The 56,395-nt window shown below is 63.3% G+C and carries 54 protein-coding genes (1 of these 54 cut by a window edge); 26 read left to right on the forward strand and 28 right to left on the reverse strand.

Going from position 1 to position 56,395, the window contains the following annotated elements:
- Positions 1-310 precede the first annotated feature (310 nt).
- Complete coding sequence (locus A8B82_RS14525) at positions 311-769, forward strand: GatB/YqeY domain-containing protein (RefSeq protein ID WP_067293799.1); 459 nt, start codon at positions 311-313, stop codon at positions 767-769.
- 48 nt (positions 770-817) lie between these two features.
- Here the strand turns inward: A8B82_RS14525 and A8B82_RS14530 are convergent, their stop codons facing one another.
- The 18 genes from A8B82_RS14530 to A8B82_RS14610 form a co-directional block, all read right to left on the reverse strand.
- Positions 818-1,930, reverse strand: coding sequence for an NADase-type glycan-binding domain-containing protein (locus tag A8B82_RS14530; RefSeq protein WP_067293802.1), 1,113 nt, complete (start codon positions 1,928-1,930; stop codon positions 818-820).
- A 69-nt stretch (positions 1,931-1,999) separates the two neighbouring features.
- Entirely contained in the window at positions 2,000-2,482 is a 483-nt protein-coding gene (locus A8B82_RS14535; protein WP_067293965.1) for a DUF2244 domain-containing protein, read from the reverse strand.
- Between the two features lie 258 nt (positions 2,483-2,740).
- Positions 2,741-3,640: a TonB family protein gene (locus A8B82_RS14540; RefSeq protein WP_067293804.1), complete on the reverse strand. Its 900-nt coding sequence runs from the start codon at positions 3,638-3,640 to the stop codon at positions 2,741-2,743.
- Positions 3,637-4,023 (reverse strand): ExbD/TolR family protein, encoded by a 387-nt coding sequence (locus tag A8B82_RS14545; protein WP_067293808.1) that lies wholly within the window; start codon positions 4,021-4,023, stop codon positions 3,637-3,639. Before A8B82_RS14545 ends, A8B82_RS14540 begins: the two co-directional genes overlap by 4 nt.
- Positions 4,020-4,400 (reverse strand): ExbD/TolR family protein, encoded by a 381-nt coding sequence (locus A8B82_RS14550; RefSeq protein ID WP_082899325.1) that lies wholly within the window; start codon positions 4,398-4,400, stop codon positions 4,020-4,022. The genes A8B82_RS14545 and A8B82_RS14550 overlap by 4 nt, the downstream gene beginning before the upstream one ends.
- A complete protein-coding gene (locus tag A8B82_RS14555) occupies positions 4,393-5,043 on the reverse strand; it encodes a MotA/TolQ/ExbB proton channel family protein (protein WP_067293813.1) in 651 nt (216 codons plus the stop codon). The genes A8B82_RS14550 and A8B82_RS14555 overlap by 8 nt, the downstream gene beginning before the upstream one ends.
- On the reverse strand, positions 5,040-5,474 hold the full coding sequence (locus A8B82_RS14560; RefSeq protein ID WP_067293815.1) for a hypothetical protein: 435 nt from the start codon (positions 5,472-5,474) through the stop codon (positions 5,040-5,042). Before A8B82_RS14560 ends, A8B82_RS14555 begins: the two co-directional genes overlap by 4 nt.
- Before the next feature lie 155 nt (positions 5,475-5,629).
- The gene (locus A8B82_RS14565; protein ID WP_067293818.1) at positions 5,630-6,100 is read right to left on the reverse strand and encodes a Dps family protein; all 471 of its coding nucleotides are present in this window, start codon (positions 6,098-6,100) and stop codon (positions 5,630-5,632) included.
- A 104-nt stretch (positions 6,101-6,204) separates the two neighbouring features.
- The gene (locus A8B82_RS14570) at positions 6,205-6,627 is read right to left on the reverse strand and encodes a hypothetical protein (RefSeq protein WP_067293820.1); all 423 of its coding nucleotides are present in this window, start codon (positions 6,625-6,627) and stop codon (positions 6,205-6,207) included.
- Between the two features lie 64 nt (positions 6,628-6,691).
- The gene (locus A8B82_RS14575) at positions 6,692-6,952 is read right to left on the reverse strand and encodes a DUF1289 domain-containing protein (protein WP_067293823.1); all 261 of its coding nucleotides are present in this window, start codon (positions 6,950-6,952) and stop codon (positions 6,692-6,694) included.
- 52 nt (positions 6,953-7,004) lie between these two features.
- Entirely contained in the window at positions 7,005-7,475 is a 471-nt protein-coding gene (locus A8B82_RS14580; protein ID WP_161489463.1) for a hypothetical protein, read from the reverse strand.
- Positions 7,476-7,483: 8 nt separating this feature from the next.
- Entirely contained in the window at positions 7,484-7,648 is a 165-nt protein-coding gene (hemP, locus tag A8B82_RS23630) for a hemin uptake protein HemP (protein WP_082899326.1), read from the reverse strand.
- 5 nt (positions 7,649-7,653) lie between these two features.
- A complete protein-coding gene (locus A8B82_RS24195) occupies positions 7,654-7,812 on the reverse strand; it encodes a hypothetical protein (RefSeq protein ID WP_161489464.1) in 159 nt (52 codons plus the stop codon).
- A 168-nt stretch (positions 7,813-7,980) separates the two neighbouring features.
- Positions 7,981-8,349, reverse strand: coding sequence for a glyoxalase superfamily protein (locus tag A8B82_RS14590; protein ID WP_067293829.1), 369 nt, complete (start codon positions 8,347-8,349; stop codon positions 7,981-7,983).
- A gap of 90 nt (positions 8,350-8,439) precedes the next feature.
- Positions 8,440-9,222 (reverse strand): heme ABC transporter ATP-binding protein, encoded by a 783-nt coding sequence (locus A8B82_RS14595; RefSeq protein WP_067293832.1) that lies wholly within the window; start codon positions 9,220-9,222, stop codon positions 8,440-8,442.
- Complete coding sequence (locus A8B82_RS14600; protein WP_067293835.1) at positions 9,219-10,286, reverse strand: FecCD family ABC transporter permease; 1,068 nt, start codon at positions 10,284-10,286, stop codon at positions 9,219-9,221. The genes A8B82_RS14595 and A8B82_RS14600 overlap by 4 nt, the downstream gene beginning before the upstream one ends.
- A gap of 3 nt (positions 10,287-10,289) precedes the next feature.
- Positions 10,290-11,165 (reverse strand): heme/hemin ABC transporter substrate-binding protein, encoded by an 876-nt coding sequence (locus A8B82_RS14605; RefSeq protein WP_067293837.1) that lies wholly within the window; start codon positions 11,163-11,165, stop codon positions 10,290-10,292.
- A complete protein-coding gene (locus A8B82_RS14610; RefSeq protein WP_067293839.1) occupies positions 11,162-12,205 on the reverse strand; it encodes a hemin-degrading factor in 1,044 nt (347 codons plus the stop codon). The genes A8B82_RS14605 and A8B82_RS14610 overlap by 4 nt, the downstream gene beginning before the upstream one ends.
- Positions 12,206-12,401: 196 nt before the next feature.
- On the opposite strand from A8B82_RS14610, the gene A8B82_RS14615 reads away from it, so the two are divergent.
- Complete coding sequence (locus A8B82_RS14615) at positions 12,402-14,459, forward strand: TonB-dependent receptor plug domain-containing protein (RefSeq protein WP_067293840.1); 2,058 nt, start codon at positions 12,402-12,404, stop codon at positions 14,457-14,459.
- 23 nt (positions 14,460-14,482) lie between these two features.
- Here A8B82_RS14615 and A8B82_RS14620 read toward each other — a convergent pair whose 3' ends face one another.
- The 5 genes from A8B82_RS14620 to A8B82_RS14640 all read right to left on the reverse strand — a co-directional run bounded on the left by A8B82_RS14620 (position 14,483) and on the right by A8B82_RS14640 (position 22,121).
- Positions 14,483-14,875, reverse strand: a complete 393-nt coding sequence (locus A8B82_RS14620; RefSeq protein WP_067293843.1) for a VOC family protein — start codon at positions 14,873-14,875, stop codon at positions 14,483-14,485.
- An 87-nt stretch (positions 14,876-14,962) separates the two neighbouring features.
- Entirely contained in the window at positions 14,963-16,291 is a 1,329-nt protein-coding gene (locus tag A8B82_RS24420; protein WP_067293845.1) for a leishmanolysin-related zinc metalloendopeptidase, read from the reverse strand.
- A 290-nt stretch (positions 16,292-16,581) separates the two neighbouring features.
- Complete coding sequence (locus tag A8B82_RS14630) at positions 16,582-20,022, reverse strand: pyruvate carboxylase (RefSeq protein WP_067293848.1); 3,441 nt, start codon at positions 20,020-20,022, stop codon at positions 16,582-16,584.
- Positions 20,023-20,150: 128 nt separating this feature from the next.
- Entirely contained in the window at positions 20,151-21,290 is a 1,140-nt protein-coding gene (locus tag A8B82_RS14635) for an alpha-hydroxy acid oxidase (RefSeq protein WP_067293851.1), read from the reverse strand.
- A gap of 60 nt (positions 21,291-21,350) precedes the next feature.
- Positions 21,351-22,121 carry a PAS domain-containing protein gene (locus A8B82_RS14640; protein ID WP_067293853.1) on the reverse strand — a complete coding sequence of 257 codons (771 nt, stop codon included), beginning with the start codon at positions 22,119-22,121 and terminating at the stop codon, positions 21,351-21,353.
- A 207-nt stretch (positions 22,122-22,328) separates the two neighbouring features.
- On the opposite strand from A8B82_RS14640, the gene A8B82_RS14645 reads away from it, so the two are divergent.
- Positions 22,329-24,671: an ATP-dependent helicase gene (locus A8B82_RS14645; RefSeq protein ID WP_067293967.1), complete on the forward strand. Its 2,343-nt coding sequence runs from the start codon at positions 22,329-22,331 to the stop codon at positions 24,669-24,671.
- 444 nt (positions 24,672-25,115) lie between these two features.
- On the opposite strand, the gene A8B82_RS14650 is transcribed toward A8B82_RS14645, so the two are convergent.
- On the reverse strand, positions 25,116-25,328 hold the full coding sequence (locus tag A8B82_RS14650; protein ID WP_067293856.1) for a DUF1127 domain-containing protein: 213 nt from the start codon (positions 25,326-25,328) through the stop codon (positions 25,116-25,118).
- 493 nt (positions 25,329-25,821) lie between these two features.
- On the opposite strand from A8B82_RS14650, the gene A8B82_RS14655 reads away from it, so the two are divergent.
- Positions 25,822-26,895 (forward strand): Mrp/NBP35 family ATP-binding protein, encoded by a 1,074-nt coding sequence (locus A8B82_RS14655; RefSeq protein WP_067293859.1) that lies wholly within the window; start codon positions 25,822-25,824, stop codon positions 26,893-26,895.
- Between the two features lie 12 nt (positions 26,896-26,907).
- Here the strand turns inward: A8B82_RS14655 and A8B82_RS14660 are convergent, their stop codons facing one another.
- Together A8B82_RS14660 and A8B82_RS14665 are read right to left on the reverse strand one after the other, a co-directional pair.
- Positions 26,908-27,699 carry a hypothetical protein gene (locus A8B82_RS14660; RefSeq protein WP_067293862.1) on the reverse strand — a complete coding sequence of 264 codons (792 nt, stop codon included), beginning with the start codon at positions 27,697-27,699 and terminating at the stop codon, positions 26,908-26,910.
- A 165-nt stretch (positions 27,700-27,864) separates the two neighbouring features.
- Complete coding sequence (locus A8B82_RS14665; RefSeq protein WP_067293865.1) at positions 27,865-29,280, reverse strand: CAP domain-containing protein; 1,416 nt, start codon at positions 29,278-29,280, stop codon at positions 27,865-27,867.
- A gap of 941 nt (positions 29,281-30,221) precedes the next feature.
- Between A8B82_RS14665 and mraZ the strand changes: the two genes are divergently transcribed.
- The 7 genes from mraZ to mraY are packed head-to-tail and all read left to right on the forward strand — an operon-like array spanning position 30,222 to position 37,937.
- Complete coding sequence (mraZ, locus tag A8B82_RS14675) at positions 30,222-30,713, forward strand: division/cell wall cluster transcriptional repressor MraZ (RefSeq protein WP_067293870.1); 492 nt, start codon at positions 30,222-30,224, stop codon at positions 30,711-30,713.
- Positions 30,714-30,718: 5 nt separating this feature from the next.
- Positions 30,719-31,708 (forward strand): 16S rRNA (cytosine(1402)-N(4))-methyltransferase RsmH, encoded by a 990-nt coding sequence (rsmH, locus tag A8B82_RS14680; protein WP_067293874.1) that lies wholly within the window; start codon positions 30,719-30,721, stop codon positions 31,706-31,708.
- Positions 31,709-31,710: 2 nt separating this feature from the next.
- Positions 31,711-32,073: a cell division protein FtsL gene (ftsL, locus tag A8B82_RS14685; RefSeq protein WP_067293877.1), complete on the forward strand. Its 363-nt coding sequence runs from the start codon at positions 31,711-31,713 to the stop codon at positions 32,071-32,073.
- Positions 32,070-33,857, forward strand: coding sequence for a peptidoglycan D,D-transpeptidase FtsI family protein (locus tag A8B82_RS14690; RefSeq protein WP_067293880.1), 1,788 nt, complete (start codon positions 32,070-32,072; stop codon positions 33,855-33,857). The genes ftsL and A8B82_RS14690 overlap by 4 nt, the downstream gene beginning before the upstream one ends.
- A 31-nt stretch (positions 33,858-33,888) precedes the next feature.
- Positions 33,889-35,373: a UDP-N-acetylmuramoyl-L-alanyl-D-glutamate--2,6-diaminopimelate ligase gene (locus A8B82_RS14695; protein WP_067293882.1), complete on the forward strand. Its 1,485-nt coding sequence runs from the start codon at positions 33,889-33,891 to the stop codon at positions 35,371-35,373.
- The gene (locus A8B82_RS14700; protein ID WP_067293885.1) at positions 35,370-36,797 is read left to right on the forward strand and encodes a UDP-N-acetylmuramoyl-tripeptide--D-alanyl-D-alanine ligase; all 1,428 of its coding nucleotides are present in this window, start codon (positions 35,370-35,372) and stop codon (positions 36,795-36,797) included. The genes A8B82_RS14695 and A8B82_RS14700 overlap by 4 nt, the downstream gene beginning before the upstream one ends.
- Positions 36,798-36,854: 57 nt before the next feature.
- Complete coding sequence (gene mraY, locus A8B82_RS14705) at positions 36,855-37,937, forward strand: phospho-N-acetylmuramoyl-pentapeptide-transferase (RefSeq protein ID WP_067293888.1); 1,083 nt, start codon at positions 36,855-36,857, stop codon at positions 37,935-37,937.
- A 109-nt stretch (positions 37,938-38,046) separates the two neighbouring features.
- On the opposite strand, the gene A8B82_RS14710 is transcribed toward mraY, so the two are convergent.
- Positions 38,047-38,958, reverse strand: coding sequence for a glutaminase (locus A8B82_RS14710; RefSeq protein WP_067293891.1), 912 nt, complete (start codon positions 38,956-38,958; stop codon positions 38,047-38,049).
- Between the two features lie 73 nt (positions 38,959-39,031).
- On the opposite strand from A8B82_RS14710, the gene murD reads away from it, so the two are divergent.
- Positions 39,032-40,432 (forward strand): UDP-N-acetylmuramoyl-L-alanine--D-glutamate ligase, encoded by a 1,401-nt coding sequence (gene murD, locus A8B82_RS14715; protein WP_067293894.1) that lies wholly within the window; start codon positions 39,032-39,034, stop codon positions 40,430-40,432.
- On the opposite strand, the gene A8B82_RS14720 is transcribed toward murD, so the two are convergent.
- Entirely contained in the window at positions 40,433-41,608 is a 1,176-nt protein-coding gene (locus tag A8B82_RS14720; protein ID WP_067293897.1) for an NAD(P)/FAD-dependent oxidoreductase, read from the reverse strand.
- A gap of 215 nt (positions 41,609-41,823) precedes the next feature.
- Between A8B82_RS14720 and ftsW the strand changes: the two genes are divergently transcribed.
- The 14 genes from ftsW to recN form a co-directional block, all read left to right on the forward strand.
- On the forward strand, positions 41,824-42,993 hold the full coding sequence (gene ftsW / locus A8B82_RS14725; protein ID WP_067293900.1) for a putative lipid II flippase FtsW: 1,170 nt from the start codon (positions 41,824-41,826) through the stop codon (positions 42,991-42,993).
- A gap of 24 nt (positions 42,994-43,017) precedes the next feature.
- A complete protein-coding gene (locus A8B82_RS14730) occupies positions 43,018-44,118 on the forward strand; it encodes a UDP-N-acetylglucosamine--N-acetylmuramyl-(pentapeptide) pyrophosphoryl-undecaprenol N-acetylglucosamine transferase (RefSeq protein ID WP_067293904.1) in 1,101 nt (366 codons plus the stop codon).
- Positions 44,115-45,536 carry a UDP-N-acetylmuramate--L-alanine ligase gene (murC, locus tag A8B82_RS14735; protein WP_067293907.1) on the forward strand — a complete coding sequence of 474 codons (1,422 nt, stop codon included), beginning with the start codon at positions 44,115-44,117 and terminating at the stop codon, positions 45,534-45,536. Before A8B82_RS14730 ends, murC begins: the two co-directional genes overlap by 4 nt.
- Before the next feature lie 114 nt (positions 45,537-45,650).
- A complete protein-coding gene (locus A8B82_RS14740; RefSeq protein ID WP_067293917.1) occupies positions 45,651-45,902 on the forward strand; it encodes a DUF2484 family protein in 252 nt (83 codons plus the stop codon).
- Positions 45,899-46,171, forward strand: coding sequence for a DUF2484 family protein (locus A8B82_RS14745; RefSeq protein WP_067293921.1), 273 nt, complete (start codon positions 45,899-45,901; stop codon positions 46,169-46,171). Before A8B82_RS14740 ends, A8B82_RS14745 begins: the two co-directional genes overlap by 4 nt.
- A complete protein-coding gene (locus A8B82_RS14750; RefSeq protein ID WP_067293924.1) occupies positions 46,168-46,461 on the forward strand; it encodes a hypothetical protein in 294 nt (97 codons plus the stop codon). The genes A8B82_RS14745 and A8B82_RS14750 overlap by 4 nt, the downstream gene beginning before the upstream one ends.
- 57 nt (positions 46,462-46,518) lie before the next feature.
- A complete protein-coding gene (gene murB / locus A8B82_RS14755) occupies positions 46,519-47,466 on the forward strand; it encodes a UDP-N-acetylmuramate dehydrogenase (protein WP_067293927.1) in 948 nt (315 codons plus the stop codon).
- 38 nt (positions 47,467-47,504) lie between these two features.
- Entirely contained in the window at positions 47,505-48,452 is a 948-nt protein-coding gene (locus tag A8B82_RS14760) for a D-alanine--D-alanine ligase (RefSeq protein ID WP_201120829.1), read from the forward strand.
- Positions 48,440-49,324: a cell division protein FtsQ/DivIB gene (locus tag A8B82_RS14765; RefSeq protein ID WP_067293933.1), complete on the forward strand. Its 885-nt coding sequence runs from the start codon at positions 48,440-48,442 to the stop codon at positions 49,322-49,324. The genes A8B82_RS14760 and A8B82_RS14765 overlap by 13 nt, the downstream gene beginning before the upstream one ends.
- 30 nt (positions 49,325-49,354) lie before the next feature.
- On the forward strand, positions 49,355-50,689 hold the full coding sequence (gene ftsA, locus A8B82_RS14770) for a cell division protein FtsA (RefSeq protein WP_201120831.1): 1,335 nt from the start codon (positions 49,355-49,357) through the stop codon (positions 50,687-50,689).
- 175 nt (positions 50,690-50,864) lie between these two features.
- The gene (ftsZ, locus tag A8B82_RS14775; protein ID WP_067293934.1) at positions 50,865-52,517 is read left to right on the forward strand and encodes a cell division protein FtsZ; all 1,653 of its coding nucleotides are present in this window, start codon (positions 50,865-50,867) and stop codon (positions 52,515-52,517) included.
- Between the two features lie 206 nt (positions 52,518-52,723).
- Positions 52,724-53,644: a UDP-3-O-acyl-N-acetylglucosamine deacetylase gene (gene lpxC / locus A8B82_RS14780; RefSeq protein ID WP_067293973.1), complete on the forward strand. Its 921-nt coding sequence runs from the start codon at positions 52,724-52,726 to the stop codon at positions 53,642-53,644.
- A gap of 201 nt (positions 53,645-53,845) precedes the next feature.
- Complete coding sequence (locus tag A8B82_RS14785) at positions 53,846-54,715, forward strand: outer membrane protein assembly factor BamD (protein ID WP_067293936.1); 870 nt, start codon at positions 53,846-53,848, stop codon at positions 54,713-54,715.
- A 38-nt stretch (positions 54,716-54,753) separates the two neighbouring features.
- Positions 54,754-56,395: the 5' portion of a DNA repair protein RecN gene (recN, locus tag A8B82_RS14790; protein ID WP_067293938.1), read on the forward strand. Its footprint extends 8 nt past the window's final position; the window shows 1,642 of its 1,650 coding nt (coding positions 1-1,642); its start codon is at positions 54,754-54,756; the stop codon falls past the right edge of the window.

Raw genomic sequence — 56,395 nt, forward strand, 5'->3', positions numbered from 1 at the left:
CCACAGTTCCCCCGTTGTCTGGGCGGTGGCCCCAAAGCCCATGCCGTAAAATAGGGACCCATCGGCAAGAGCACGGCAGGGGGGGGGGCTTGGGGGGGTGGGCGCGGACATCGGGGCAGCCTCCGAAACGGGATGTGGCAGGGTAAACGGCTGGCAACCTACTGCCGGCGGGGGGCGGGGTCAAGGCTATGGGCGAAAACATATTTCCTTCAATATCAATGGGTTGTCTATGCGTGCACCCCATTGCCTGCCCCGCTCACTATGGCTATGGTAGGCTCTTTGATACTGTCTGGACCAAATAGGGGACCGCATGACACTGCGTACGCGCATTTCGGAATCGCTGAAACAGGCGATGAGAGACAAGGCTGCCGACCGGCTGTCCACGCTGCGGCTGATCAATGCCGCGATCAAGGACAAGGACATCGCGGTGCGTGCCACCGGCAACGATGACGGTGTGGCCGACGAAGAGGTGCTGGCGATCCTTGGCAAAATGGCCAAGCAACGACAGGAATCGGCCCGCGCCTACGAGGAAGGCGGCCGGCTGGACCTGGCAGAGCGCGAGAACGCCGAGATCGAGGTGATCGAGGAGTTCCTGCCCCGCCAGTTGACCGAGGCCGAAGTCGCGGCAGCGGTGGATGAGGCCATCGCGAGCCAGAACGCCAGCTCCATCCGTGACATGGGCAAGGTGATTGGCGTGCTCAAGGGCAAATACACCGGCCAGATGGACTTTGGCAAAGTGGGTCCGATGGTGAAGGAAAAGCTGAGCTGATTGTGTCGTCTGGCGCGGCACATGCGCTGCGTCCGGCGGTTTGTGCCATCATTCCAGAATCAGTTCGCTGATGGCCGTGTCGGTGTATTTCGTACCCGGATAGGTCGATCTGATCGTCAGGCTGATCCAGTCCAGCCCGCCCAGACCGCTGGTGTCGAATTGCTGCACGCTGGGATTGTCCATCAGGGTGATGGCCCCTTCGTTTTGATTGGAAGCCCGCAGGTGCAAGGCGCGCACGCGGGCGTTCTTGAGGAAAATGTCCTGTGATTTGGCATAGCCGGTCACAATATTCAGGCGGCGGATGGTGGTGGGCCGGTCAAAGCTGACGGTGATCTGCTGGCCTTCGCCGGTGCCGCTGACCCCCTCGACCCAGGCGGTCGCGACATCGCCGTCGAACATGTTGCTCAAGGCATAGCTGTTGCGCCCTTGCGAGCCCAGCGTGGAAGAGGCGCAGACGCGCGCGGCACCCAGCGTCAAATTCAGGTGACGGCAGGATTCTCCGGCCATCGCGGGGGCGCGCGTCTGCATCTTGATGACGGGGGCGGGTTGCTGCGCCACGGGGGTGGCGGGCACCGCGGCACCGCGCCGACGTTCCCAGCCACGCTGCACTGCCTCAAGCCGCTGACGACGTGGCGGATGCGTGGCTGATCCCGTCTCGCCAAAGGATTTCCACAGTGCCTGGGTTTCGTCCAGCGATGCACCAAGTGCGGCAAGGGTGAAGCCCGCGTATTCATCGGCTTCCAACTCTGTCGGGGGGCGCGACCCGCCTGCGGTGATCGTATGGCCCTGCAAGTGGTGCCCGACCTCATGGGCCATCACCGCATAAAGCTGCCATTTGCTGTCAGGCCGGTCGCGGTAGGTGCGCATCCAGACCGGGTTGAACGCCAGATAGCGCTGCTCTTCGATGATCACGGCGGCGGCGTTGCCGACTTCCTGCGTTTCGACCACCTGGAAATTGGGCGCCAGACCCGAGACCCCCAGGATATCGTTCACGACCGACCAGACCTCCTGCACGGAGAAATTATTCGCACCGGCGAAATCGGAAATCTCGATGTTCACCTTTTCGCAGCCAAGAATGGTGCAGGCGAGTTGTTCTTCGGCCAGCGCTGGCGCGGCGAGCATCACGGACAGGGCAAGGGGGGCTTGGGCAAACAGGCGCATGGTAATCTCCGTGATCTATCGTGAATTAACCGCGCCGCAGACGGGCGGGGTACCCCCCGAACAGGGGACCTAGCGCCGCAGCGACCGGTTGAGGTCGTCATAGAGTGCGATGCGTTCGTCCTCGCTCAGGAACCTGCCGATCTCGACCTCGCGGCCCTGGCCGGACAGGGTGATGTAATGCGGCACCGGGCCGTCCTTTTCATACCTTGTCACCCTGGTCCAGTAGCGGTTGCATTCCCATTCCTTCACCTCGCCCTTTGCTGTGCGGTGGGTCAGGTGGGCGGTTTCGGCATCTAAGGTCAGGATTTCCTCGATCTGGCGGGATCTATGGTTGGTTTGCAGGGCAAGATAGATGCCCGCCACCGCCGCCATCATGAAGGGCAGCAACCCCCACAACAGGATCGTGCCCAACAGCGGCAGGGTCGGGATCAGGATCAGGGTGAAGGTGACCAGTATGAAGGCGGCAAACCCCTTTGCGGGCAGCGATTGATGCGGCCAGAGGCGCATGCGCTGCGGGGTCTCGTCAGGTTTTGTGGTCCATTCATAGGGCATGGCGGAAAAATAGCGGTATCGCGGGCAGAGGCAATGCGGCACCTGCGCCCAGGCCCATGCGTGCGCCAAGCGGGGCAGGGACGCGCTGTCTCTTCCCGACATCGCCCGCAATTCCGTGCAGGAGCAGGCGGATGTGCCGTTCGGACCTTCATCTATCGCGCAGGAACAGGGGGGGCTTGGCACCCGGCGGGGGTGCTGTTGGATCCCGGCCGGGCATCGGCGGGTTCCCCGGCAGAAAGCGCGCCGGGCGGCCTGCGCCTACCGGCCCTTGATCTCGATCGAGAACCGTCGCATCGCGCCCTGCGGCGGTCTGGGGAAGGGCCCCGCGCCGCGCACCAGCCGGACGGCGGCCTGATCAAGGGTTGCGGACCCCGAACTGCGCGCCAGCGTGACCGAGGCGAGGCCGCCACTTGCCGCAATGGAGAAGGCGATCACGGCGGTGCCCCTTGCATTGACCCGCGGCTTGCCCGCGCGGGACAGTCTGCGCATCACGACGCCGGGATAATTGCTGGCCGCTGCATTGCCCGCCGCCTGCTGTTTTCCCCCGTTCCCGCTGGCGCGTGCCTTGGCGGTGGCCTCGCCTGCCGTTTCACCGGCGCGTGCGTTTTTCTTTGCGTTCCCTTTGGGTTGCGCCTTTTTCGGTGCCGTGCGGGCCGTGGGCTTTGGCGGGGGCGGTGCCCTGTGAGCGGCCTCAAAGGCGGCGCTGCGGTTCTTGGGCCGCACCGATTGCGTGACCGTGGCGGTTTCGGGCGGTGTGCTTGTGATCCGCTCCGGCACCGTGGCGCTGGCCTGTTTACTGACAGCAGGTGCGGTGACGTCGGGTTGCAGGGGCGGCAGGTCTTCGCCGCCTGTCGCTGCGGCGGTGCTGGCAGGGGCAGGCGCGGCCGCATCCGGTGTGGGTTGTTTCTCGGCCTTTTCGGGCGTCTCGGCGGAGGTGCTTTCGGCGGGCGCAGGCGTCAGTTCCGTATCGGCCCGTTCCGGCGCAAGCGTGCCTGCCGCCATGTCCTGAAACCCGTTGCCGAGACGGACTTCGGCGGCGCCGTCGGCCCCTTCGACCAGCACGGGTTCTGGCGACACAAGGACAAGCGCCAGCGCGCCATGGGCCAGCACCGCGAAAGACAGGGCGGCACCTTTTGCAATGGTGGAAACACGGGTCATTGCAATCCCCTTTCGGTGACGATGGCGACCTGCTTTGCCCCGGCTTCGCGCAGGGCACGGCCTAGGGTGATCAGGGTGGCCGCAGGCAGGTCACGGTCCGGCACGATCCGCACCCTGTCGCGCACCTCCTGTGGCAATTCATCGAAAAACGCCGCAGCGGATGCGACCGGGATGCCCCGGTGCGTCATGCGCCCGTCGGCGTGGACAACCAGAACATCGGCGGGCGCGGTCCCTTCGATCCCTTCTGTGCGCACAAGCGCCAGGTTCGCATCAAGTGGTGCCGCAATGGTGCCGGCCACCAGAAAGAAGATCAGCATCAGGAATACGATGTTGATCAGCGCGATGGTCGGCTCGCGCCGCGATTTGCCGTTGCGCCGCTTCATGACGGTTCCAGGACGGTAACAGTCAGGTCGGGGATGCTGCGCAGGGCCCCCAGAAGATCGGTCAGCCGTTGCGCTGTCACATCCGCGCGGGCCGCGACCAGAACGCCGAGAGGGGTATTGTCAGCGCGGTGCGGGGCCAGCGCCCCGGACAGGTCCGGCAGCGCGAGGGTGTCGCCGTTCAGGCGCAGGCTGTCTGCCGCAAGCGAGACAAAAACCGGCTTTTGCGATGATGCGGCACTGCCCGCACCGGCAGAGGCAAACTCGACTTCTGCGAAGCGGGTGAAAGTGGAGGTCAGCATGAAGAACAGCAGCAGCAGGAAGATGACGTCGATCAGCGAGGTCATCGACAATGCGCGCCGCTGTCGGGCTTTACGCATGGGCCGGTACTCCGACAGCCTCGGCTGCGCTGCCCTGGCCCTGCGGTGCCAGGACCGTTTGCAGCGCCTTATGCGCCAGGACCCGGTCGGCATCCATCCGCGCTTCGAACCAGCTTAGAATCACCGATGTGGGCATTGCCACGGCAAGCCCTACCGCCGTTGTCAGCAGCGCGACCCAGATACCCCCGGCCAGGATCGAAGGGTCAACCTGTGCGCCCGCTTCCTGCAGGGCCTGAAAGGCCGAGATCATGCCCAGAACCGTGCCGAACAGCCCCAGCAGCGGTGCCAGTTGGGCCACCGAATCCATCAGGCGGAAACCGCCTTCGAGCCGGGCAAAGCGCGCCTCCGCTTCCGCCTCAAGGCGGGCGGCGTCGACCTGACCGTCAAAGGCCATGGAGATGACGGGCACAAGGTAGCTGCGCGATTGCGCGACATGGCCCCGGGCGGCCGTGCGGTCGCCCGCATCCCAGGCGGCAATGGCCGCCTGTAGCGCCTTGTGGCGGCCGACGCCTTCGACGGTGAATTGCCACAGCTTGTACAGGACAACACTCAGGACAAGGACCGAAATCAGCCCCAGCAGCAGCACAACCGGACCACCCAGGTCGGTGATGCGCTGGATCGCTTCGCGCAAAGTTTCGATCATCCCAGCACCTCCGTTTCAACCCGGCTGCGCAGTTCCAGATCCTTGTTGCAGGCGTCTTCGGGCAGGTCCGCGCCTGTACAGGTCTCCGCGCCGTTGATCAGCAGGCGGCCCAGCGAGGTGCAGGCCAGTCCCGGCACGACAAATTGCCGGGCTCTGGGGCGGGCGGCTGGCAGGGTGCCAAAGTCGAACAGGGTCAGGCGGTCAACCTGGCCCGTGGTGTCGAAAAGCACTGCCTCATAGACAGCGCTGTCGATGTCGGTGTCATGCCCGTTCTGGACAAGGAATGTGACGCGGCAGGCATTTTCGACCGGTTCAAGCGCGTTCAATTCGATCATGACGTGCTTGCCCTGGGCCTCCTGGGCCAGACAGGCCGTGCCCGATTGGACAAGTGTCAGCACTGTGGCTGCAAGGATATGGTGGATTGCCTGCATGGCTCCAGCCTCCGATTACCTGATGGATATTCTGGCTGGGGCCGTAGCCCTTGCTGGATGGCGCGTTGCTACCATCCGGCAAGGGGGGATTCAATACCTGATTGAATTAGTATGTTTTGGAGGCGTTGCTGTCTCGCGGCGATCGGGCACCGCGTTCAGTCAAGGTGGGCGCGCAGGATCCAGGCGAATTTCTCATGCGTCTGGCCCCGTGAGATGCACAGATCCTCGGTCAGCGTGTCGCCCTGCTCAGCGGCCAGTTCGCCGGCCCCGGCAAGGGTTTCGGCAAGTGTTTCCTGTGCCTCTTTCAGCAGGCGGATCATCTCTGGCGCTGCGGGAACGCCCGTGGCCTCGGCCACTTTGGACCGCTTCAGCATACCGGCAAGGGTGCCTTCAGCATGGCCACCAAGCGCCTTGACCCGCTCTGCCAGATCATCCTGAGCAACGAAATGATCTTCGTAGATGGTCTGGAACAACGCGTGAAGGGGGCCGAATGCCATGCCTGTCACGTTCCAGTGGAAATTCTGCGCAAGCATCGTGGTCACGGCGGTTTCGGCCACGCATTGATTCAGCGCCTCGACGATCTGGGTCGTGGCATCGGTGGAAAGGGTCTGTGCTGTCTGGGTCATTGTGGCCTCCTGCATCATGAATAGGGTGCTGGCTGGCATTGTGCTGGCTTGCACCGCCAAATTACAAATGGTGCAGCGATTTGGCAAGTCGAATTAGAACTATTCTAAACTTGGTCCTGAGCGTTGACCACGGTTTGCAAGAGAAAGGCAAGGTTGCGGCGCGCGTGTCTGGGCACGCGGGAGTGCAGCAGGAATGTCGCGCTGGCAGTATCGTCGGTTTGCAGACTGCGGGCGAGGGCCATCAACCAGTCCTCGTCAAAGGAGGTCGCGCGCTCTTCCATCCGGTAGAGTACCGGTCGCCGCCCCAGGGCCTGATGCAGGCAGCGCATCAGCACCTCTGACGCGGCCTGTGCGGCCACCTGCCGGTTGCCCGACAGGGCGGCACAGGCACCGAACAGATCGACATAGGTCTTGCACCGGCTGGTGCGGGCGGCATGGCGCAGGTGTTCCAGCAGCGACAGGGCGGGCGCGTCCCTGGCCGGTTCAAGACGGTCCTGAAACGATATTCTGCGCTGCGCTGCTGTCATCTGTGCCTTGTCCTTTTTCAGTCTGTCTTGGTGTATTCGGCCCGCGTGATGCCTTGTGCCGGGGTCATGCGGCCTTGCCGCCGGACAGCACGGAGAGGCTGACCTTCTTCTTGCGGCACCGGCTCTCATAGGCCTTTTCCCAGTGGCTGTAGCGCCCCATCACCGCTTGTTGCGCAACCAGCAGTTCGATGAACGCCTCGCGGTCGGCGTTCTTTTTAAGCCCTTTGAAGACGGATTTCTGCGCCTTTGTCATGGAGCAGCCGATGCAATGGCCTTCGCGTTTGAATTTGCAGACGTCGATGCAGGGGCTGGGAACTTTTGACATGGTATTCTCGCTTGAGTGGGGCAGGTGGCCCGGTCTGGCTTGGCTGTGGGGATCAGTGAAGGGTGCGTTCCTGGCGGGCATCGTGGCTGTCGCGCGACGGGGGTGCCTGGCGGGCGATACATTGCATGGCAAGGCCAACCTGGGCTGCCATCAGCGCCACATGTTCCGCCTGGGATGCAAGCACGATCAGGCTGGCAATCATCGCCGCTTCGGCAAGATCGCCGCGGGCCGCCTCGCGCACGACCGTTTGCAGCACCGCCTCGTCCGAACCGATGCAGTCGCAGCCAAGGCCATGTCGCACCAGCGGGCGGCGCGCATAGGTGCAGAGCGCGGTCAGCAACCGCTCGAACTGGCGTATCTCTGCACGCCCGCCTGCGGCACCAAAACAGCGGGCAAAGCCGGTGCCGACCCTGGCCTGGCCCTCAAGGCTGTCCATCCACAGCCGCATCGACAGGATCAGCTCCGCCTCCCAGGGCGGGACATCGGTCAGCCGGCCGACAACAGTGCTTCCAGCGCTTGCCATCGCTTCGGTCATTTTGTCAGGATCAGCTTGCCCGCACGGGTGATGCGCAGGGTATAGGTCTGGCCGTCCAGAACGATATTGGCCTTGAGGCCGTTCACGATCAGATCACGCGCGTCATAGACGGCGGTATCGTCGGCATTGTCCTGTGCGCGGGGGGAGGAGAGGTTCGGCATCAGGGTCATCGGCCTTCTCCGGGGCTGCACTTGAGGCCGGTCAGTTGTGCCAGGGCAAGGCTTTCGATCTTTTTACTGTCAGCGCCTGACATCACGATGTCGTGCCAGTCGAGGCTGGCCGGGGCCGCTGCGGAATCTCTGGCGTCATGCTCGGGTTTGATCACGTCTGTCTCCTTTTTCGTGAACATCCGGGCTGCCTGAGGTGGTGGCTGGGACGGGGTTGGGCGGGCTCATGAAAACTTACTATTCGAGTCGGGTATTGACCCCTTGTTATCCTAATCCGACAAATTCAGTCAAGAATTGAAGTTGGGGACGCAGATGTTTGCAGCCGGTTACTTGCCGTCTTTCTGATCGAGAAAATTCAACCGGTTGCCGAAAGGGTCGGTGACCCGCATCTCCAGGCCCCAGGGCAGGGGCTCCAGCCCCGGACGCATGTTGGAATAGGGGCGCAGGGAGCCGTGCCAGGCGCGCAGGTCGTCGACATGCACCATCACGCTGGAACCGGGCGTGGCATCGCCGTGGTGCTCGCTCAGGTGCAGGTGGAACTCACCCAGCCTCAGAAAAGCATAAAGCGGCGCTTCGGCGTCGAAACGATGTTCGCCCACCCAGGTGAACCCCAGCCAATCGAGATAGAATTCCCGTGCCTTGGCTTCGTCGAAAATGCGGAACACCGGCGCGGTGCGTGTGACATGAGGGGTCATGACGGCACCTGTGTGGCCGCGAACATGGTCTGGGCGGAGGTCATCTGGGTCTCCTCTCGGTTTCAGGCGTTTGTCGGATACCCGGCCCCCTCAGGCAGAGGCGGCATGGGGCAGGATATAGGGGATGCCCGCGGAGGGCGGGGCCGAGACACGCAGGGTGCAGCCATAGGCCCGCGACAGGGTTTCATCGGTCAGCACCTCGGCAGGCGTGCCAAAGGCGATGCGCTGCCCCTCGGCCAGGATCGCCACCCGATCGGCATAAAGCGCGGTCAGGTTCAGATCATGCATCACCGCAATCACGCCGCCGCCGTCACGGGCAAAACTGCGGGCAATTTCCATCACTTGCAATTGGTGCGCGATGTCCAGGCTTGAGACGGGTTCATCCAGCAAGAGCCAGCGCGGCTGACCATCCTCGACAGGGGCCCAGACCTGCGCCAGCACACGGGCCAGCATGACGCGCTGCGCCTCGCCGCCCGAAAGCTCCTGAAAGGTGCGGTCGGCGTAATGGGCCAACCCGACACGGGCAAGCGCCTTCATCGGCACTTCGGGCCGGTCCCCGGCGGTGCCGGTTTGCAGGCCAAGGCGCACAACTTCGATCACGCTGAAAGGGAAAGCAAGCCGCGATGCCTGCGGCAGGACCGCACGCTGTGCTGCCAGTTCCCAGGGTTTCATCCGGGCGATGTCGCGCCCATTGATGCTGACCTGGCCGTCAAAGGGCAGGGCGGCGGTGATGGCCCCCAGCAGGGTGGATTTGCCCGATCCGTTTGGTCCGACGATTGCAGTGACCTCTCCGGCCGGGGCGGTCAGGCTGACCCCGCGCAGGGCCGCGTGGCTGCCATAGAAGACGCGGATGTTTTCGGCGATCAGGTTCACAGGTCCACCAGCCCCTTGCGCTTCAGCAGGATCCACAGGAACACCGGTGCGCCCAGCACGGCGGTGACAATCCCGATCGGCAATTCCGCAGGCGCGATGACGACGCGGGCGATGACATCGGCGAGGATCAGCAGGGTTGCCCCCAGCAGGGCGGCATTGGGCAGCAATGTCCGGTGATCGGGGCCAAAGCCAAGGCGCAGCAGATGCGGCACCACGATCCCGATAAACCCGATCCCGCCGGAAACGGCGACAGCCGCCCCGGTGGCCCCGGCCACCGCGAGGATGGCGATGGATTTCATCCGCTGCACGTCGATGCCGATATGGGCCGCCGTGGCCTCGCCCAGGGCCAGCCCGTTCAGGCCCCGGCCCAGCATCATGGCTGCGCCGAGTGCCAGCAGGATCATTGGCCCCGCGCCCAGAACCTTGGCCCAGCTTGCGCCGGCCAAAGACCCCAGACCCCAGAATGTCAGGTCGCGCAATTGCTGGTCATTGGCAACATAGACAAGGATGCCGGACAGCGCGCCTGCCAGCGCCCCCAATGCAATGCCCGCCAGCAGCATCGTCGCGACAGAGGTGCGCCCGTGCCGGGTTGACACCCGGTACAGCAGGATGGTTGACCCCCAGCCGCCCAGAAAGGCCGCAAAGGGTGTCAGTTGATTGCCGGTCAGGTCAATCAGCCAGGCGGGCAGCAAGGCACCCAGCACAATGGCCAGGATCGCGCCCAGCCCGGCCCCCGCGCCGACCCCGACAATGCCGGGATCGGCCAGCGGGTTGCGGAACAGCCCCTGCATGGCCGCACCCGAAACCGCCAGCGCCGCGCCCACCAGCACGCCCATCGCCAGACGGGGCAGACGGATGTCAAACAGGACCACTTGTTCCATGTGGGTCAGGGCCTGCCCCTGCACCATCTTGCCCAGCATCGCGGACAGGGTCACATCGGTCGCGCCGACCTCAAGACTGGCGATACAGGCCAGCGCCAGCGCGCCTGCCAGCATCCAGTGCAGCGCACGGGCGCGGCTCAGCCTGTTGCCGGGGGGCGGGATGATATCCGTCAGCGACGCCATCGGTCAGCTTTCCTGACCGTATAGCGCTGCGTTCAGGTCCCGGACCGCGCTGGCCGTGCGCGGCCCGAAGCCCAGCATCAGCAGCCCGTCCATGCGCACGACGGATCTGGTCTGCGCCGCAGGGGTCAGGCTGATGGCGGGCATGGCGAACAATTCGTCATCCGCCACGCCATGATCGCCGCCCCGGTCCATCATCAGGATCACATCCGGCGCGGCCAGACCAACCGCCTCATCGGTGATCTGCTTGTAGCCTTCGTAGTCCGAGACAGCGTTCACCCCGCCCGCCATGCGGATCAGCACATCCGCTGCCGTGCCGGTGCCGGAGGCGTTGATCCTGCCGCCCTGGGTGGACAACACAAAGAGCACGCGTTTCTTTTCGCCAAAGGGGCGCGCGGCATCCGACACGGCATCTGCAAGCGCCGTTGCAACCTTTTCAGAGAGCGCCGCGGCCTGGTCGGGCACTTCAAGAGCGTCCCCGATCACCCTGATCTTGTTCAGAATTCCCTCGGCGGTCAGCGCATCGGGTATTTCGACAAATTCGACATTGGCACCGCGGATCACCTCCAGCGCCTCGGGCGGTCCCGCGCCCTCTTCGGAGAGGATCAGCGCAGGCCCGACTGACAGCACCCCCTCGGGCGACAGCGCGCGCATATAGCCCACATCCGGCAGATCGGTGACATCGGGCGGATAGGTCGAGGTGGTATCGCGCGCCTTCAGCCGGTGCTGCTGGCCCAGAGCCACGACAATCTCGGTGACCGATCCGCCGATCGACAGCACATCGGCCCCGGATTGATCCGCGCGGGCAGGGGAGGTAAGGCCCAGCGTAAGGGGCAGGGCAAGGGCAGCGGCAAGCAGGCTGCGATGGAAACCGATCCTCATGCCGGGACCTCTTCCAGCGCTGACAGACCGGTGACAATGCGGGTCCAGTCGGGGCGGGAATCGCGCCCCTCCTTGCCAACCCCAAAGACCTGAAAGATCAGCCCACCCTCGGCATCAAAAGCCTCTACCGACACGGCAGAGCCGCGCTGCGTGGGTTTCTCCACCGCCCAGACCTCGGCCACTTTGTCGAGGCGCAGGTGCAGGTTGAAGCCGGGGTCCATGACGTTTTGCCAGGGACCCATCGGATGCAGCTTGTGGATCGGGCCGGTGTGAATCTGGATGCAGCCCCGGTTGCCGACAAAGACCATCACCTCGATCCCGGCATCGCGCACGGCATGCAGCATGTCGTCCACGGCTTTGGGGTCAAGCTGGCGCACAAATGGCGCACCGGCGATCCGGTAGGCCCCCAGCCGGTTCATCTTGAGCTTGGAGCACAGGCGCAGAAACTGATGGGTGTCGGTCAGCCGTGCCCATTCGGCGCGCAGGATGTCCAGCTTGTCCGGGGCCGATTTTGCCGCCTCCACCGGTTTGCGCGGCGCGACTGCCTGGCTCTCTGCCTGATCCTCCACCGCCAGATCGGCCACAATCCCGGCCCATGCGTCCTGGTTAGACGTCTCTCTGAGGTGGATCTTGTGTACCGCGTCGCCCGCCGCATCAAATATCTGCAACGCGCGACGCAGGCCCTGCTCGGACTCTGTTTCGACCGCAAAGGCATGGACCCAATGGGATGGGAAAATGCGCAGGTCGATGTTCTCTGTCAGTGTCATCGCGGCATGTTCGCCGGGATGGTAATTGCCGTATTCACCCACCTTCTCGTGGACACAGGCCGCAACCCGCGTCAGGGCCATGACCTCGCCCAGCTTCTCGGCGGCAGGAATCACCTTGTCGGGATGCGCGTCAATCCGCGTCACGCCGTGCCCGACGCGGGCGGCGACGAACTCCGCTTCGGAAATGTTCAGCTTGTCCGCGGCGTCGCGCGCGCGCAGCTTGGGGTTTTCAGTCTGGAAAACACGAATATCGGCAGGGGATAGTTGGGTCATGGGCGTCCTCGGATATGGGATGGTCCGATGGCTGCGCCCGGTTTTTCCGGTGCGTGGCTTTCGCAAAATACTTGACTGTTTTAGTCTGGTACGATTAAGGGTGCAACCCATACGATTGCGATAATCGTCAATTCACAAAAACCTGCCGCGCCAGCCTTCGCAAGCTTCGGCTATTTATTCCTGAAGGATGGCGCAAATGCTTACCCCCCTACTTCGCGGCACGACCGCGCTTGTCTGCCTGTCGCTGGCAGTACCGGCCCTGGCCCAAGACAATGAAACGCCCGACAATGACACACCCGGTTTCCTTGGCACTCTCATTCTCACCGGTGGCAAGCGCGACCTGAGCTATGGCACGGCTCTGGCACGGACGGTTGTGGGTGAGGAAGAGATCGCGGACCGGCAGGCCAGCACCGTGGCGCAAGTGATTGATTCCATACCCGGCGTGACCCTTGTGAACGGCACCACGCCGCAGGGATCGGGCATCAACATCCGCGGTTTCGGGGCGAACACCACCTATGGGTCGGACCAGAAGATCGCCGTGCTGGTGGATGGTGCCACTGTCGGATCGGAAGAACTGTATCGCATCGGCACGCAGCTTTTCACCGATCCGCTGCTCTATCGTCAGGTCGAAGTGCTGCGCGGCACCATCGGCAGCTTTGCCTATGGGTCGGGCATCGTCGGCGGTGTGGTCAAGCTGGAGACAAAGGACGCATCCGATTTCACCGGCGGGGTGCCGGGCTTTGGCGGCTCGCAGACCTTTGAGTACAGTTCCAACGGCGACGGCAAGGTCAGCTCGACCAATCTGGCCTGGATGCCGACACAGCGCGCCGAGTTCCTGCTGAACTATTCCTTCCGTGACCAGAATGACCTGAAAGCCGGCGACGGCAGTGTGATCGGAAACAGCGCGTTTCAGACGCCTTCCTATCTGGCAAAGGCCAAGTTCACCTTTGGTCAGGATGACGCGCAATCGTTAACCTTCAGCCATTCGCGCACCGTGGCCGATGACAAGGATGTTCCTTATGACCAGTTCGACACCACCGGCGGCAGTTTCGGCAATGTGGACCGGCTGACCGATACCGCCCAGACGGTTCTGGAATACCGGTACAATCCCGCCAGCGACCTGATCGACCTGCGGGCCAACCTTTCCTATGCCGATCAGATCATCGAATATGACTATGTGCCGGGGTCTTCGCCGCTGGAGGGGACGCCCTCCTTTCCGTTCCTTGTGGATACGGTCAACGCGGATCAGCACTACGAGACGACAAAACTCACCCTGACGAACCGCGCCCAGTTCCAGACCGGGATGCTGTCGCATGACATGCTGGCCGGGCTTGAGGTGCAGCGCCGGGAACGGGCCGACAACACTGCCGCCGGGGCACCCGGCGGCCGCGATGACCGCTATGCGCTGTTTGTGGTGAACGAGATGACCGTGGGGCAGTTCACGATCACCCCCGCGCTGCGCTACGAGAATTCCCGGATCACTTCGGCGCTGCCGCTGGCGGGGGTGCCTGATTCCTATCAAAAGGATGCCCTGATGGGCGGGCTGGCACTGGCCTATGATTTCGGCAACGGCTTGTCCGTCTTTGGCAGTGCCGCCTATACCGAAGGGCTGCCGATCATCGACGATCTGGGCAACAGCGCCACCGCCCAGCGGCGCATCGCCACGGCAGAGAAATCGCACACGCTGGAGCTTGGGGCGGCCTATACGGGTACGCATGTCTTCGCGCCGGACGACAGCTTGACGATCCGGGGTAATTTCTATGCCACGAAACTGCGCGATATCACCAGCTACACAGTGGCCGGCGGCACCGGGGCGGAGCTGGAAAGCGTGGAATCGAAGGGCTTTGAGCTGGAGGCGTCTTATGGAATGGCCAGCGGTTTCTACGCCGATTTTGCCGGGCATCTGGGGAACGGGACGGAATACAATCCTGACAACACTTCAACCGTCTGGCGCAACAGCCCGGCAGACCGTGTCCTTCTGACGCTGGGCAAACGCTGGAACGACGATTTCGACCTGAGCTGGGAAATTGTCCATGCCGCAGACCAACGGGATGCGCTGGGGGCGGGTTTGCCGAACAGCACGGCGCATAACCTGCGTGCGACATGGCGGCCCGATCAGGGCTGGCTTGACGGCACCGAGGTGCGCTTTGGCCTGGAGAATGTCTTTGACAAGGACTACGTCGGGCATCTGTCGTCACCCACCCGCAAGGCACCGGGCCGGACGTTCAAGGTGTCATTGACCAAGTCGTTCTGAACGGCGCGAGGGGGTAAGGGGTTTCAACTGGACGGCGGCACCGCGCTGCCGATCAGATCCCAACGGTTGCCGAAAATGTCGCGAAAGACGGCAACGGTGCCATAGGGCTCATGGCGCGGCGCCTCCTCGAATACGACAGATTTGGCGCGCAAGGCATTGTAATCGCGATCAAAACTGTCGGTGTTCAGAAACAGCCAGACCCGCCCCGCACCCTGGTTGCCGATGGCGGCGCGCTGGGTTTCGTTGCCCGGTTCTGCAAGGATCATGCCCGCGCCGCCGCCGGGCGGCGTGACGCGGACCCAGCGCTTGTGGCCCTGGTCGATGTCTTCGGTCAGATCAAAGCCCATCACATCGCAATAATAGGCGATGGCGGCGTCATAGTCGGGGATGATCAGGGTCAGTGCAGAGAGGTGCATATGCGCAGAATGGCCGCTTCCGGCGCGTCGCGCAACAGATTATCAGGGCAGGCCGCGCAACGGTCTGCCCCTTGCTGCGCCGGGCAGTCAGGCCATGAAGTCCAGCAGCGGGTCCGGCGGCAGCGGCGCGGTCTGATCGGTCGCGCTGTAGGGGTTGTCGTAAACGGTGTCATACCCCATGTCCTCCAGCGCCGCGATGGTCATCAGCGACACGAAGCCACCTGTATCGACGTAGCCGGTCATCAGTTCCGCATTGAACAGAAGCTCGTCCCAATGGCTGCCCGCCGTACCGGAGCCGCCATCCGTTTCAATCGGCACACCCGACAGCGACCCCGGATCATTGGCGGCAATATCGGGAAATTCGGTCTGGTAGACGTCAGTGGCATTCGCGCCGGTAAAGCGGATGTCGCCCCCGCCGACCGAGCCGCTGGTCAGCCCCATCAAGGACCAGAGCGAGCCGAACCCCATCGCATGCATCATTTCATGCAGGATGATGGCCTCCCAGTTGCCAAGGCCAAGCTGGTTCTGCGCATCCGCGCTGTCAAAGGTCATGGCCCCCGTCGCGGGCAGGTAGGTGCCATCGTTGCGGATTTCGCGGGGGCCTGCGCTGCCCAGGATGCCACCGACGCCGTCAATCGTGTCCAGCGTGGCGGTGATTGAGATGTCATCAATGGTCACACTGTCCACCAGCGCATCCGGCAGATCGCCCAGGATGATTGTGCTCAGGTAATCCGCCGCTTCGATAAAGGCGTTTTGCAATTCGGCGGTCCAGGTGCCGACAAATTCGATGGTGACATTATAGGCCGTGCTGGCCGGACCGCCGCTGGTATAGCCGGTCAGGGGGATCGTACCGGGATCTGGCGCCGCGTCGGGGTCGCGGCCATATTCGGCATTGTCACTGCCCGGCGGCGGGCTGGGCGGTGTCACCTGCGGCGTGCCCGGTGTGTCACCGCCGGGGCGGCCTGCGTTGACAGGCTCCTCCGGTTCGGTGGGCGGATCAAGGGGGGCAGGCGCCGGATCGGGGTCTGTATCTTCAGCCGGTGTCGGCTCTGGGTCCGGGTCCGGTCTGCCGTCGCCGGCTGCGTTGGCTGTGGCGATCCTGTTCTCTTCCGGCGCGGATTCCGCGTCTCGCTGGCCCCGGTCCGTTTGCGCAGATCCGCCACGTTCAAAGGTGAATTCGAAATGATCGCCCCGCGCTTGCGGTTCTGGCTGGGTGGATGCCGCCCCGGTCTCGTCAACCTCTGTATCCTGGCGGTGGTCCTCGACCGTTGGGGCGCGATCCCTGCCACCTTGAGGCGCAGGGCCGGACCGATCATGCCGGTCATCGGCAATGGATCGTTCTGCGACGGGGTCGGTACGTCTGCCGGGAGGGCGGGATGTGGGTGTCTCAGCACCAATTGAATTGCGAAAATACATCTGTCAAACCTTGCTCATTAAAATGTGAAAAAACTCTAACGACTTATGTCGAGAGTCCAAAGAAATTCATCTGAAAAGGGAAATGTGGTCAGATGCGCCGGACCGACCAGGGGGCCGGGCTGGCGCAGCCCCAAGAGCTTCGCGTTAAACCTGAATCACCTGACGCGTTAGGTGGTAAGGGGCGTATCAAGGTAAACGCGAAACGCTGTAATGATCGCGCCGCAGCGCGGTTCAGGTGTCACCCCCCGATCCAGCGGTTGGACCGGGAGGCCGTTTTTCTCTGTTCTGGGCTATTCCAACTCGACCAGCAGATCCTTGGCGTCGATCTGGGCGCCCGGCTGGACATGAACCGCCTTGACCGTGGCGTCGCGTTCGGCGTGGATGCCGGTTTCCATCTTCATCGCCTCGATGGTCAGCAACAGATCGCCCGCCTTGATCTTCTGGCCCGCGGTTGCTGCAACCGAGGCGACGACACCGGGCATCGGTGCGCCGATGTGGCTGTCGTTGCCAGCCTCGGCCTTGGGCCGCTTGGCAGTTGCGGCGGTGACCTTGCGGTTCGGCACCCGGATCACGCGGGGCTGGCCGTTGAGTTCAAAGAACACCTTCACCTCGCCGTCTTCGGATGTCTCGCTGAGCGCCTGCATGCGGACTTCCAGCGTCTTGCCGGGGTCGATCTCGGCCGAGATTTCCTCCGAAGGTTCCATTCCGTAAAAGAATGTGGCGGTGGGCAGGGTGCGCACCGGCCCGTATTGTTGATGGCGCTCCATATAGTCGGCAAAAACCTTTGGATACATCAGGTAGCCGCAGAGGTCCTCGTCGTCGATCTCGATCCCGTCGAACTTTTCGGACAGCTCCTTGCGGGTGGCCTCAAGGTCCACTGGCGCGAGGTGTTTGCCGGGGCGCTCAAGATTGGGCTTCTCGCCCTTGAGCACCTTTTTCACGATCCCGTCGGGGAAGCCGCCGGGAGGCTGGCCAAGATTGCCGCGCATCATGTCGATCACGGAATCGGGGAAGGACACATCGGTTTCAGGGTCTTCGACCTGCGCGCGGGTCAGACCCTGGCTGACCATCATCAGCGCCATGTCACCCACCACTTTCGACGATGGCGTGACCTTCACGATATCGCCGAACATCTGGTTCACGTCGCGGTAGGTGCGCGCGACCTGCGGCCAGCGGTCATCCAGCCCCATCGACGCCGCCTGCGCCTTGAGGTTGGTGAACTGACCGCCCGGCATCTCGTGCAGATAGACCTCGGAGGAGGGGGCCTGCATGCCGGTCTCGAAGGCACCGTAATGGGCGCGGACCTCTTCCCAATAGTCCGAGATTTCGCGGATCGCGGTCATGTCCAGCCCAGTGTCACGGTCGGTATGTTGCAGGGCGGAGACGACCGACCCCAGTGTGGCCTGCGAGGTATTGCCCGACAGCGCATCCATCGCGCAATCGACGGCGTCCACCCCGGCCTCTGACGCGGCAAGGATGGTGGCGCAGGCGATGCCTGCGGTGTCATGGGTGTGGAAATGAATCGGCAGGCCGACCTCGGTTTTCAGCGCCTGGATCAGCACACGCGCCTGCGCGGGCTTCAGCAGACCGGCCATGTCCTTGAGGCCCAGCACATGCGCGCCTGCGGCTTTCAGGTCCTGACCCATCTTGACGTAGTATTTCAGATCGTATTTCGCGCGGTCCGGATCATAGATGTCGCCGGTATAGCAGATCGTGCCTTCGCAGACCTTGTCGGCCTCGATCACCGCATCCATGGCGACGCGCATGTTTTCCACCCAGTTCAGGCTGTCGAAGACGCGGAAGACATCCACGCCGGAACTGGCGGCGGTTTTCACAAAATGCTGCACCACATTGTCGGGATAGTTGGTGTAGCCCACCCCGTTGGAGGCGCGCAGCAGCATCTGGGTCATCAGGTTGGGCATGCGTTCGCGCAGGTCGCGCAGGCGCTGCCAGGGGCATTCCTGCAAAAACCGGTAGGCCACGTCAAAGGTGGCACCCCCCCAGCATTCCACGCTGAACAGCTGCGGCAGGTTGGCGGCATAGGCGGGGGCGACCTTGATCATGTCATGGCTGCGCATCCGGGTGGCCAGCAGCGACTGGTGCCCGTCGCGCATGGTGGTGTCGGTGATCAGCAGTTGCCGCTGCTGGCTCATCCAGTCCGCGACGGCCTGCGGGCCTTTCTGCTCCAGCAGGTTGCGGGTGCCCATCATCGGCTCTGCCCGGCTGGCAGGCGGCCTGGGGTCACGCAGATGCGATCCGGGGCGGGGGTGGCCCTTGGTCTCGGGATGGCCGTTCACGGTGATATCCGCGATATAGGTCAGCACCTTGGTGCCCCGGTCCCGGCGCGAGGAGAACTGGAACAGCTCCGGCGTCTCGTCGATGAACTTGGTGTGGTAGGTGTTGTTCAGGAATGTCGGGTGCTTCAGCAGGTTCTCGACAAAGGCAATGTTGGTGCTGACACCCCGAATGCGGAATTCGCGCAGGGCGCGGTCCATCCGGGCAATGGCCATCTCCGGCGTGGGTGCCTTGGCGGTGATCTTGGTCAGCAGGCTGTCGTAGTAGCGCGTGATCACCCCGCCCGCATAGGCGGTGCCGCCGTCCAGGCGAATGCCCATGCCGGTGGCAGAGCGATAGGCGGTCAACCGGCCATAGTCGGGGATGAAATTGTTCTGCGGGTCCTCGGTGGTGATCCGGGTCTGCAACGCATGGCCGGTCAGATGCACATCACCCTGGCTGGTCTTGCCGGTGGCCTCGGCAATTGTCTTGCCTTCGGCGATCAGGATCTGCGCGCGCACAATGTCGATGCCGGTGACTTCCTCGGTCACGGTATGTTCGACCTGCACGCGGGGGTTCACCTCGATGAAGTAGAACTTGCCGTCGTCCATATCCATCAGGAATTCGACGGTGCCTGCGCATTCATAGCCCACATGGGCGCAGATCTTGCGGCCCAGCTCGCAGATCTCAGTGCGCTGTTCTTCGGTCAGGTAGGGGGCGGGCGCGCGTTCGACGACCTTCTGGTTGCGGCGCTGGACCGAACAGTCACGTTCATACAGGTGGTAGATCTCGCCATGTTTGTCGCCCAGGATCTGCACCTCGACGTGGCGCGCCTTGAGAATCATCTTCTCCAGGTAACCCTCGCCGTTGCCGAATGCCGCTTCAGCTTCGCGGCGGCCTTCGAGGATCTTCTCTTCCAGTTCCTCTTCCTTGTAGATCGGGCGCATGCCGCGCCCGCCGCCGCCCCAGGAGGCCTTGAGCATGAAGGGATAGCCGATTTCGCGGGCCTCGGCACGGATCGCATCCATGTCGTCGCCCAGCACTTCGGATGCGGGGATCACCGGCACACCGGCCTCGACCGCCACCCGCCGCGCGCTGGCCTTGTCGCCCAGGGCGCGCATTGTCTCGGCGCGCGGGCCGATGAAAGTAATGCCGTTCTGCACACAGGCATCCACCAGATCGGGATTTTCCGACAGCAACCCATAGCCTGGATGGATCGCATCCGCGCCCGATGCCTTGGCCACGCGAATGATCTCGTCGATGCTGAGATAGGCAGCCACCGGTCCCAGACCCTCGCCGATGCGATAGGCCTCGTCCGCCTTGAAACGGTGCAGACCCAGCTTGTCCTCCTCGGCAAAGACGGCGACGGTCTTTTTCCCCATCTCGTTGGCAGCGCGCATGATGCGGATGGCGATCTCGCCCCGGTTCGCAATCAGGATTTTCGAAAAGTCAGGCATGAGTTGTCTTCCTCTGGACGAATTTTCCGACATACTAGGGATGCTGCGGTGCGGCGCAACAGCCAGCAGGTCATGATTGTAACATTTTCGCAAGGTTTGCTGCGGCGTCTTGCGGCGGCATTGCGACCTCAGGACAGCAAAATGGGGTCGGGAAGGGGATCGAGGCTTGCCAGACCCAGTTGTCCCATGTTGGCAATCATGTCTTTTGCCAGCAGGTCGATCAGGTGATCGGCCCCGCGCGGGCCAAGGGCGCCCAGGGCAAAGTGGAAGGCCCGGCCCAGCATGACAAAATCCGCCCCGAGTGCGAGGGCGCGCAGGATGTCGAGCCCGCCTTCGATGCCGCTGTCAAAGATCAGGGGCAGGGTGGTGGCGGCGCGGATGTCCGGCAGCGCCTCGATGCTGGCGGGTGCGCCGTCGAACTGGCGGCCCGCGTGGTTCGAGACCCAGACCGCGTCGATGCCCATCTGCTCCAGCCGGACCGCATCGTCGGGGCGCAGGATGCCCTTGACCACAAAGGGGCCATCCCAGGCCTCGCGCAGCCAGGCGACATAGTCCCAGTCCGGCGCGGTGCGCAGCAGGTAGCCGACATGGGCGGTCGGCGGCAGGTTGGCCGTGGCATCGGTCACGTATTTGTCGAGCCCGCGCATATGCGGCATGCCGCGTTTCGCAATCTGCAAGGCCCAGGCGGGCCGGGTCGCGACCTGCGCCAGCAGACGCGGTGTCAGGCGTGGCGGATTGGTCAGGCCAGAGCGGACCTGCCGTTCGCGCCGCGAGGAGGCGGGGACATCGACCGTCAGGACCAGCGTGCCGAATCCCGAGGCGCGCGCGCGCCTGAGCATGTCGGCGCGGGTCTCCGGATCGCGGGGCGGGTACATCTGGAACCAGCCACGGTTGCCCAGATGCGGGGCCATGTCCTCGGGGCTTTGGGTGGCGACGGTGGAGAGGCAGTAAGGGATGTCATGGCGCGCGGCGGCGCGGGCCAGATGGCCCTCCGCGCCGGGCCAGATCAGCCCCGACAACCCGATCGGCGCAATGCCGAAAGGCAGAGGCAGTGATTGCCCCAGGAATTCAGTGCTCAGATCCGGTGTGACCTCACCATGCAGGACCGATGGCATCATGCCGATCCGGTCCAGCGCCCTGCGGTTGCGGGCCTTGGCGGCCTCGGTGCCGGTGCCGCTGTCGAGGTATTCCCAGACAAAGGGCGGAATGCGCCGTTTCGCGCGGGTGCGCAGATCGGCAATGGCGGGGTATCTGCTGTGAATATCCATGCGCCATTTGTGCCGGGTCGCAGGTCAATGTCCAGATGCCCGGTGTCGACGCGCGGAGCATCAGTTATTGGCAGTGGCCTGTTGTGACGGCAGGACCTCATGATCCGGCATTGTACCGATCAGATCCACCAGCGCGGCGATCGCTGCATCCACCTCATCCGCATTATGGTTGTGCGACGTCGGCGTTTCGATCAGATGGACACGGGCAGGCCCGAGGGCGCGGGCCGCACGGTCATTGATGCGCTTTTCCGCAGCAGCGCGGATTTCATTCAGCTTGTAATCAATGGTCCGGCACAGACCCGCCAGCATCCCTGCCGACCCGGCCAGACGTTTGGAATCGAAATGCCCTCGTTCAACGGCCTCAAGCAGGGCGGAAACCTTGCCCAGTTCACACCCCGAGGCGGCAGCAAGATACCGCATGTCCTGGAAGGCATGTTCGTCATGGTCGTCATGTTCGATCCGCTCAAGCACGATTGCGCTGCCGATGATCCGGTCCGGTTGTCCCGCGATTTCTGCATATTGCAGTGTCGTATCCCAGATCATCGACCCGCGCGGCAGATCCAGAACCTCCCGGTAGCGTTGGGGTGCTTTTTCCGTCAGGCATTTTTCATACTTTTCCCCGACAGCGGCGGCCTGTTTCGGGGGCAGCAGGTCGGTCAGGGGCTTGCCCTGGATGGCGTCCATGGACATGCCGCTTTCGACCTCGTAACGACGGTTCAGGGCAAGGATTTCAAAGGTGTGGGTGTCGCGGTATCGCTGGATGATGAACATCGGTACATTGAACCTGTCGATCTGCCGCCGCAGGTCCCGTACATTTGCGGTTGTGAACATCTCTTCTTCCTTGTTCTTGTTGCCCAACTCCGAACAAACTAAGCGCTATTTGGTTAGAGAACGGTAAACAGTTAAAGCCGTTGAAAATTGATCTAAAACAGATAGTTAGAAGGGCGATTTCAGGGCTCGTTAGGCCGGGTTTACAGGCCGTGAACATAATGAGAACGTGGCTTTTCATCAGGCCAGCGACTCGCTATGTTTCCCGGCATGAGCAGCTTTGATGAAATGGACGCCTTCGAAGGCGCGTCGCTGTCCGCCCGCGCGATGGCCGCGCGGCCGCAGCCTTATCTGGATGGATTGAACCCCGCGCAACGCGCCGCGGTGGAGCAGATGGATGGCCCCGTGCTGATGCTTGCGGGCGCCGGGACCGGCAAGACCAAGGCGCTGACCGCCCGGATCGTGCATCTGATGGTGACGGGCCGCGCGCGCCCCAACGAAGTGCTGGCGGTGACCTTTACCAACAAGGCGGCGCGCGAGATGAAGAACCGCGTTGGCCAGATGCTGGGTCAGCAGGTCGAGGGGATGCCCTGGCTGGGCACCTTTCACGCGATCTGTGTGAAACTTCTGCGCCGCCACGCCGAACTGGTGGGGCTGAAGTCGAATTTTACCATTCTGGACACGGATGATCAGCTGCGTCTGCTCAAGCAATTGGTCGCGGCAGAGAACATCGACGACAAGCGCTGGCCCGCCCGGATGCTGGCCGGCATCATCGACGGCTGGAAGAACCGCGCGCTGACGCCCGAAAAGGTGCCTGCCGCCGATGCGGGGCTTTATAACCATCGCGGCACGGAGATTTACGACCAGTATCAGCGGCGGCTGAAGGAGCTGAACGCCTGCGATTTCGGCGACCTGCTGCTGCATATGGTCACGATCTTTCAAAAGCACCCGGATGTGCTGGACCAGTATCAGCGCTGGTTCAAATATATTCTCGTGGACGAATACCAGGACACCAACGTGGCGCAGTATCTGTGGCTGCGGCTGCTGGCGCAGGGGCATCGCAACATCTGCTGCGTGGGCGATGACGACCAGTCGATCTATGGCTGGCGCGGGGCCGAGGTGGGCAACATCCTGCGGTTCGAGACCGATTTTCCCGGCGCGCATGTGGTCAAGCTGGAACAGAACTACCGGTCTACCCCGCATATCCTTGCTGCGGCCTCCGGCGTGATTGCGGGCAATGAGGGGCGGCTGGGCAAGACCCTGTGGACCGAGGCCGAGGAGGGCGAGAAACTGCGCCTGATCGGACATTGGGACGGCGAGGAAGAGGCCCGCTGGATCGGCGAGGAGATCGAGGCGATGCAGCGCGGCACCCGTGGGATGGACGCCTTGGGGCTTGATTCCATGGCGATCCTGGTGCGCGCCTCGCACCAGATGCGCGCCTTTGAGGATCGGTTCCTGACCATCGGCCTGCCGTACCGCGTTATTGGCGGCCCGCGGTTTTACGAACGGTTGGAGATCCGGGACGCGATGGCCTATTTCCGGGTGGTGACCTCGCCCGATGACGATCTGGCGTTCGAGCGGATCGTGAACACGCCCAAGCGGGGGCTGGGCAATGTGGCGCAGCAGAAGATCCAGACAACAGCGCGCCAACACGGGGTGAACCTGGTCGAGGGCGCGCGCATACTGCTGGCCCATGACGGGATCGGCGGCAAGGGCGCGGCGCAGTTGCGGCAGTTGATCGACGGGATCGACCGCTGGGGCCGCATGGCGGGGGAGGATGGCACCGGCCACGTGGAACTGGCAGAGATTATCCTGGACGAATCCGGCTATACCGGCATGTGGCAGAACGACAAGACACCCGAAGCGCCGGGGCGGCTGGACAACCTCAAGGAACTGGTCAAGGCGCTGGAGCAGTTCGAGAACCTGCAAGGGTTCCTCGAACATGTCAGCCTGATCATGGACAATGAAAGCGACGATGGCGGCGAAAAGGTCAGCATCATGACCCTGCATGCGGCCAAGGGGCTGGAATTTCCCGCTGTCTTTCTGCCGGGTTGGGAAGACGGGCTGTTCCCCTCGCAACGCTCCATGGACGAAAGCGGGATCAAGGGGTTGGAAGAAGAGCGTCGTCTGGCCTATGTCGGCATCACTCGGGCGGAGGAACTGTGCACGATATCCTTTGCCGGAAACCGCATGGTCTTTGGCCAGTGGCAAAGTGCCATGCCTTCGCGGTTCATTGATGAATTGCCCGAGGATCACGTGGAAGTGCTGACACCGCCAGGTCTTTATGGCGGCAGTTTCGGGGCGGCGATGCCCAAAAGCACCCTGCACGAGGCGGCGGCGGAGGCGAATGTCTACAACTCGCCCGGCTGGCGACGTTTGCAGGCGCGCGCGGGCGAGCGCGGGGTCAGCCAGCCGCGCGAACAGCGCAATGTGACCATCGACATGGACGCGGTCAGCAGCTTTGTCATGGGGGAGCGGGTGTTCCACCAGAAATTCGGCTATGGGGCGATCATCGGCATCGAAGGTGACAAGCTGGAAGTGGAATTCGAAAAGGCCGGTGTGAAAAAGGTTGTTTCGCGATTCCTGTCCGGCTGCGATGACGTGCCGTTCTGAGGGCAGGCATCTGACGCAGGCCTGATCCAAAGGTGCGGCTGCGCCGCATTACATGAATGATTTGCGCTGCGGGCCCACCATCCCAGAGGGTCTGGCGCCGCCCTTGATCGAGCCCCGTCCTGGCACCCGTCGTTCGGCCCCACAAGCAAAATAGCCGTATCCCCTTCGGGGGCCCTCGGCGATTTGGCTGGTGTGTCCGCCCGCCGCGCGCCCTGCCTGTGCTCAAGCAAGGGCGGCGCCAGACCAGAGATGTTGGGGGGAGGGGATAAAGAAACAGCGGTGCCGTGGGAGGACGGCACCGCTGCTCTTTGTCGGCCCGAAGCGTCAAGGGAGGATCGGCTTCGGGTCTTGTCGGGGCGCTGCTGCATCAGGGAGGAGGAAGGTGCAGCGGCCCCGGTTACCAGTCGTCCTTCAGGGAGGAGGAGGACGACCGATTCTGCTGTCTCAGCCGCGGGCGGATTCCATCGCAATGCGCTTGATGTCGCTGCGGCTCAGGCCGAGGTCGGCCAGGTCGCGGTTGCTCAATGCGCTGAGGCCGTCAAAGGTTTCGCGGTACATGCGGTACTGCTTGTAGCGGGTTGCCATCGCATCAAAGGCGGAGCCGACGCGGCTGAGCAAGGAAGATGTAGGTGCGGTTGTAAGTGTCGAATATGCCATTTTGGCGCCTCTTGTTTTCATATCATCGTCGTTTCGGATGAGAGGCATATACGCCTGAAAAAATCCTGAACAACGTCCATCGCTGCATTGCCGTTATGCGGGGCGCGCATGGGCCGCACAGCGACAAGCCATTGTTCTGAATGCGCAAACGCAGCCCTGTGGATGGCGCATGCTCTGACGTAAGGGGGAGGGGAAAGAAAAAGGGCGGCGACATCAGGGAGGAGGAGGATGTCGCCGCCAATCGCAGACGGTGTCGGGAGGAGGATGACCCCGTCTGGTCTTTCTGTCGAAGGGCGTTGCCGCTCTTCACATACACAATGTCGCCTTAATGCTGCGGTTGCACAATGGTTAGTTTTGCAATGCTGCCATGCAGCAAAAACATGGTTTTGCGGTACGTTTGGAAGGCGGTGTGCTGAAGACTTGTGCATATGCCTTCCTGCCCTTGTGATTTTTGCAGAAACTGCCATGTGAGGGGGAACCACAGGAGGTTACCATGCCGATCAACAAGACCGATGTCGAAACCGCGCTTTCCCGTGTGAGCCTGCCTGATGGCAAGAGCCTGATGGAGCATGATCTGGTTCGGGCCTTGCGGATCGACGAGGATGTTGTGCGCTTTGTCATCGAGGCACCAAATGCCGAGGTGGCGCAGGTCATGGGGCCCTTGCGCGATGCGGCGGAAAAGGTTGTCGGCGAACTGCCCGGTGTGCGCAGCGTTTCGGTGGCCTTGACGGCGCATGGACCGGCCAAGAAACCGCAGGCCGCGCCCAGCCTGAAGATCGGCGGCCATCCCAAACCGCAGGAGGGGCCGGTCAAACCTGCAGGGGTAGACCGGATTCTTGCCATTGCCTCTGGCAAGGGCGGGGTGGGCAAATCAACCGTCAGCTCCAACCTCGCCGTGGCCCTGGCCCGTCAGGGCCGCCGGGTGGGGCTGCTGGATGCGGATATCTACGGACCCAGCCAGCCGCGCATGATGGGGGTGAACAGACGCCCCGCCAGCCCGGACGGCAAGACGATCATCCCGTTGCAGGCGCATGGGGTCACGATGATGTCCATCGGCTTCATGATGGAAGAGGGCAAGGCGGTGGTCTGGCGCGGGCCGATGTTGATGGGTGCCTTGCAGCAGATGCTGGGGCAGGTGCAATGGGGCGAGTTGGACGTGTTACTGGTCGATCTGCCGCCGGGTACGGGGGATGTGCAGTTGACACTCTGTACCAAGTCCGAACTGACCGGGGCGATTGTAGTCAGCACGCCGCAGGACGTGGCGCTGATTGACGCGCGCAAGGCGATCGACATGTTTGCGACGCTCAAGACCCCGGTGTTGGGGCTGATCGAGAACATGTCGATGTTTGTCTGCCCCGATTGCGGGGCCGAGCACGAGATATTCGGGCATGGCGGTGTTGCGGCGGAGGCCGAGAAGATGGGTGTGCCGCTGCTCGGGGCCTTGCCGATTGATCTGGAGACCCGTCTGGCGGGGGATGCAGGCACGCCGGTGGCGGCGGGTGACGGCCCGATCGCGCAGGCCTATGCGCGGATTGCGGAGGGGTTGGTCAAGGGCGGCATGGCCTGAGCCGCGACCAGCTCAGCCGAGGGGGCGCTTTTCCACCAGATGACCGTAAAGCGTTGTCAGGACCGAGACAAAGATGATCCCTTCGACCAGGAAGACGCAGGTCTCCAGCAGCAGGCCAGCGGGGCCGGATCCCGGAAACAGCAACGACATGATCACCGATGTCGCTACGCTGATCAGGGACAGCAGTGCCGCAACCGACAGGATCGCGCCGGACATCGGGGCGGACACCATCCAGCTTTGCAGCAGCCCCATGCGCTGGCCCATCGCGGCGGCAGGCAGTGCGATGCTGAAGCGCAGGGCAACCCAGACAAAGGCGATGCCTGCGAGAATCCCGAAGATCACCGACGGGCCGGTCTGGCCCGGTGTGGTCTGCCAGCCGGTGATCCCGGCCAGCACGGTGATCGCCGTCAGGATCGGCACAGCCGCCAGCATCTGGACAAGGGCAACGGTGAAGGCCCGCCAGATGTAATATGCGATGACGCTCCAGCTCGGGGCCAGGTCGCTGACCCGTTCGGGGCCATTCAGCAGGACGTGGCGGTGCCAGTGGATCGCCATCAGGGCATAGCCCAGCAGCCCTGTCAGCCCCAGTACCAGCATCAGCAAAACGTCGGAGGGGGGGATTTGCAGGATCGCATTGGCGTTGTTGCTGGTGACGGCGGCAATCACATCCGATACCAGCACCGAAGCGGCCACCGTGCTGAACACGACCATGGCCAGACCCGGCAGGATCACCCGCAGGGTGGTGCCCGGTTCGTGGATCAACATGCGTATGGCATGGGCGATGATGGCTAATCCGACGGTCAAAAACCTGCTCCTGAATATACTGTTGACCTTTTGGCCAATGTGCCCCGCAGGTGCAAGCGCGAGCGGCCAGATTGTTGGGCGTCAGGTCGGACAGGTGGCTGGAAATGTCGAAAAGGCGCAGTTTCCTGCACCTTTCTGACCATCAGATAGAATGAGCCAGGCAGGTCAGAAGATGAAATCGGTCCCGTCGAGATCGTTCAGGTTGACGCCGAGCAGAAAGATAGAACTGTTGTCACCTGCGTCGATCAGAACACTGCGGCCGATCTGCTGGACGTGATGCGTGATCAGATCGTTGAAATCGGTGATCGCCTGTGCCCCGCTGAGGTCGATCCGCTCAAACGGGTTGGTGGCATCGAAGTCATTGATGGTGTCGTTTCCGAAACCGCCCGCCATATCCGCAAAGACAAAGGTGTCGGCGTTAAAGAGGCCGACCAGCACGTCATTGCCTGCGCCCCCGATCAGCCGGTCAAAGCCCGCACCACCTCTCATTGCGTCATTGCCGTTGCCACCCTCGATCAGGTCATCGCCCTGGCCGCCAAAGAAGCGGTCATTGCCGTCCTGGCCGCGCAGGGTGTCATTGCCCATCTGCCCGAACAGGGCATCGCTGCCGTCGCCAGCTTCGAGCACGTCATTGCCGGTCCCGCCGAACAGCCGGTCGAAACCGGCCCCGCCCAGCAGCAGGTCGTCACCGCCGTCGCCATATAGGTTATCGGCCTGCGCCCCGCCGTCGATGGTGTCATTGCCATCGCCACCGCGCAGCAGGTCAAAGCCCGCGTCGCCAAAGATGCGGTCATCGCCTTCGTCACCGGCGATGCTGTCTTCTTGTGCGCCGCCGCGCAGCAGGTCGTTTCCGGTGCCGCCCAGAATGGCATCATTGCCGAAATCGCCCAGGATGGTGTCGGCCCCGGCATTGCCGTGCAGATTGTCCGCACCGGTGCCGCCGCGAATGAGGTCCGCGCCGTCGCCCGCGCGGATGCTGTCATTGCCGTCGCCCCCGTCGATGGTGTCGCGACCGCTGCCGGTGCTGATCAGATCATTGCCCGCACCGCCGGTGATATAGTCCTCTCCAAAGGAGGTTTCGATTACGTCGGCGCTGGCATCGCCCATGATCTGTTGGTCCAGGGCACCCTGGGTCGCGCCGAAGTTCTGGGTGACGAGAATGGAATCGTGAAAGGTTCCGGTGCCATAGCTCATCGGGCCAAGGCCAATGCCAATGCCGATATGAGTATAGCCGGCATTCAGGATGTTCGCCCGGTGAGAAGGGGAGTTCATCAACCCCTCATGCAAATCGCGTATGTCATCCCACAGGCCTGCGGGGCCGCGTACCGTCTGCACCGCAAGGTTCTCGCCCGTCCGCCAGGTGCCGGAGATGTCAAAACCTGCCGCGCGGATGCGATCGTGCGAGGTGCTGTCTTCAACGCCGGTATGGCTGAAGGTGTCGGTCTGAATCATCCAGTCGGTGTGATCGTCGGCAGATTGGTTCAAATTCATCTCAAGGGTCAGCGCCCCCAGGCCGTGTTCGGCGCGGACCTCGTTGATCAGCGTCACCATGTAAGCTTCGATATCAGAAGCGATACTCATACATCATTCCTTTGGTCGAGAGCGCCCGGCGGGAGACGCTTTAGTTATCGGGTCGAAAGACTAAAAACTGTTTGACGTCATGAATGCGGTCGTGGTTCGCCCGGTTTCAGGTTTTTTCTGGGCTTTTCTGGTGCTCAAAAAGTCGCAACCCCGGTTTGATGCGGCCATGAAACACCACAATTTCCGTCCCGTCCGGCATGATCCGGGCGGATTTGGCGTCGTTGCTTTGGGCAATCATGGGACTGGCATGCCAATTGGGGCGGGGTTCTGGGAAATCGGGGGAATAGAGGCTGTCCCGGCCCTGTGATTCGGCCAGAACCCGCCGAATTCGAATCAAATTTATGGGAATGGGGTTGAAAAACCTTGAATTCCGCATTCCTTTTATGGAACAGGAGTGGAACATGTCCTGTGGATAAATCTGCGGATGAATTTTTCTGGGAATTCATGGGAAGTTTTTCCACACTGAAAATCCACACCATATATTGTGCTCTTTGCCGACACCTATACTGAATAAGCGGAAAATTGTCGTAATTCTGCTACCAGATTTAGATTTTCTGCTATGTGCAAAACTAAATATCGTGAGTTCACGGTGAAAAAAATGTAGACGCCCACGATTTCCCATGGCATCCCTAGTGCATCGGATGAGAACGGGACACGGGGCACCAAACGACCCCAAATAAAAATAAAACCTAGCAGGTTTCATACAGGCACCTCGCTTTCATCAGACCAAAGAGATCCGGCGCGCGGGCGAGCAGACATCCCCCCAGGTGGCGCGCGCAGTCGGACTTCCCCGCCAAGCTGCGGGACGAGGGCGGCGGGTTGATCAGTGGCAGCAGATCAACCCGCCGTTTCCATGTCCGGAGATCACTTCGGACCAGGGACAGGAATTTCGCGGGGGCGCGACAAGAAGATAAGCGCAAGGCGCGCAGGCAGGAAATCAAGTGGGCCGCAGGTTCAGAGGCGAAAGCCAGCACAAGGTCGATAGCAAGGGGCGGGTTTCCATACCGGCCTCTTTTCGTCGTGTGCTGGAAGCCGGTGACCCGAACTGGAAATCAGGCGAGACCCCCGAGCTTGTGATCGTTTACGGCGATGCCAAGCGGAACTACCTTGAATGCTATACGATGGAGGCCATCGACGAGGTGGACGCAAAGATCGACGCGCTGCCGCGCGGATCGGTCGGGCGCAAGGCGCTGCAACGCCTGTTCCATGGTCAATCCTTTCCCACCACGGTGGACGAAACCGGCCGCCTGGTGCTGCCCGCCAAGCTGCGCAAGAAGATCGACCTCGACGCGGAGGCGTTCTTTTTCGCCACCGGCGATACCTTCCAGATCTGGAAGCCCGAAACCTACGAAGCCGAAGAAGAATCATGGGCCACAGACTTGCCCGATGATTTCGATCCGATGGCCTTCCTGGACGGCGATCGGGAGGCCTGAACCTGATGGCTGCTGCGGCCTCCCCTCACCAGACTGCCCCCCACACTCCCGTTCTGCTGCGCCCCTTGCTGGATGCTGTTGCACCCGTTTCAGGGGTTTGGCTGGACGGCACCTTCGGGGCGGGCGGCTATACCCGCGGCCTGATAGAGGCGGGAGCCGCACGTGTCATCGCGGTGGACCGCGACCCGCTGGCCTTCGAGATGGCGGCAGGCTGGGCCGATGCCTATGGCGACCGGATCACCATCCAGCAGGGTGTGTTTTCCAGGATGGACGAATATGCGCAGGACCTTGACGGGATCGTGCTCGACCTCGGGGTGTCCTCGATGCAGCTGGACCTGGCCGAGCGCGGCTTTTCCTTCATGCGCGACGGGCCGCTGGACATGCGCATGTCGCAGGACGGTCCTTCGGCTGCTGATCTGGTCAACGAGGGCGACGAAGAACTGATCGCCAATATCCTGTTCCAATACGGCGAGGAACGCGCGAGCCGCCGCATCGCCAAGGCGATTGCGCGCGCCCGTGCCGAGGCGCCGATCACTACCACGCTGCAACTTGCGGGGCTGATCGAAGGCTGCCTGCCGCGCGCCAAACCGGGGCAATCGCACCCTGCGACGCGCAGCTTTCAGGCCATCCGCATTGCGGTCAATGATGAATATGGCGAGCTTTTCCAGGGACTTATGGCGGCTGAGCGCGCCTTGCGGCCCGGCGGCCAACTGGCGGTCGTGACCTTTCATTCGGTCGAGGACCGGATGGTCAAACGGTTCCTGACGGCCCGGTCGGGCGGGGGCGGCAATGCCAACCGCTTTGCCCCCGAGGTTGACCGCCCGGACCCTCAGTTCCGGGTGGAAAAGCGCAAGGCGATCGGGCCGGACGCGCAGGAATTGTCGGAAAACCCGCGCAGCCGATCGGCAAAGCTGCGCGTGGCGATCAGAACGGATGCACCCAGCGGTGCGGTTGATGCGAAATCCATCGGGATGCCGATGGTCAAGGGGCAGTAACGATGCGAGCAGTTCTATACGTTCTTACGTCGATGGCGGTGATTGGGCTGGCCTTCTGGGCCTACCGCGAGAATTACGCGACCCAGCAGGCGCTGAGCGAGGCAGACAAGCTGCACGCCAACATCCGCGGGTCTTATGCGCGCCTTGCGGTGCTCAAGGCTGAATGGGCCTATCAGAACCGCCCCGAACGGCTGCGCGACCTTGCCGTGCTCAACTTTGACCGGCTGGGGCTCTTGCCGCTGCAACCCGACCAGTTCGGCGCGGTGGACCAAGTGGCCTATCCACCCGCACCGCTGCTGCCGATCACCGACCCGGTCGATGTCTCGACCATGAATGCGCCCGACAGCCAGGAGGACCCGCTATGATCCGCACACCGCTGCGCCCGCTGGCGCGTATCCTCGATGCCCGCCAAAGGGGCGAGAACCCCGACGCGATCGAACGCGAGAACAAGCGCATCCGCCACGAACAGATGCGCGACCGGTCGCGTCAGCGCGCCGAAGGGCGGCTTTTGGTGCTGGGCGTGTTCTTTTTCTGCGCCTTTTCCGTGGTGGGGGCGCGCATGGGGCTGCTGGCCACCTCCGAAGCGGTGGAGCCGCGTGCCCATGCGCCCGGTGCCGTGATTTCGGCCTCGCGCGCCGATATCGTGGACCGCAACGGCAATATCCTGGCCACCAATTTCGAGACCCACGCGCTTTATGCCCAGCCGCGTCATATGGTGGACCCGGCGGCGGCTGCCAAAAAGCTGGTCAGCGTATTCCCTGACCTGGACGAAGAACGTCTGCTCAAGGATTTCACCGGCAAGCGCAAGTTCTTGTGGATCAAGAAGAAAATCAGCCCCGAGCAGATGCAGGCGGTGCATGACATCGGCGATCCCGGACTGCTGTTCGCACCGCGCGACATGCGTCTTTACCCAAATGGCAGGCTGGCGGCCCATGTGATGGGCGGCGCGAGTTTCGGCAAGGAAGGCGTGCATGCCGCCGAGGTCATCGGCGTCGCCGGGGTCGAGAAATACTTTGACGACTACCTGCGCGACCCCGCCAACGGCAACAAGCCGCTGCAACTGTCGCTGGACCTGACCGTACAGGCGGCAGCCGAACAGGTGCTTTGGGGCGGCATGAAACTGCTGAACGCCAAGGGGGCCACATCGGTTCTGATGGATGTGAAAACCGGCGAAGTGATCAGCGTGGTCTCGCTGCCAAGCTTTGACCCCAACGACCGTCCGCGCCCTGCGACAAAGGGCGATGCCTCGGACAGCCCGCTGTTCAACCGGTCGGTGCAGGGGGTTTACGAACTGGGGTCGGCTTTCAAGATTTTTGCGGCAACGCAGGCGATCGAACTGGGTCTGGTCAATGCGGATACCGTGATCGACACCAGCGGGCCCTTCAAGGTCGGTGGTTTCAAGATCGGTGAGTTCCATGGCAAGAACTATGGCAAGCTGAGCGTGGCGGACATCATCGTCAACTCGTCGAACCGGGGCACCGGGCGGATTGCCTTGCAGATCGGGGCCACAAGACAGCAGGAATTTCTCAAGAAACTCGGTTTCTTCGAGGCGACGCCGTTTGAGATTGTCGAGGCCGCAGGCGGCAAGCCGCTGTTGCCGAAACGCTGGACGGAACTGTCCTCGGTGACGATTTCCTATGGCCATGGCCTGTCCAGCAGTCCGATGCATCTGGCGGCGGGCTATGCGGTGCTGGCCAATGGCGGGTTTCAGGTCAAACCCACGCTGATCAAGCAGGAAGGCCGGCAACTCGGGCCGCGCCTGATCTCGGCCAATGCCTCTGCCGACGCGCGCCGGATGTTGCGCAAGGTGGTCACCGACGGCACGGCAAGCTTTGCCGAAGTGCCGGGCTACCAGATCGCCGGCAAGACCGGCTCGGCGGACAAGCCCAAACCCACGGGCGGGTATTACAAGGACAAGGTCATCGCCACCTTTGCCTCCTTCTTCCCGGCGCATGATCCCAAATATGTGCTGGTGGTCACCCTGGACGAAGCGGTGGAAACCTCCGGCTCGAAACCGCGCCGTACTGCGGGCTGGACCGCCGTGCCGGTTGCCGCAGAGATGATCCGCCGGATCGCGCCGCTGCTGGGTCTGCGACCCACTGTTGAACCGCTGGAGGAGGCTGTGGTAACGCTTGCGGGCAACAACTAAGCGTCACGAACCAAGCCGCAAAGGCGCAGCCATGAGCAGCCCCCGAAAAACACCTCTGAATTCCCTTGGCCTGATGGCGGCCAATGGGGCGAATCCAACAATCGAGGACCTGCAGGTGGACAGCCGCAAGGCTGGGCCGGGGTGCCTCTTTGCGGCGATGCCCGGCACCCAGGTCCATGGCGCGCGGTTCATCGGCAAGGCGCTGGAGGACGGTGCGGTGGCGATCCTGACTGACCCCGAGGGGGCCGCGATTGCAAGGGATGCGATACGCGCCGCCGGGGCCGCGCTGGTGGTGTCTGACGCCCCCCGCGAGGCGCTGGCGCGCACGGCGGCCCTGTGGTTCGGCGGTCAGCCCAAAACCATGACGGCGGTGACCGGGACCAATGGCAAGACCTCCGTGTCGACCTTTGTGCGTCAGATCTGGATCGAGATGGGCTTTGCCGCCGTGAACCTTGGCACCACCGGTGTCGAGGGGGCCTGGACCGCGCCGCTGGCCCATACCACGCCAGAGCCGATCACCCTGCACCGCACCCTGCGCGCAGCGGCGGACAACGGCATCACCCATGCGGCGATGGAGGCCTCAAGCCACGGGCTTGACCAGCGGCGGCTGGACGGCGTGACCCTGCGCGCTGCGGGGTTCACCAACTTCACCCAGGACCATCTGGATTATCACGAGACTTTCGAGGCCTATTTCGACGCCAAGGCGGGGCTGTTCGCCCGCGTGCTGGCAGAGGATGGCACGGCGGTGATCAACACCGATGATCCCAGGGGCGTGGACATGGTCGCCATCGCCCGCGCGCGCGGATGCGAAGTGCTGACCGTGGGCCGCGACGGGGGCGACCTGCACCTGACCACTCAGCGTTATGACGCGACCGGGCAGGACCTGCGCTTTGAATGGCAAGGCAAGCCGGTGCAAAAGCGGCTGGAGCTGATCGGCGGTTTTCAGGCCGACAATGTGCTGCTGGCCGCCGGTCTGGTGATCGCCTGTGGCGGGCAACCACAAGAGGTCTTCGATACATTGCCGCATCTGACCACGGTACGGGGCCGCATGCAGCTGGCCGCGACCCGTGGCAACGGGGCGGCGGTCTTTGTCGACTATGCCCATACGCCCGATGCCGTGGCCACCGCGCTGGCCGCGATGCGCCCGCATGTGATGGGCCGTCTGATTGCCATCGTGGGCGCGGGTGGCGACCGCGACCGCGCCAAACGGCCCCTGATGGGGGCCGCCGCGATGACCCATGCCGACACGGTGATTGTGACCGACGACAATCCGCGCTCAGAAGATCCCGCAAGCATCCGCGCGGCGGTGCTGGAGGGCGCGCCGGATGCGATGGAGGTCGGCGACCGCGCCGAGGCGATCCTGCGGGGCATCGACCTGTTGGGGCCGGGCGACGCGCTGCTGATTGCGGGCAAGGGGCATGAGACCGGGCAGATCGTGGGGCAGGATGTGCTGCCCTTTGACGATGTGGAACAGGCAAGCGTGGCCGTGGCGGCGCTGGACGGGAGGCTTGCATGACACTCTGGACAGCAGCAGAGGCCGCAGCGGCCACAGCTGGGCGCGCGGTGGGGGACTGGACCTGTGACGGCGTGTCCATCGACACGCGCACGATTGAAAAGGGCGACCTCTTTGTCGCGCTGAAGGATGTCCGCGACGGCCATGACTTTGTGGCGCAGGCGCTGGCGGGTGGCGCGGGTGCCGCCCTGGTATCGCGTATTCCCGAGGGTGTGGCCGGGGATGCGCCCTTGCTGATCGTCGATGACGTGCTGGCGGGTCTTGAAAAACTGGGGCAGGCGGCGCGTGCGCGCACCCAGGCCAGGGTGGTTGCGGTGACCGGCAGCGTCGGCAAGACATCGACCAAGGAAATGCTGCTGGCGATGTTGGGCGGCCAGGGGCGCACCCATGCCAGCGTGGCCAGCTACAACAACCACTGGGGCGTGCCGCTGACGCTGGCGCGGATGCCCGCCGACACCGAATTCGCCATCATCGAGATCGGCATGAACCACCCCGGAGAGATCGCCCCGCTAGCGCGGATGACGCAGGCGGATGTGGCGCTGGTCACCACGGTTGCCGCCGCACATCTGGAAGCCTTCGATGACCTGGCCGGAATCGCGGTAGAAAAGGCCGCGATCTTTGAAGGGGTCAAGCCCGGCGGATGGGCCGTGATCAACGCCGATGTCGAACATGCGGCAATTCTGATGGCCAAGGCGGTGGACTGCCGGTTGCGCGAACTGGAATTCGGCGCGCACGGCCATCATTTCAAACTGCTGGACGTGCATGTAAAGGCCGATACCACCGTGGTGCAGGCCAGCCATGACGATGTGCCGATCCTGTTCAAGATCGCGACACCGGGGCGCCATTTCGCGATGAACGGCCTCGGCGCGCTGGCGGTGTGCCATGCGCTGGGGGTCGATATGGCGCTGGCGGCGCAGTCGCTGGGCCGCTGGCAGCCCTACAAGGGACGCGGGGTGCGCGAGGTGATCGTGCTCGACCCTGTTGAAACCCATCTGACGCTGGCCCTGATCGACGACAGCTATAATGCCAACCCAACCTCGATGGCCGCCGCACTTGAAGTGCTGGCGGCCTCCGAAGTGACCCATGACATTGGCCGGGTAAGCAAGGGACGGCGGATCGCCTTTCTGGGGGACATGAAGGAACTGGGTCCCGATTCCGTCGCGCTGCATGCCGGGCTTGCGCATCTGCCTGCGACACAGGCGCTGGATGTGGTGCATTGCATCGGCCCGCTGATGGGGTCGCTGCATGAAATCCTGCCCGAGCATCAGCGGGGCATCCGGGCAGAGACCTCTGCCGAGGTCCTGCCGGACCTGCGCGGGTTGCTCGATTCCGGTGATGTGGTGCTGGCCAAGGGATCGCTTTCGATGAAACTGGGGGCGATTGTTGACGCCATCCGCAAAATGGGCCATCCGGTTGAAACCCTGTAAATTGGGCCACTGTGACAAGCTCCAATGTGACAAGATGTTGAGTAAGGACGCGTTTGAATGCTCTATTGGTTGACCCTGCTTTCGGATGGCGGCGACTTCTTTAACCTGTTTCGCTACATCACCTTCCGGGCGGGCGGGGCGTTCCTGACCGCGCTGGTCTTCGGCTTTCTTTTCGGGCGGCCCCTGATCGCGGTGCTGCGCCGCAGGCAGGGCAAGGGCCAGCCCATTCGCGACGATGGCCCCGCCGGGCATTTCGTGAAGGCGGGCACGCCGACCATGGGCGGCCTGCTGATCGTGGGGGCGCTGCTGACCTCGACACTGCTGTGGGCACGGCTGGACAATCCCTTTGTCTGGCTGGTCCTGTTCGTGACGATGAGCTTTGCCGCCATCGGATTTGCCGACGATTATGCCAAGGTTAGCAAGCAAACCACATCAGGTGTGTCTGGCAAGATACGGTTATTGCTTGGGTTTCTGATTTCCGGCATTGCCGGTTTCTGGGCCGCGCAATATCATCCCGAAGCATTGCAATATCAGTTGGCCCTGCCGGTCTTCAAGGATACGCTGATCAACCTAGGGGTTCTCTTTGTGCCGTTCTCGATCATCGTGATCGTGGGGGCGGCCAATGCGGTGAACCTGACCGATGGTCTGGATGGTCTTGCGATCATGCCGGTGATGATCGCGGCCGGCACGCTGGGGGTCATCGCCTATGCGGTGGGGCGGGTCGATTTCACCGACTATCTGGATGTGCATTACGTGCCCGGCACCGGCGAGATCCTGATCTTTACCGCCGGGCTGTTTGGCGGGGGGCTTGGCTTTTTGTGGTACAACGCCCCGCCAGCGGCGGTCTTCATGGGCGATACCGGGTCACTGGCCCTGGGCGGGGCCCTGGGGGCGATTGCGGTGGCGACCAAACACGAGCTGGTGCTGGCGATTGTCGGCGGGCTGTTTGTGGTCGAGGCGCTGTCGGTGATCATTCAGGTGCTCTACTTCAAGCGCACCGGCAAGCGGGTCTTTCTGATGGCCCCGATCCATCACCACTATGAAAAGAAGGGCTGGGCCGAGCCGCAGATCGTGATCCGGTTCTGGATCATCTCGCTGATCCTCGCGATGATCGGTCTGGCGACGCTGAAGGTCAGGTGATTGCGCTGGCGCGCCGCGTGCCGCGGGCGTAGACGGCGCGCCGGGGCGCGCGCCGGTGGCGGCGCTGCCTCCACACCTCCGGTATATTTGTGGAACAATGAAACGGGGGTCAGAAAATCGACCAGCCCATTCTTGTGGTCAGCTCGGCAAGCGCTTCGGTGCCCCTGTGGGAATTGCCGTAGCGGTTGAGACCGGGGCTCCAGACCGCGATGGCGGCCTGGTGAGGCACGATGGCAAGGATGCCGCCGCCGACGCCGCTTTTGCCGGGAATGCCGACACGGTAGGCGAAGTCACCCGACCCATCGTAATGGCCGCAGGTAAGCATCATCGCATTGAGGCGGCGGATGCGGCGGGGCGAGACCAGGCGCGGCATGTTCGGCGCATGGATCAGGAAGCGGCCCGCCATGGCAAGCTGGGTGGTGGTCATCTCGATCGCGCAGTGGTGGAAGTAGGTGCCCAGCACCTTGTCGGGGCTGTTGATCAGGTTGTCGTGGGCGGCCAGGAAATGCGCCAAGGCGAAATTGCGGTGGCCATATGCGGTTTCGGAGGCCGCGACGGTTTCGTTGATGTGAATATCCCCGGACCCGGCGGCGCTGCGCACAAACTGGATGATCTCTGCCAGGGCCTCGCGCGGGGCGCGGTTGCCCAGCACCGCATCGGTAGTGACGATGGCACCTGCGTTGATGAAGGGATTGCGGGGACGGCCGTTTTCCTGCTCAAGCTGGACGATGGAGTTGAAGGCGCGGCCCGAAGGTTCGCGGCCCACCCGTGTCCAGAGCTGGTCGCCCGCCCGGCCAAGGGCGACGGCGAGGGTGAAGACCTTGGTGATCGACTGGACGGAGAACGACACGCCGTGGTCGCCTGCCTGGTGCAACCGGCCATCGGCGGTGACGACAGAGATGGCGAATTGCGCCGGATCGACCTCGGCCAGTTGCGGAATATAGCTGGCCACCTTGCCCCAGTCGGCATCCAGCCGCGCCTTGTGGTCAAGCTGGTGCAGGACGGTATCGAGGTCTGGCATTCTGGGCGCTCCGGCTTGTGAAGGGCGCGTATTGCGACCATTCTGCGGGCCAACGGGTAACAGGGGTGATGCAATGATTCCAGTACGGGGATTGGAAGGCGCGCGGGTGGCGGTGCTGGGTCTGGGCCGGTCGGGTCTGGCGGCAGCGCGTGCGCTGGCGGCGGGCGGTGCGCTGCCGCTGTGCTGGGACGACAACGCGGACGCCCGCGCCAGGGCAGAGGCCGAGGGGCTGGCCTGCGCCGATCTGCGGAAACCCGGTGCCTTCGATGCCATCGCCCGGCTGATCGTCAGCCCCGGTATTCCGCATCTATATCCGACCCCGAATCCGGTGGTGGCGGCGGCGCTGGAGGCGGGCGTGCCGGTGGATAACGACATCGGCCTTTTCTTTCAAAGCTTTGCCACCGCGGATTGGGACGGATTCGACGTGATGCCCCGTGTGGTTGCGGTGACCGGGTCAAACGGGAAATCCACCACCTCGGCGCTGATCCATCACATTCTGGAACACGTCGGTCGGCCCTGCCAGCTGGCCGGCAACATCGGCCGCGGGGTGCTGGACCTGGAGCCTGCGGTGGACGGCGAGGTGGTGGTGCTGGAACTGAGCAGCTACCAGACCGATCTGGCGCGGGCCCTGACGCCGGATGTGGCGGTTTTTACCAATCTCAGCCCCGATCATCTGGACCGGCACCACGGGATGGGCGGCTATTTCGCGGCCAAGCGGCGGCTCTTTGCCGAGGGCGGGCCGGACCGTGCCGTGATCGGCGTGGACGAGATGGAGGGGCGGTATCTGGCAGGCCAGATGACCGAAGGCCGCGCCGATGACCGGGTGATCCGCGTCAGCGTGACCCGCAAGCTGACCGGGCCGGGCTGGCAGGTCTTTGCGCGCAAGGGGTTCCTGTCGGAGTACCGCAAGGGCAAGCAGGTGGCTTCCGTCGATCTGCGCGCGGTGGCGGGGCTGCCGGGGGCGCATAACCATCAGAATGCCTGTGCGGCCTTTGCCGCCTGCCGGTCGCTGGGGCTGGCACCACGGGTGATCGAGGCGGCGTTTCACAGCTTTGGCGGGCTGCCGCACCGGTCCCAGACCATCGCGGAGGTGGGCGGCGTGCGCTATGTCAACGACAGCAAGGCGACGAATGTGGATTCCGCCGCCAAGGCGCTGGCGGCTTTCGACAAGATCCGCTGGATCTGCGGCGGGCTTGAGAAAGACGGTGGGCTGGACGGGCTGGCCGGTGCCACGGGTGGTGTGCGCAAGGCCTATGTGATCGGGCGCGAGGCCGCCGGATTTGCCATGCAGCTGAATGTGGAGGCAGAGGTTTGCGGCACGATGGAGGTTGCCGTGGCGCGGGCGGTGGCAGAGGCGGAACCGGGTGACGTGGTGTTGCTGGCCCCGGCGGCGGCCAGTTTTGACCAATACGACAGTTTCGAGCGCCGGGGCGAGGATTTTGCCGCGCGGGTCGCGGCCGAGACCGCAGGCTGATCAGCCTGCGATGTCGCGGGCGGCGGCCATGGCAGAGGACCAGGCCCACTGGAAATTGTAGCCGCCCAGCCAGCCGGTGACATCGACCGCTTCACCGATGAAATAGAGCCCCGGCACGGCAGGGGTCATCATCGAGCGGGAAGAGAGCGCGTCCGTATCCACGCCGCCAAGGGTGACTTCGGCGGTGCGGTAGCCTTCGGTGCCGCCGGGGGTCAGATGCCAGTTTTGCAAATGCGTCACCAGGCTTTGCAAACCTGTGTCGGACCAATCCGCCAGATTGCCAGTCAGGTCCATCTGCTTGGCCAGATGGTCGACCAGCCGCGCGGGCAGGTGTTGGGCCAGTTCCGTGGTCAGGTTCTTGCGGCCCCGTGCCTGGCGGCGCGTTCTCAAATCCTCGAATATATCCATTTCAGGGCAAAGGTTTACCGTGATTTCCTCACCCTCTTTCCAATAGGAGGAGGCTTGCAGAACGGCAGGGCCAGACAGGCCCCGATGGGTGAAAAGCAGCGCCTCGTCAAAGCTGGTGCCGCCTGCGGTGATACGCGCAGGCGTTGCGACGCCGGATATTTCGGCAAAACGGCCATCTGCAAAGGTAAAGGGGACAAGCCCCGCCCGAGTTTCCGTGACCGGCACATCGAAGCGGCGCGCGATGTCATAGGCGAGGCCGGTTGCGCCCATTTTCGGGATGGATTTGCCGCCGGTTGCGATGACAAGCCGGGTGGCGGACACTTTTCCAGTGTAGTCAGGGCCTTGCAGGTCAAAGCTAAAGCCGTCTGTGGTGTTTGCAAACTGCGATGCGGTACTTTGCAAATGCAGGTCCACTCCGGCAGCCTGCATCATCCGGCGCAGCATCGCGACGATATCCTTGGCCGAGGTGTCACAGAACAACTGGCCCAATGTCTTTTCGTGCCAAGGGATGCCATGGGCCTCGACCAATGCAATGAAATCCCATTGGGTATAGCGGGCCAGCGCGGACTTGGCGAAATGCTGATTCCGGCTGAGAAAGGCGGAAGGGTCGCAATGCAGGTTGGTGAAATTGCAGCGCCCGCCGCCGGAAATGCGGATCTTCTCCCCCGGTGCCTTGGCGTGATCGACCAACAGGACACGCCCCCCGGCATGTGCCGCGGACATCATGCCTGCCGCACCGGCACCAATGATTGCTGTATCCACTTTCATGCCAGCGGCTTGCCCGGTTCGGGGCGCAGGGTCAAGTTGGCGTGACGCCCCTTGTGCGCCTGCGACACCCGGATGCCTGACGCGGGCCGCTGCCATTCCGTCCCGTGCCTGCGGCGCGCGGCGGAAATGGACTGGCGTGATCTGCAAAATGGCGTTATGCTGACACGCAGACCCCAGAAAATGGGGCGTTTGAGGCAGATTAAGGCAGTGTACCCATGACAGAGATGGTCTATGGCGCGGTTCCCGTTCGGGAAGGTGAGCCAATTCTTCCAAAATGGTGGCGCACGGTGGATCGCTGGGCCTTGTCCTGCGTATTGATGCTGTTCGCCGTTGGCATGTTGCTGGGTCTGGCCGCGTCGCCGCCGCTGGCTGCCAAGAACGGATTTGACCCGTTTCACTACGTTCAGCGACAAGCCTTCTTTGGCGGTCTTGCGATTTTTGCGATGGTGCTGACCTCGATGATGTCACCTGTCGTGGTGCGCCGTCTGGCGGTGCTGGGCTTTATCGGGGCCTTTATCGCCCTGGCGCTGCTGCCGTTTTTCGGCACCGACTTTGGCAAGGGGGCGACCCGGTGGTACTCGCTGGGCTTTGCCAGCGTGCAGCCCTCCGAATTCCTTAAACCCGGATTTATCGTGGCAACCGCCTGGCTGATGGCCGCAAGTCTTGAGATCAATGGCCCGCCGGGCAAGGCGTGGTCCTTTGCCCTGTGCATGTCGATTGTGCTGATGCTGGCATTGCAGCCCGACTTTGGCCAGGCCTGTCTGGTGCTGTTCGGCTGGGGCGTGATGTATTTCGTCGCCGGGGCACCGATGCTGCTGCTGGTGGGCATGGCCGCGATGGTGGTGATGGCTGGCAGTTTCGCCTATTCCAACTCGGAACACTTCGCGCGCCGGATTGATGGCTTTCTCAGCCCCGATGTCGATCCGACCACGCAGCTGGGTTATGCCACAAACGCGATCCGCGAGGGCGGGCTTTTTGGGGTCGGCGTGGGGGAGGGCGAAGTGAAATGGTCGCTGCCCGATGCCCATACCGATTTCATCATTGCCGTCGCGGCCGAGGAATACGGGCTGGTGCTGGTCCTGTGCATCATCGCGCTTTACACCGGGATCGTGGTGCGGTCGCTGCTGCGACTGGTGCGCGAACGTGACCCTTTCACGCGGCTGGCGGGCACCGGGCTTGCCTGTATCTTTGGTGTTCAGGCCATGATAAACATGGGCGTCGCCGTGCGGCTGCTGCCGGCCAAGGGGATGACCCTGCCGTTTGTCAGCTACGGCGGGTCTTCGGTGATCGCCTCGGGCATCGCGGTGGGGATGTTGCTGGCCTTTACACGCAGCAGGCCGCAGGGCGAGATTTCTGACATTCTTGGCCGGGGCCGCGCCCGCTGAGGCCGCGCCCGGACGGAGGACACCATGACCGCACCCTTGTTGATCATCGCAGCCGGAGGCACCGGGGGCCATATGTTCCCCGCTCAGGCCCTGGCCGAGGTGATGCTGACGCGTGGCTGGCGGGTGCGCCTGTCTACCGATGCGCGGGGCGCGCGCTATACGGGCGGTTTCCCGGCAGAGGTCGACATCAGCCAAGTCAGTTCCGCCACCTTTGCGCGGGGCGGATTGCTGGCCAAGGCGATGGTCGCCCCCCGGATTGCAGTGGGGATCCTTGGGGCCACCTGGCGCATGCTGCGCGACCGGCCTGCCGCCGTGGTGGGGTTTGGCGGGTATCCGTCGATCCCGGCGCTGGGGGCTGCGACCCTGTTGCGGGTGCCGCGCATGATCCATGAACAGAACGGCGTGTTGGGCCGGGTCAATACGATCTTTTCGAAACGTGTCGACGCCATGGCCTGCGGCACCTGGCCGACGGCATTGCCCGAGGGGGTCAAGGGCGTGCATGTGGGCAACCCGGTGCGAGGAGCGGTGCTGGACCGGGCAGGGGCGGGCTACATCCCGCCGGGCGATTATCCGATGGAAATTCTGGTAATGGGCGGCTCGCAGGGCGCGCGCATCCTTAGTGATGTGGTGCCGGCGGCCTTGGCCGCCTTGCCGTTGGACATGCTGAAAAACATCCGCGTCAGCCATCAAGCGCGCGACGAGGATGGCCAGCGCGTCGCGGATTACTATGCCGAGAACGCCATCGACGCCGATGTCCAGCCGTTCTTTGACGACGTGCCGCGCCGGATGTCCGAAGCGCAGCTTGTCATCAGCCGCGCGGGCGCGTCTTCGGTCGCGGATATTTCCGTGATCGGGCGGCCCGCCATCCTGATCCCCTTTGCCGCCGCCACGGGCGATCACCAGACCGCCAATGCGCGCGGGTTGGTCGAGGCGGGTGCAGCGGTCATGATCCCCGAAAGCCAGCTCAGCACCGATGCGCTGGCCGAACAGATACAAAGCATTCTCGAACAGCCCGACGCGGCATTGCAGATGTCGCGTGCGGCCCATTCGGTGGGCAAACCCGAAGCGGCAGAGGCACTGGCGCAGATGGTCGAGGTGTTGGCGCAGGAAGGAAAATCAGGATGAACGCAGCAGCAGCCACCAAACTGCCCACCGATGTGGGCCCGATCCATTTTGTCGGCATCGGCGGCATTGGCATGTCGGGCATCGCCGAGGTGCTGATCAACCATGGCTACCGGGTGCAGGGATCTGACCTGAAGACGACCAAGATCACCGACCGGCTGGCCGAACTGGGCGCCACGATTTTCGAAGGCCAAAAGGCCGAGAACATCGAGAATGCCGAGGTGGTCGTGATTTCCTCTGCGATCAAGCCGGGCAACCCCGAACTGGACGCGGCGCGGCTGGCGGGTCTGCCCATCGTGCGCCGGGCAGAGATGCTGGCGGAGCTGATGCGGCTGAAATCCAACATCGCGGTGGCAGGCACTCATGGCAAGACGACAACCACCACGATGGTTGCGGAACTGCTGGTCAAGGGCGGCATCGACCCCACGGTGGTCAATGGCGGGATCATCCATGCCTATGGATCGAATGCGCGCATGGGGCAGGGTGAATGGATGGTGGTGGAGGCCGACGAAAGCGACGGCACCTTCAACCGTCTGCCTGCGACCATCGCCATCGTCACCAACATCGACCCCGAGCATATGGAGCACTGGGGCGACTTCGATACGTTGCGGCAGGGGTTTCTCGATTTCGTGTCAAACATCCCGTTCTACGGGCTGGCGGTATGCTGCACCGATCATCCCGAAGTGCAGGCGCTGGTGGGCAAGATCACCGACCGCCGCGTGGTGACCTATGGGTTCAACGCCCAGGCCGATGTGCGCGCGCGCGACCTGACCTACAAGGGCGGCGTGGCGCATTTCGACATTCATCTGCAGGCCGAGGACGCGGTGATAGAGGGCTGCGAATTGCCGATGCCGGGGGATCACAACGTCTCCAACGCGCTGAGCGCGGTTGCGGTGGCGCGCCATCTGGGGATGAAGCGCGACGAGATCCGCGCGGCGCTGAAAAGCTTTGGCGGCGTGAACCGGCGCTTTACCAAGGTGGGCGAAGTGGACGGGGTCACCATCATCGACGATTACGGTCACCACCCGGTGGAGATTGCCGCCGTGCTGAAAGCCGCGCGGCAGGCGACGGAAGGCCGGGTGATCGCGGTGCATCAGCCGCACCGCTACACCCGGCTGCATCATCATTTCGAGGAATTCTGCGCCTGTTTCAACGATGCAGACGTGGTGGGCATTGCCGAAGTCTATGCGGCAGGCGAAGACCCGATAGAGGGCGCGGACCGGGACGGGTTGGTGGCGGGGCTGATCCGCCATGGCCATCGCCACGCCCGCGCGGTCCAGAACGAGGAGGATCTGCTGCGCCTGGTGCGCGAACAGGCCGGACCGGGCGATATGGTGGTCTGTCTGGGTGCCGGCACGATCAGCGCCTGGGCGAATGCGCTGCCGGAAAAATTGAAAGCCCTCAAGGGGGCGGCTGCCTGACGGGCGGGCCGCTTGGCCATAATTCTGCCGCTAACGCGTGTTCCAACACCGCGACCCGGCTGATCAAAGAGCCCCGGAAAGGGGCGGCGACGAGACGAAGAAGGAGCAGCAGGTATGACTTTATTGTGGATTTCCGTTCTATGGGTGCTGGCATCCGCCGCGGTGGCGATGCTGCCGATGCGCCAGCAATATGTGCCGGGGGTGGCCTTGCTGCTGTCGGCGCCGGTGCTGATCATCGCGATCTCTGTGCATGTCGGGTGGTTCATGGGCCTTCTGGCCTGCGCTGCCTTTGTGTCGATGTACCGCAACCCATTGCGCTATCTCGTGGCAAAACTGCGCGGCCAGCCCTTTGAGGTCCCGCAGTGAGCCCATCGCTCATCCTGGCCTGTCTCTGGGCGCTTTCGGCGAATGTCATCGCGATGACGCCCAGCAGGGATTACCACTGGCGCAACGCCTATATCCTGATTGCCATCGGCATCCCCATTCTGGGCTATGTCACGATGCAGCACGGCCCCTGGGTGGGGCTGCTGGTGCTGGCCGGGGGCTGTTCGGTGCTGCGCTGGCCGGTGATTTACCTGACACGCTGGCTGCGCCGGGGCGCGGGCCGGGTGGAAATGAAGGGACCGGCGGAATGACCACAACCATTGCTGCGCTGATCGCGGCACTTGCCGTCTGGATGCTGGCCTGTGGCTATCAGGGATACCGCGCGCGCTTGGCGGGCTTTCTCGGAGTGCTGATCCTGGGGATGGCGCTGAACATGCTGTGGATGGCACTGCACCTGAATGCCACGCCGCTTGAAGGCAATGCACTGATGGCGCAGGCGGCGCTGATGCTTTACGGGCTTTGCGCATTTGGATTTGGCTGGCTGGCTGGCCGCGTCGTGCGGCAATTCCGTGCCAGCCGTGTGGATGACCAGACGGTCTGAGCCGCCCTGCGGTCGCTGCGGTTTGACGGCTCCGGCCATTGCCGCTAATCCAGCGATATGAACAATATTTCCCTTCCACCCGTGCGCGGCAAGCTGACGGCTCGGCGCCCGCTGAATGATCTGACCTGGCTGCGTGTCGGGGGCCCTGCGGACCATCTGTTCCAGCCCGCCGATCTGGACGATCTGAGCGGTTTTCTGCGCGATCTGCCGGAGCAGGTGGCGATTTTCCCCATGGGCGTCGGGTCCAACCTGATCGTGCGCGATGGCGGGTTGCGCGCAGTGGTGATCCGGCTGGGCCGGGGCTTTAACAGCATCGAGATCAGCGGGAACCATGTGATAGCAGGTGCCGCAGCGCTGGATGCCCATGTGGCACGCAAGGCGGCGGATGCCGGGCTGGACCTGACATTCCTGCGCACGATCCCCGGCAGCATCGGCGGTGCCGTGCGCATGAACGCGGGATGCTACGGCAGCTATACGGCCGATCATTTCGTGAGCGCGCAGGCGGTGACCCGCGCGGGAGAGGTCGTGACCCTGACCGCCGAGGATCTGAATTTCCGCTATCGTCAGAGTGACTTGCCCGATGGGGCGGTGATCGTCAGCGCGGTCTTCGCCCCGCCAAGAGGGGAGCCGGACGAGCTGCATGCGCGCATGGCCGCGCAGCTGGCGAAACGCGATGAAACCCAACCGACAAAGGACCGCTCTGCCGGCAGCACCTTTCGCAATCCGGCAGGGTTTTCCAGCACCGGACAGGCCGATGATGTGCATGATCTGAAGGCCTGGAAGGTGATCGACGATGCCGGTATGCGGGGCGCGCGTCTGGGCGGGGCGCAGATGAGCCCGAAACATTCGAACTTTCTGATCAATGCGGACAAGGCAACTGCAGCCGACCTTGAAAACCTTGGCGAGGAAGTGCGAAAAAAGGTTTACGATTCAAGCGGGATCACGCTAGAATGGGAAATCATGCGGATCGGCGAATTTCAAGGCGCGCCGGACGCAGAGGCATAAGCCGAAAACGGCGAAAACAATAATAACAATGGGCCAGAATGGTCCGGGACAAAGGCACTCCAGTGGGTACGTCGAGCAGGACAACCCCGACAGTGGCGGTACTATTGGGCGGACCCTCGGCAGAGCGCGAGGTGTCTCTCTCATCCGGGCGCGCATGCGCCGCTGCACTGCGGGAACATGGCGGATATAACGTGGTCGAGGTCGATGCAGGCCGCGATCTTTGCGCCATTCTGACCGATCTCAAACCCGATGCCATCCTGAACTGCCTGCATGGGCGTTGGGGCGAGGATGGCTGCGTGCAGGGGCTTCTGGAATGGATGGGCGTGCCCTACAGCCATTCTGGCGTGCTGTCTTCGGCATTGGCGATGGACAAGCAGCGCAGCAAGGACGTGTATCGCCGGGCCGGTTTGCCGGTTGTGGAAAGCCTGATTTGCGGCAAGGCCGAGGTGATGGCGCAGCATGTCATGCCGCCGCCCTATGTGGTCAAGCCGAACAACGAAGGCTCCTCTGTCGGTGTCTACCTGGTGAATGAGGAAAACAACGGTCCGCCGCAGCTTGACGATGCGATGCCGGAATTTGTCATGGTCGAAACCTATGCGCCCGGGCGCGAGCTGACGACCACGGTGATGGGCGACCGCGCCCTCACGGTGACCGACATCATCACAACCGGCTGGTACGACTATGATGCCAAGTACAAGGAAGGCGGATCAACCCATGTGGTGCCCGCCGATATCCCGCAAGAGATTTTCGACCTCTGCATGGATTATGCCCTGCGCGCCCATGAGGCGCTGGGATGCCGGGGCGTCAGCCGCACCGATTTCCGCTGGGACGAGGCCCGCGGCGCTGCCGGTTTGATCCTGCTTGAGACAAACACCCAGCCCGGCATGACGGCCACCTCGCTGTCGCCCGAACAGGCGCAGGCCTGCGGCATCTCGTTTCCCGATCTCTGTGCCTGGATGGTGGAGGACGCGTCATGCGGTCGCTGATCCGCCGCAAGGCCCCCACATCGGTCAAGGCCGATCCGGCACCCTCCCGCTGGGCGTGGCGGATGCAGCGGCTGATGCTGACGCCGGGTTTCCGGCTGATGCTGCGGGCGGGCGTGCCGTTCTGCGTGACGCTGCTGGCCGGGACGGTGTATCTGGCCGACGACGCGCGCCGCACGGCAATCACCGATGCCGTGGCCGATGCGCGCCGCGCGGTCGAGGAACGGCCCGAATTCATGGTCAAGCTGATGGCCATCGACGGGGCCGACGGGCCATTGGCCGCTGAAATCCGGACCGCCGTGCCCATCGAATTCCCGCTCAGCTCGTTTGATCTGGACCTGGGCCAGGTCCGCAGCACGATCAAATCCCTCAACAGTGTGAAGAACGCCAATGTCCGGATCAAACCGGGCGGGGTGTTGCAGGTCATCGTGATGCCCCGCGTGCCGGTTGCGATCTGGCGCACCGCCGAGGGGCTGACGCTGGTGGATGACGGCGGCGCGCCCGTGGGCCAGATCGCCAACCGGGCCCTGCGCCCCGACCTGCCGCTGATTGCGGGCGAGGGGGCGGCGCGCCATGTGCCGGAGGCGCTGGAACTGATCAAGACAACCGAACCGATCGCCGGGCGCGTCCGCGGATTGGTCCGGATGGGCGCGCGGCGCTGGGACGTGGTGCTGGACCGCGACCAGCGGATCATGCTGCCCGAATATGACGCGATACCCGCGCTGGAACGGGTGATCGCGCTGGAAGGCGTGCAAGAGGTGCTGAGCCGCGACGTGTCCCGTGTGGACATGCGGCTGGCCCAGCGGCCCACGGTCAGGTTGACACAAGAAGCCACCGAAGCGTGGTGGGACATAAGGCAGAGCACGGGACAATAAGCCCCGGCCATATAACAAGGCAGTGACACGATGATGGACCTTTACGACAGTCAACGCTCGATGCGGAATATGCGCAGGGTTGCGATGCAGCGGGGCGTGGTGGCCATTCTCGATGTGGGCAGTTCCAAGATCGCCTGCCTTGTGCTGCGTTTCGACGGCAGTGGCGAGCTGGGCGAAGAGGGCGAGATCGGGTCGCTGGCCGGGCAGTCGGGGTTCCGCGTCATTGGTGCGGCCACAACCCGGTCGCGCGGTGTTCGTTTTGGCGAAATCTGCGTGATGAGCGAGACCGAGCGCGCCATCCGCACCGCCCTGCAGGCGGCGCAGAAGATGGCCGGCATTCGCGTCGATCACGTCATTGCCTGTTTCTCGGGGGCAGAGCCGCGCAGCTACGGGCTGGATGCGCAGATCGACCTCGACGGTCAGGCCGTGACCGAACAGGACGTGGCCCAGGTGCTGGCCAATTGCGATGTGCCTGAATACGGCGAGGACCGCGAAGTGCTGCATGCGCAGCCGGTGAACTTTGCACTGGACCACCGGTCCGGGCTGATTGACCCGCGTGGCCAGTTGGGCAACAGCCTGTCGGTGGACATGCATATGCTGACGGTCGATGCCGCCGCCATTCAGCACCTCGCGCATTGCATCAAGCGCTGCGATCTGGAACTGGCCGGTATCGCGAACTCGGCCTATGTCTCGGGCATTTCCTCGCTGGTGGAGGACGAGCAGGAGCTGGGTGCGGCCTGTATCGACATGGGCGGCGGATCGACCGGGGTGTCGATCTTTATCAAGAAACACATGATCTATGCCGATTGCGTGCGCATGGGCGGGGATCACGTGACCTCGGATATTTCCATGGGGTTGCAGGTGCCGACCGCAAACGCCGAACGGATCAAGACCTTCTATGGTGGCGTGCATGCCACCGGGATGGACGACCGCGAGATGATCGAGATCGGCGGCGAGACCGGCGATTATGAACATGACCGCCGCACCGCCAGCCGGGCCGAGCTGATCGGCATCATGCGGCCAAGGGTCGAGGAAATTCTGGAAGAGGTCCGGGTGCGGCTGGATGCCGCCGGTTTCGACCACTTGCCCAGCCAACAGATTGTACTCACCGGCGGCGGCAGTCAGATTCCGGGTCTGGATGGGCTGGCCAGCAAGATCCTGGGCCAGCAGGTGCGGCTGGGTCGCCCCCTGCGGGTGCATGGTCTGCCCCAGGCGGCGACGGGCCCCGGCTTTGCCAGCGCGGTGGGGCTGTCGCTCTTTGCGGCGCATCCACAGGACGAATGGTGGGACTTTGACATTCCTGCCGACAGATACCCGGCACGGTCGCTCAAACGGGCGGTCAAATGGTTCCGTGACAACTGGTGATCGCAATATGGAGTGGCGGGACCGACATAAGGGCAAAATCAGCAAGAAATTGCCCATATGTTGCGTGATTATGGTGTTTTATAGGTGACGATACGGCCTCAAACCGTTAAGATCGCCTGAATTTATGACGAAGAAGCGCTCATGGGACGTGGGCTAAAAAACAGGCGGACAGCACATGACACTGAACCTTTCTATGCCCGGACAGGACGATCTGAAACCTCGCATCACCGTTTTCGGTGTTGGCGGCGCTGGTGGTAACGCGGTCAATAATATGATCGAAAAACAACTGGATGGCGTGGATTTCGTCGTGGCCAATACGGACGCCCAGGCGTTGCAGCAGGCCCGCGCAGAGAACAAGGTGCAGCTTGGCATCAAAGTGACCGAGGGTCTGGGCGCGGGCGCACGCGCCTCTGTCGGTGCTGCGGCCGCCGAAGAATCAATTGAACAGATCGTGGATCACCTGGCGGGCGCGCATATGTGCTTTATCACCGCCGGGATGGGCGGCGGCACCGGGACGGGGGCCGCCCCGATCATCGCACAGGCCGCCCGCGAATTGGGCGTGCTGACCGTCGGCGTCGTGACCAAGCCCTTCCAGTTCGAGGGTGCCAAGCGGATGCGCCAGGCCGAGGACGGCGTCGAGGCGCTGCAAAAGGTCGTCGATACGCTGATCATCATTCCGAACCAGAACCTGTTCCGCCTCGCGAATGAGAAGACCACATTCACCGAAGCCTTCTCGATGGCCGATGACGTGTTGTATCAGGGCGTCAAGGGCGTGACCGACCTGATGGTCCGCCCCGGCCTGATCAACCTCGACTTTGCCGACGTGCGCGCCGTGATGGACGAGATGGGCAAGGCGATGATGGGCACCGGCGAGGCCGAAGGCGAAGATCGCGCCATCCAGGCCGCCGAAAAGGCCATCGCAAATCCGCTGCTGGACGAAATCAGCCTGCGCGGTGCCAAGGGCGTGCTGATCAACATCACCGGTGGTGCCGACCTGACCCTGTTCGAACTGGACGAGGCCGCGAACCGCATCCGCGAGGAAGTGGACCCCGAAGCCAATATCATTGTCGGGTCCACCATGGACGAGGGCATGGGCGGTGTGATGCGCGTCAGCGTTGTGGCGACAGGGATCGACGCGACCGATGTGAACACCGAAATGCCGGTGCCGCGCCGCTCCATGAGCCAGCCGCTGAAGCCGCAGGCCGTGACCGAAGAAGCACCGGTTGCCGCTGCCGCCGCCTCTGTGGCGCAGGAAGACCAGCAACCGCTGTTCAATGACATGGACGTGCAGCGTGTCGCCGCCGAGGAACAGGCCGAGGACATCTTTGCCGAAGATGTTGCCGAGGAAGACGACGGACTGCCAGCACCCGCCTATCAGCCGCAGGTTGCCGCTTTCGAGCCGCGCCAGGAGGAAGACAGCATCGAGGCGGAAGCCGAGGCGGAAAGCTATGTCGCGCCCCGCGCGCCCGCACCCGGCACCCCGTCGCCAGAGGCGCTGGCCCGTCTGCGCGCCGCCGCGCAAAAGGCCAACCCGGAGCAGCAGCCCCGCGCCGCAGCACAGCAGCAGCGCCCGCAGCAAGCCGCACCAGCCGGGCAGGGCGGTCAGGACAAGCCACGTTTCGGCATCAACTCCCTGATCAACCGCATGACCGGCCATGGCGAAGGCGAAGCCCAGGCGCAGCCGCAGCAGCGCCCGGTGCGCCAGCAGCCCCCGGTCCAGCAGGCACCGCAGCGCAGCGCATCGGCGGCACCTCAGCCCTCGCAAGAGGCCGATCCGGACCAGGAACGCATCGAAATTCCCGCGTTCCTGCGCCGTCAGGCAAACTGAGACCTCACATCATGTGACGAAGCGGGCCGCCAATTGGCGGCCTTTTTCTTTTGTTATCAGCACATTGCAGACACCCCAGCACGTTTGCGCCCAATTGTGACAGACATGTTTCAGTCGGTTGCAAAGATTGAGTTGAGTGTACCGAACGGCATCCCTAGTTGTGAGTTCAACTTAGACAGTGATCTATGAACCCTGAGGACGAGCCCGTGCAAACAACCATCAAATCTCCGATCTCCTTCGGTGGCCATGGCCTGCACTCCGGTGCGCCCGCGACGGTGACCGTGAATCCCGCCAGCGCGCATCACGGCATCTGGTTCAAGCGGACCGACATCGCCCTGGGTGACCGGATGATCCCGGCGCGCTGGGATGCGGTCAACCGCTCGCCTCTCTGTACAAAGCTGGAAAATGCCGCCGGGCTGCATGTCTCGACCGTTGAACATATCATGGCCGCACTTGCGGGCTGTGGCATTCACAACGCCCTGATCGAGATTGACGGCCCCGAAGTGCCGATCCTCGATGGGTCCGCCGTGCAATTTGTGCGCGGTTTCATGCAGCGTGGCATCCGTGTGCTGGCTGCCCCGGTCATGGCCTTTGAGGTTCTCAAGGAGGTCACCGTGACCGATGGCGAAGCGCGTGCAACACTGGCACCCGCCGATACGCTGCGCATTGATTTCGAGATCGACTTTGCCGATGCGGCAATCGGGCATCAGCAAAAGACACTGGTGATGAACAACGGCTCCTTTGCCCGCGAGCTGTGTGACAGCCGCACCTTCTGCCGTCGTGCGGATGTCGAGGCGATGCACGCCAACGGGCTGGCGCTGGGCGGCACGGCGGAAAATGCCGTGGTGGTCGATGGTGCCGCGATCCTGACGCCGGGCGGGCTGCGCTATGCGGACGAACCTGTGCGTCACAAGATGCTGGATGCCCTAGGCGACCTGGCGCTGGCCGGTGCGCCGCTGCTGGGCCATTACACGGGCTACCGCGCGGGCCATTCGCTCACCAACACGCTGCTGCGCGCGCTGTTTGCCACGCCGGACGCGGTTCGGCTGGTGACATGCGATCCGACCATGGCGGCCCGGCTGCCCGGCTATGGCCTTGTCTGGGACGAGATTCCGCAAGTCGCCTAAGTCGATTTACCCCCATTGAATCATGCTACAAGGCGCTGTATTTCCGATGCAACGCCATCTGGCGCACTTGTTGTGCAACTTTTGAACGCCACCTTGCTACAAAGCGTGGAAACGAAGTTTTGCATCGCAAAATATTGTGATAGTCAGATGCTTAACAGGGGTCGCAGGACCCTCGCCAGGACCGGACGAAGGGGGTAACGCATGTCTCGAACGATGTCGCGCAAGCGCATGATCGGCACCGTGCTTGTCGTTGCCGCCCTGGGGGCCTGTGGCAACCAGGATACGGGCCGCTTTACCAAGAATTTCTTCAATCCGCAGGAGATCCCGCTTGAAACCTACTCGGCGGAGCAGATTTTCGAACGCGGCGAATTCGAACTGAACCGCCGCCAGCCCGAGGAAGCGGCGTTCTATTTTGCCGAGATCGAGCGGCTTTATCCCTATTCCGAATGGGCCAAGCGGGCGCTGATCATGCAGGCGTTTTCCTATCACCAGGATCAGGATTACCCCAACAGCCGGTCCGCCGCGCAGCGGTTCATCGACTTTTACCCCGACGATGACGATGCGGCCTATGCCCAGTACCTGCTGGCGCTCAGCTATTATGACCAGATCGACGAAGTTGGCCGCGACCAGGGCCTGACGTTTCAGGCGTTGCAATCGCTGCGCGACGTGATCGAACGCTATCCCGACAGCGAATATGCCAAGGCGGCGATTCTCAAGTTTGACCTGGCCTTTGACCATCTTGCAGGCAAGGAAATGGAAATCGGCCGCTATTATCTGCGGCGTAACCACTATACGGCGGCGATCAACCGGTTCCGCGTGGTGGTCGAGGATTTCCAGACCACCAGCCACACCGCCGAAGCGCTGCACCGTCTGGTCGAAGCATACCTGTCGCTGGGCCTGACCCGCGAGGCGCAGACCGCCGGTGCGATCCTTGGACATAACTTCCGGGGCAGCGACTGGTACGAGGACAGCTACAAGCTGTTGACCGGGCAGGGGCTGGAGCCGAAGTTTTACAAGAACAACTGGCTGGGCGCGATTTACCGGCAGACCATCAAGGGCGAGTGGTTGTAAGCAAGGTGGGATAACCACCGGCCCATCGGAAAGCTGTCATGCTGCGCGGACTCGATATTTCGGATATGCTGATCATCGACCGGCTGGAGCTTGGGTTTCAGCCGGGTCTTAACGTGCTGACCGGCGAAACCGGGGCGGGCAAGTCCATCCTGCTTGACAGTCTGGGGTTTGTGCTGGGCTGGCGCGGGCGTGCCGATCTGGTCCGGCAGGGGGCAGAACAGGGCGAGGTGACCGCCTGGTTCGATCTGCCGCCGGGACATCCCGCACATGCGGTACTGGAAGAGGCGGGCCTGCCCGCCGGGGATGAGCTGATCCTGAGGCGCATCAACAGCTCTGACGGGCGCAAGACCGCCTGGGTCAATGACCGCCGCTGTTCGGGCGAGGTGCTGCGCGCGCTGTCCGACACGCTGGTGGAACTGCATGGCCAGCACGATGACCGGGGTTTGCTGAACCCGCGCGGCCACCGCAGCATCCTGGACGATTTTGCCGGAAACGGCGATGCGATCACGCGCACGCGCCGGGCCTGGTCGGCCCTGTCGGCGGCACGCAAGGCGGCGCAGAAGGCCGCAGCCGAACGCGATGCCATCGCGGCGGAGGAGGAGTTTCTGCGCCACGCGGTTGCCGAACTGGACAAGCTTGATCCGCAGGAGGGCGAGGAAGCCACGCTGGATACAAAGCGCCGCCTGATGCAGGGGGCAGAGAAAATTCGCGCCGATGTGGTCAACGCCTATGAGATCATGGGCCAGAACGGGGCGGAACAGCAGCTTGGCGATGCGCTGCGCTGGCTGGATGGGGCGGCGGCCCGTGCCGAGGGCGCGCTGGAGGCCCCGATGGCTGCGCTGAACCGCGCCATGGTGGAACTGGACGAGGCGATGTCAGGCGTGGCCGATGCCATCGACCAGATGTCGTTCAACCCGCTGGAACTGGAAGAAACCGAGGAACGGCTGTTCGCAATCCGCGCCTTGGCGCGCAAACATGACGTGGCCCCCGACGATCTGGCCGGTTTCGCAGGCACGCTGCGCGCCAAGCTCGACGCGCTGGATGCGGGCGAGGCGGCACAGGCGGAACTGGAACAGGCGGTGCGTGAAGCACAAGCGGGTTATGACGGTGCAGCCGATGCCCTGAGCGCCGCTAGGGCAAAGGCCGCCCGCAAGCTGGACAAGGCGGTGACCGCTGAACTGGCACCGCTGAAAATGGAACGCGCGGTTTTTGAAACCCGGATCGAGGCCGAGGACCCAGGCCCCGAGGGACGTGATACGGTCTCATTCACCGTGGCCACCAACCCCGGCGCGCCCGCCGGGCCACTGGGCAAAATCGCGTCCGGTGGTGAACTCAGCCGCTTTTTGCTGGCGCTCAAGGTCTGCCTGACCCAGGGGCAATCGGGCCTGACCCTGATTTTCGACGAGATTGACCGCGGCGTGGGCGGGGCGACAGCGGATGCCGTGGGTCGGCGGCTGTCGGCGCTGGCGGCCGAGGGGCAGGTGCTGGTGGTGACCCATTCGCCGCAGGTCGCCGCACTGGGGGCGCATCATTGGCGCGTGGCCAAGGCTGTCAGCAAGGGCATGACCACCTCGACGGTGGTGCCGCTCAGCCCGCCGGAACGGGTGGACGAGGTCGCGCGGATGTTGTCGGGGGATCAGGTCACCGATGCGGCCCGCGCGGCGGCAGAGGCTTTGTTGG

It is taken from the genome of Sulfitobacter sp. EhC04, from assembly GCF_001650875.1.
Classification (GTDB): domain Bacteria; phylum Pseudomonadota; class Alphaproteobacteria; order Rhodobacterales; family Rhodobacteraceae; genus Sulfitobacter.

Bases quoted from the DNA above. Each gene is read 5' to 3' on its own strand.
- A8B82_RS14525 (WP_067293799.1), top strand. From the start codon at position 311: ATGACACTGCGTACGCGCATTTCGGAATCGCTGAAACAGGCGATGAGA.
- A8B82_RS14530 (WP_067293802.1), bottom strand. From the start codon at position 1,930: ATGCGCCTGTTTGCCCAAGCCCCCCTTGCCCTGTCCGTGATGCTCGCC.
- A8B82_RS14535 (WP_067293965.1), bottom strand. From the start codon at position 2,482: ATGCCCTATGAATGGACCACAAAACCTGACGAGACCCCGCAGCGCATG.
- A8B82_RS14540 (WP_067293804.1), bottom strand. From the start codon at position 3,640: ATGACCCGTGTTTCCACCATTGCAAAAGGTGCCGCCCTGTCTTTCGCG.
- A8B82_RS14545 (WP_067293808.1), bottom strand. From the start codon at position 4,023: ATGAAGCGGCGCAACGGCAAATCGCGGCGCGAGCCGACCATCGCGCTG.
- A8B82_RS14550 (WP_082899325.1), bottom strand. From the start codon at position 4,400: ATGCGTAAAGCCCGACAGCGGCGCGCATTGTCGATGACCTCGCTGATC.
- A8B82_RS14555 (WP_067293813.1), bottom strand. From the start codon at position 5,043: ATGATCGAAACTTTGCGCGAAGCGATCCAGCGCATCACCGACCTGGGT.
- A8B82_RS14560 (WP_067293815.1), bottom strand. From the start codon at position 5,474: ATGCAGGCAATCCACCATATCCTTGCAGCCACAGTGCTGACACTTGTC.
- A8B82_RS14565 (WP_067293818.1), bottom strand. From the start codon at position 6,100: ATGACCCAGACAGCACAGACCCTTTCCACCGATGCCACGACCCAGATC.
- A8B82_RS14570 (WP_067293820.1), bottom strand. From the start codon at position 6,627: ATGACAGCAGCGCAGCGCAGAATATCGTTTCAGGACCGTCTTGAACCG.
- A8B82_RS14575 (WP_067293823.1), bottom strand. From the start codon at position 6,952: ATGTCAAAAGTTCCCAGCCCCTGCATCGACGTCTGCAAATTCAAACGC.
- A8B82_RS14580 (WP_161489463.1), bottom strand. From the start codon at position 7,475: ATGGCAAGCGCTGGAAGCACTGTTGTCGGCCGGCTGACCGATGTCCCG.
- hemP (WP_082899326.1), bottom strand. From the start codon at position 7,648: ATGCCGAACCTCTCCTCCCCCCGCGCACAGGACAATGCCGACGATACC.
- A8B82_RS14590 (WP_067293829.1), bottom strand. From the start codon at position 8,349: ATGACCCCTCATGTCACACGCACCGCGCCGGTGTTCCGCATTTTCGAC.
- A8B82_RS14600 (WP_067293835.1), bottom strand. From the start codon at position 10,286: ATGGCGTCGCTGACGGATATCATCCCGCCCCCCGGCAACAGGCTGAGC.
- A8B82_RS14605 (WP_067293837.1), bottom strand. From the start codon at position 11,165: ATGAGGATCGGTTTCCATCGCAGCCTGCTTGCCGCTGCCCTTGCCCTG.
- A8B82_RS14610 (WP_067293839.1), bottom strand. From the start codon at position 12,205: ATGACCCAACTATCCCCTGCCGATATTCGTGTTTTCCAGACTGAAAAC.
- A8B82_RS14615 (WP_067293840.1), top strand. From the start codon at position 12,402: ATGCTTACCCCCCTACTTCGCGGCACGACCGCGCTTGTCTGCCTGTCG.
- A8B82_RS14620 (WP_067293843.1), bottom strand. From the start codon at position 14,875: ATGCACCTCTCTGCACTGACCCTGATCATCCCCGACTATGACGCCGCC.
- A8B82_RS24420 (WP_067293845.1), bottom strand. From the start codon at position 16,291: ATGTATTTTCGCAATTCAATTGGTGCTGAGACACCCACATCCCGCCCT.
- A8B82_RS14630 (WP_067293848.1), bottom strand. From the start codon at position 20,022: ATGCCTGACTTTTCGAAAATCCTGATTGCGAACCGGGGCGAGATCGCC.
- A8B82_RS14635 (WP_067293851.1), bottom strand. From the start codon at position 21,290: ATGGATATTCACAGCAGATACCCCGCCATTGCCGATCTGCGCACCCGC.
- A8B82_RS14640 (WP_067293853.1), bottom strand. From the start codon at position 22,121: ATGTTCACAACCGCAAATGTACGGGACCTGCGGCGGCAGATCGACAGG.
- A8B82_RS14645 (WP_067293967.1), top strand. From the start codon at position 22,329: ATGAGCAGCTTTGATGAAATGGACGCCTTCGAAGGCGCGTCGCTGTCC.
- A8B82_RS14650 (WP_067293856.1), bottom strand. From the start codon at position 25,328: ATGGCATATTCGACACTTACAACCGCACCTACATCTTCCTTGCTCAGC.
- A8B82_RS14655 (WP_067293859.1), top strand. From the start codon at position 25,822: ATGCCGATCAACAAGACCGATGTCGAAACCGCGCTTTCCCGTGTGAGC.
- A8B82_RS14665 (WP_067293865.1), bottom strand. From the start codon at position 29,280: ATGAGTATCGCTTCTGATATCGAAGCTTACATGGTGACGCTGATCAAC.
- rsmH (WP_067293874.1), top strand. From the start codon at position 30,719: ATGGCTGCTGCGGCCTCCCCTCACCAGACTGCCCCCCACACTCCCGTT.
- ftsL (WP_067293877.1), top strand. From the start codon at position 31,711: ATGCGAGCAGTTCTATACGTTCTTACGTCGATGGCGGTGATTGGGCTG.
- A8B82_RS14690 (WP_067293880.1), top strand. From the start codon at position 32,070: ATGATCCGCACACCGCTGCGCCCGCTGGCGCGTATCCTCGATGCCCGC.
- A8B82_RS14695 (WP_067293882.1), top strand. From the start codon at position 33,889: ATGAGCAGCCCCCGAAAAACACCTCTGAATTCCCTTGGCCTGATGGCG.
- A8B82_RS14700 (WP_067293885.1), top strand. From the start codon at position 35,370: ATGACACTCTGGACAGCAGCAGAGGCCGCAGCGGCCACAGCTGGGCGC.
- mraY (WP_067293888.1), top strand. From the start codon at position 36,855: ATGCTCTATTGGTTGACCCTGCTTTCGGATGGCGGCGACTTCTTTAAC.
- A8B82_RS14710 (WP_067293891.1), bottom strand. From the start codon at position 38,958: ATGCCAGACCTCGATACCGTCCTGCACCAGCTTGACCACAAGGCGCGG.
- murD (WP_067293894.1), top strand. From the start codon at position 39,032: ATGATTCCAGTACGGGGATTGGAAGGCGCGCGGGTGGCGGTGCTGGGT.
- A8B82_RS14720 (WP_067293897.1), bottom strand. From the start codon at position 41,608: ATGAAAGTGGATACAGCAATCATTGGTGCCGGTGCGGCAGGCATGATG.
- ftsW (WP_067293900.1), top strand. From the start codon at position 41,824: ATGACAGAGATGGTCTATGGCGCGGTTCCCGTTCGGGAAGGTGAGCCA.
- A8B82_RS14730 (WP_067293904.1), top strand. From the start codon at position 43,018: ATGACCGCACCCTTGTTGATCATCGCAGCCGGAGGCACCGGGGGCCAT.
- murC (WP_067293907.1), top strand. From the start codon at position 44,115: ATGAACGCAGCAGCAGCCACCAAACTGCCCACCGATGTGGGCCCGATC.
- A8B82_RS14740 (WP_067293917.1), top strand. From the start codon at position 45,651: ATGACTTTATTGTGGATTTCCGTTCTATGGGTGCTGGCATCCGCCGCG.
- A8B82_RS14750 (WP_067293924.1), top strand. From the start codon at position 46,168: ATGACCACAACCATTGCTGCGCTGATCGCGGCACTTGCCGTCTGGATG.
- murB (WP_067293927.1), top strand. From the start codon at position 46,519: ATGAACAATATTTCCCTTCCACCCGTGCGCGGCAAGCTGACGGCTCGG.
- A8B82_RS14760 (WP_201120829.1), top strand. From the start codon at position 47,505: ATGGTCCGGGACAAAGGCACTCCAGTGGGTACGTCGAGCAGGACAACC.
- A8B82_RS14765 (WP_067293933.1), top strand. From the start codon at position 48,440: ATGCGGTCGCTGATCCGCCGCAAGGCCCCCACATCGGTCAAGGCCGAT.
- ftsA (WP_201120831.1), top strand. From the start codon at position 49,355: ATGATGGACCTTTACGACAGTCAACGCTCGATGCGGAATATGCGCAGG.
- ftsZ (WP_067293934.1), top strand. From the start codon at position 50,865: ATGACACTGAACCTTTCTATGCCCGGACAGGACGATCTGAAACCTCGC.
- A8B82_RS14785 (WP_067293936.1), top strand. From the start codon at position 53,846: ATGTCTCGAACGATGTCGCGCAAGCGCATGATCGGCACCGTGCTTGTC.